This window comes from Pseudomonas sp. PAMC 25886 (assembly GCF_000242655.1).
Classification (GTDB): domain Bacteria; phylum Pseudomonadota; class Gammaproteobacteria; order Pseudomonadales; family Pseudomonadaceae; genus Aquipseudomonas.
This window is the reverse complement of record NZ_AHHC01000014.1, coordinates 1-57,671: the sequence shown is the minus strand read 5'-3', so window position 1 is coordinate 57,671 and position 57,671 is coordinate 1. Positions and strand designations below refer to the sequence as shown.

The window sequence follows — 57,671 nt, the reverse complement described above, 5'->3', positions numbered from 1 at the left end:
GGTTACCCACGCTCCAAAGCCTGCGTTCGGCCAGCGTGGTTTAACGGGGCGCCTAAGATCAAGATCAAAAGCAGATCAACAGCACAGCGGCCTACAGGCCGGCTTGAGTGGTAGAAGAAGCAAATCAAAATCTAAAGCGGGCACGGTCCACTGTAGGAGCTGGCTTGCCTGCGATGGCATCTACTGGGTGTACCTGACGCACCGAGGTGTCTGCATCGCCGGCAAGCCAGCTCCTACAGAAAAGCAGCTCTGCTTTCGCTCTGGTTTTTGATCTGGCTTTTAACACTCAGGTCGGCTTTCAGGCCGCCGTGCTCTTGCTTTTGATTTTGATTTTGATCTGACTGCCCCAATAAGCCCGAGGCCGAACGCAGGTATTGCGGAGCGGGTAAACCGGCAGGACGCCGGTTTAGCCGCGACGGGGCAGGGACGCCCCGTCGCGGCGGCCCGCGGAGCAATGCCGGAGTGAGGGAACACCGAGCCTAGGCGAGGTGCCGACAGGCGGGGCAGAGCGTTTTGGTTACTTTGCCGCTTTTGCAAAGTGACTCGCTGTAAGAGCGAAACCATAAGCGGCCGTTACCGCAGCAACGGATATGTACTCAAACCCAACCAACACCCAACCACTACTCCGCACTACGCTGCGTATGACTCGATACAAACTGCCGAAACCGCTCCGTCGGCAACCCCTCAAACAACTCCGCCGGCGTGCCCTGGGCATCAATCAACCCATTGGCCATAAACACCACCCGATTCGACACATGCCGCGCAAACCCCATCTCATGGGTCACCACCAACATGGTCCGCCCTTCCTCAGCCAGCGACCGCATCACCCGCAACACCTCCCCCACCAACTCCGGGTCCAGCGCCGACGTCGGCTCATCAAACAACATCACTTGCGGGTTCATCGCCAACGCCCGGGCAATCGCCACCCGCTGCTGCTGCCCACCCGACAAATGCGCCGGGTAATAATCACGGCGGTCATAAAGCCCCACCTTGTGCAGCAGTTGCTCAGCTTCCTCCACACACTCGGCCTTCGAACGCTTGAGCACCCGCATCGGGCCCTCGATGACATTTTGCAAAACGGTCATATGCGACCACAGGTTAAAGCTCTGGAACACCATGCCCAACTTGCTGCGCATGGTCTCCACCTGCCGCGTACTGCCAGGCAACAACCGACCATTGCGCTGACGCTTGAGCTCGATGGTTTCGCCGTCGAGCACAATACTGCCCTCGTCCGGGGTTTCCAGCAGGTTGATACAGCGCAGGAAGGTGCTTTTGCCCGAACCGCTGGCGCCGAGGATGGAAATCACGTCACCTTTGTGAGCCTCCAGCGAGATCCCCTTGAGAACCTGTGCCGAACCGAAAGCCTTGTGAATGTTGTTAACCGAAAGGGCGCTCTGAATGTGAGTACTCATGACAAGCTCCGCTGCAATCAGGAATGAGAAATAGGTTCGGGGGTTTGCTTGACCGGTACGTCGTTCGGCCGCTCACGCAGGTGGGGCGACAGACGATGTTCAATCCAGGCCACCACACGCACCACCAGGAAATTCAGGATCAGGTAGATCAGCGCCGCACAAATGAACACTTCCATGGTGCGGTAGGTACGCTGGATGATTTGTTGCGCCACGCCGGTGACGTCCCATACGGTGACCAGGCTGGCCAGTGCGGTGGACTTGACCAGCAAGATGGCCTCGGTGGAATAGGCCGGAAGCGCCTGGCGCAAGGTGACCGGGCCGATCACTCGCCACAGCAAGGTCCAACGCCCCATGCCCACTGCCTGCCCCGCTTCGATCTGCCCTTGAGGCACGCTCAGCAGGCCACCACGAATGATTTCAGCGGTGTAGCCGGCGGTGCACATCGCCAAGGAGACCACGGCGCAGCCATAAGGCGACCTCAACACCACCCACAGGAAGCTGTCGCGAATCGCCGGGAACTGGCCCAGGCCGTAGTAGATCAGGAACATCTGGATCATCAGCGGCGTGCCGCGAAACAGCATGATGTAGAAACGCGCCGGGTAGCTGAGGAATGGCCAGCGGCTGACGCGCATGGACACCACGCCCAGCGACAGCAGCAACCCCAGGGTCAGGGACGAAAAAAACAAGGTCAGGGTGATGGGCAAGGCACCCAGCAACTTGAGCATGGTGTCGGCAAGAAAGGCGAAATCGATCATGGCAAACGGTCCCTTCTCACGACTGTGCAGGATTGCGCCGCTGCGTACGCTGTACGCGCGCTTCGGCAATATTGAAAAGACGGCCCGAAAGCCCGGTCAGAATCAGGTAGCACACGCCGCCGACGATGTAGAACGTGAAGTACTGGCGCGTGGAACCCGCCGCCACCTGGCTGGCTCGCATCAGTTCCACCAGGCCAATCACCGAAATCAGCGCGGAGTCTTTGAGGCTCATTTGCCAGACGTTGCCCAGGCCCGGCAGCGCGTACCGCCAGATCTGCGGGATCAGCACCCGGCGAATCCGCGTTGCGCGGTTCATGCCGATCGCCAGTGCCGCCTCAAGCTCACCCTTGGCCACCGCGATAAAGGCACCGCGATAGACCTCAGCCTGATACGACGCCGAGATCAATCCGACGGCGATGGCCCCCACCATGAACGGTGGGACATCGACATAGCCTTCACCGCCAAACCAGTGATTGACGGCCGTCACCACACTGGCACCGCCGAAATAGAACAGGTAGATCACCAACAGCTCCGGGATCCCCCGGAACAGGATGGAATACGCATCACCCAGGTATCGCAACGCACGTTTTTTGGAAAGTTTGGCCATGGCCACCAGGCTGCCGACCAGCGCACCGACCACCAGCGCCGCAAGGGTCAACAACACGGTCATGAGGGCGGCCTTGAGCAAGGCCATCCCCCAACCCGTGTCGCCAAAACTGAGCATCTGCATGAGACTCATCAAGTCACTCCTACCGAAAACACATAAAGCACCGGAACCTTGAAATCCGTCTCAACCTGCCCGACGTCCATGAAGCAAAGGGTGCAACTGCCTGACTCTTTCGCGAGCAAGCTCGGCTCCTACAACATCGGCAGGTTCAACCCCTGCTCCTTGGCGCAATCGATCGCGATCTGGTAACCCGCATCCGCATGACGCATCACGCCGGTCGCCGGGTCGTTGTGCAGCACGCGGGCGATACGCTCGGCGGCTTCGTCGGTACCGTCGCAGACAATCACCATGCCCGAGTGCTGGGAGAAGCCCATGCCCACGCCGCCGCCGTGGTGCAACGAAACCCAGGTCGCGCCGCTGGCGGTGTTGAGCAAGGCGTTGAGCAGTGGCCAGTCGGACACGGCGTCGGAACCGTCCTGCATCGATTCGGTTTCACGGTTGGGGCTGGCCACCGAGCCGGAGTCCAGGTGGTCGCGGCCGATCACGACCGGTGCCGACAGCTCGCCGCTGCGCACCATTTCGTTGAACGCCAGACCCAGCTTGGCGCGCTGGCCCAGGCCAACCCAGCAGATACGCGCCGGCAGGCCCTGGAAGCTGATGCGCTCGCGGGCCATGTCCAGCCAGTTGTGCAGGTGGGCGTCGTCCGGGATCAGCTCTTTGACTTTGGCGTCGGTCTTGTAGATGTCTTGCGGGTCGCCCGACAGCGCAGCCCAACGGAACGGGCCGATGCCACGGCAGAACAGCGGACGGATGTAGGCCGGTACGAAACCCGGGAAGTCGAAGGCGTTTTCCACGCCCACTTCTTGCGCCATCTGACGGATGTTGTTGCCGTAGTCGAACGTCGGGATGCCTTGTTTCTGGAACTCAAGCATGGCCTTGACGTGCACCGCCATCGACTGCTTGGCGGCCTTGATCACTTCGGCCGGTTCGGTCTTGGCGCGGGCGCGGTACTCGTCCCAGGTCCAGCCGGCGGGCAGGTAGCCGTTAAGCGGGTCGTGAGCGCTGGTCTGGTCGGTGACCATGTCCGGGCGCACGCCGCGCTTGACCAGTTCCGGCAGGATTTCCGCCGCGTTGCCCAGCAGCGCGATGGAGATCGCGCGGCCTTCCTTGGTGTATTTGTCGATGCGCGCCAGGGCGTCGTCGAGGTCGGTGGCTTGCTCGTCGACATAACGGCTGTTCAAGCGGAAGTCGATGCTGACCTGCTGGCATTCGATGTTCAGCGAGCAGGCACCGGCCAGGGTCGCAGCCAGTGGCTGTGCGCCGCCCATGCCGCCGAGGCCGGCGGTCAGGACCCAGCGGCCCTTGAGGTCATCGTTGTAATGCTGGCGACCGGCTTCGACGAAGGTTTCGTAGGTGCCCTGGACGATGCCCTGGCTGCCGATGTAGATCCAGCTGCCGGCGGTCATCTGGCCGTACATGGCCAGGCCCTTGGCATCCAGTTCGTTGAAATGCTCCCAGCTCGCCCAGTGCGGTACCAGGTTGGAGTTGGCGATCAGCACGCGCGGCGCGTTGCTGTGGGTCTTGAACACGCCGACCGGTTTGCCGGACTGCACCAGCAGGGTTTCGTCGTCGTTGAGGTGGGTCAGGCTTTCGACGATCTGGTCGTAGCATTCCCAGTTGCGCGCGGCACGGCCAATGCCGCCGTACACCACCAGTTCTTTCGGATTTTCGGCAACCTGCGGGTCAAGGTTGTTCATCAGCATGCGCAGCGGCGCTTCAGTCAGCCAGCTTTTGGCGGTCAGCGTGTTGCCGCGTGCGGCACGGATTTCAACGTCACGGTACTTCGTAGGCTTGGTCACAAAAAATCCTCAACGATCAATGCGCGAACATGATGGGTGCGAAGAGGATGTCCATGGACTCTTACGCACACATCTTTACTTGTACATACAAGCATATGCAAGGTTGTTGCCAACTCGACGCGTCGTTGTACAGAGAGGCCTGTACAGCGCTGAAACACTTGAGTTACGCGGCCAGCCCTCCGCGAACCCATCGCACGAATCAACCTCGGCGAGGAACTTGCGCACGGTATTGAGGCACAAAGTAACAATCTGCCAGAAGCTGGTGCGCGCACGAGTAACATCCCACGGCGTTGACCAGCGCGCGTGCACCTGTGGCCACAACCCGTTACTGTCGACCCTGGAAAGATCCGGCCCGCGGCGAAAACACGCACTCAAGGCTTTTGAGATTTTCGTGCCAAACCACGGTTTTTCGTACCCTGCCCAGAAATTTGAGAGAAAATGCAAACCCAGCACACGGTCCGTTGTCATTTGCCCCATGCGTAAACTTCTTGCCTTCACCCTCATCATGGCCCTGGTCGCCGCCGTTTCCGCCTATCTGGTCTGGACCCAGGAGCGCCCCGTGGGCCATTACCTGTCCGACCTGCGGATCAACCTGGCTGTCGACGAAGGCGTGCCCGCCGACCGCGGCAACCTGCTGGGTATCCAGCCGGAACTGTTCCCCGCCGACTATCAGAGCCTGGAACGCCTGCACCTGAAACTCGCGGCCTATCTGCAAAAGGCCCGGGACCAGGGCCTGGTCAACGACAAGACCATCGTGGTACTGCCGGAACATATCGGCACCTGGCTGATGGTCAGCGGGGAAAAGAACGAGCTGTATCAGGCCACCAATCTCAAGGAGGCGATGAACTGGTTGTCGGCGAGCAACCCGCTGCTGTTCCTGCGGGCGCTGATCAGCGCCAAGGGTGATGACCGCATCGACGACGCCTACCTGCGCATGAAAGCCCCGGCCATGGCCCGTGACTATCAGGTGCTGTTCGGCGGCCTGGCCAAGGAGTTCGGCGTGACCCTGGTGGCCGGCTCCATTGCCCTGCCCAACCCGAGCGTGAGCCAGGGCCAACTGCAAATCGGCCATGGCGCGCTGTACAACACCAGCGTGGTGTTTGATCGCGATGGCTTTCCGGTGGGCCAGCCGCAACGCCAGCTGTATCCGATTTTCGACGAGCGCGGCTTTATCGAACCGGGTGACGAAAACACCGTCAGCGTGGTCGACACGCCAGCCGGGCGCCTGGGCATCCTGATCGGCAGCGACAGCTGGTACCCCGACAACTACCGCAAGCTCAACGAGCAAGGGGCGCAATTGGTCGCGGTGCCGGCGTTCGTGATTGGCCGCGAGACCTGGGACAAGCCGTGGCGCGGCTTCAAAAGCGTGTCGACCCCGCCGGAGATCAGCCTCAAGCCCGAAGAACTCAGTGAAGGCGAAGCCTGGCACCGCTTGACCCTGATCAGCCAACAACCCATCAGCCAGGCCACCGCCGGCATGAGCGTGTTCCTGCGCGGGCAGTTCTTTGACATGGGCAGCGCCGGGCAAAGTTTCCTCAGCAGCAACGGCCAGGTGTTTGCCGACGGCAATGCCCATGGCGCGCGCCTGCTGAACGTGTGGCTGTAAGACGATGAAGCCGGTGCGGCTGGGGGATTTGTCGGTGGGCTTCGTCCACACCTTGGCCGATGCGATCCACAGCCATGGCCTGGACCCGCAACCGTTGCTGCTGCAATACGGCCTTGACCCGGCACGCCTGGCCGAGGCTGGTGCGCGCTTGTCGATCCCGCGCTATATGCGCCTTGGCTTTGCGGCCATCCAGTTGACCGGCGACGCCAGCCTGGGCCTGCGCATGGGCCAACTCAGCCGCTTGAGCCAGGCGGGTCTCGCCGGTGTTACCGCGGCCCAGGCGCCCACCGTGCGCGAAGCCGCCCGCACCCTGACGCGCTTCGAAGCCTTGTACGGCTCCAACTATCGCGGCCAATCAAGCTTTCACGAGGATGCCGACGGCGCCTGGTTGCGCTTCTATTCCATCAGCCCGTACAACGCCTACAACCGGTTTGTGGTGGACTCGATCATCGCCGGCTGGCTGCATCAATTGTCGAGCCTGAGTGCGCAACCGGTGCAGGCGCAGCGTATCGAAATCGAGTTCCAGGCCCCCGACTACAGCGAGCGCTACAGCGTGCTGGGGGACTGCCCGATCCAGTTCGGCGCCGAGCACAATCAACTGCGCCTGAGCCAGCAGACCCTGGCGCTGCGCAACCCGGAACATTGCCCGAGTACCTGGCAATTGCTGGTGCAGTTGTGTGAACGGGAATTGGAGCAGTTGACGCGCACCCGCAGCCTGCGCGAGCGCATTACCCGGTTGCTCGGGCCGATGCTCAACGGTGGCCGGGAACCCGACCTGGAAGAAGTGGCGGCTCGTTTGAAACTGCCGACCTGGACCTTGCGGCGCAAGCTGGCGGAAGAAGGGACTCAGTTCCGGGCGATTCTCAACGACACTCGCCGCGACCTGGCCATGACCTACATTCGCGATACCGAACTGGCGTTCGGTGAAATTGCCTATTTGCTCGGTTTTGCTTCAGCGGAAGCCTTTCAACGGGCCTTCAAGCGCTGGAACAGCCAGACCCCAGGGGAATTTCGCCGCAGTCAGCGGCATTCCGCCTGACGTCTGTCTTACAGCTCGGTGGCATCATCGGCCGGATCCAGCGGATCCAGTTCAAAGGCGTGGTACTCGAGCAGTTCTTCCTGGTAATCGTCCATTGTTGACTCCTTGTTTTATGAAAAGGGGTTGCCTAGTGACCTGCACAACCAGCCTAAAGTGCCGTCATGACGAAAAAATGTCCGGGGCATGACGTTCCTGCACTTCAAGATTAAACGTAGCAGTGTTGGCTGGATTTAGCCGGAGGAATTTTAGATGCAACTGCAATCATTGCAATTGCAATCATAAGCAAGAATACATTAGGGTGGGGCATCCGTTGCCAAGCGACCCAGCCCATGACTGCCGCCACCGAACGCTCCGCCCTGATCTGTATCGACGCCTTGAACGCCGCGCAGCAGCCCCGCTGCTCACCCCTCTACAGCGTGATGAGCATGGCCAACACCTTGGAGTCCAGCCGGCAGGCGTGGGTGATTCGCGGTCAGTCGCGCTCCCGCCGCGTGGTGAGCTGGCCCACCTGGTTCGCGCGCAATACCGGGGAAAAACCGCTGCTGTATCTGCACACGGCCGCTTCGTCGGCGCAGTTGCGGGCGCTGTCCGGCGAGACCCGCCAGCGGGGCATCCTCTGCAACGACAATGCAACCCAGCCCTCCCCTTCACTGCCCTTATGGCTGGCCAGCAATCCTCACTGCACACCTTATGACCCGGCCTCCGGCGAGGAGGCCCGGGCAATTGTGCTGGCGGGTTTGCAGGCGCTTTACGTCGACGGCGAGCCGGGGTTTTACTACCTGGCACTGCACGATCAACACGAAGGGCCAGGGTTGAGCCCGCAGGAGAGTGACCATGCGCTCAGGGGCATGTACCGGGTCCGGCGCTCATACACGAGTGAATTGAGGGTGCGGTTGCTGGGGGCGGGTCGAGCGTTTGAAGAAGTCGTGCACGCCGCGCAGTTGCTCGAGACGGATTGGGGCGTCGAGGCGCAACTGTGGAGTTGCCCCAGCTATACACGGCTGGCCCGCGAGGCGCAGGCGGTGCAGCGCTGGAACCGCCTGCACCCGTTGGCACCGAAGCGCAGTTGTCATCTGCGCAAGTGCATGGCAGGGAATGACACGCCGGTGATCGCGGTCACCGGCTATCCGCAGCCTATCGTCGATCAACTGGCGGCGCATGTGGATGCACGCTTTGTGGCGTTGGGTGCGGGCTCGGTGGAGGCGTCAGCACCGAGTCGTTACTGGATTGCCACGCTGGCGTTGAAGGCACTGGCGGATGACGGGTGTATCGAAGCAGAACACGTCGAAACCGCCCTGCATCGATATCACCTGAAATGACGATCTGTAATCCATCACAGATCAAATGTGGGAGCGGGCTTGCTGTGGTGAGCGGGCTTGCCCCGCGTTGGGCTGCGAAGCAGCCCCATCAATCTGTGGTGAACCCGACGGGGGACAAGCCCCCTCACCACAGCAAGCCCGCTCCCACACTGGATCTTCGTCGCCTGGAGTCTTTGCGTCAGGTCTTGCGCCGCCCCCGGGTCTGCACACCCGCCTCCATCGCCAACCCTGCGGTGCGTTCCAGCGCCTCGGCAAAGCCCCGGCGCTGCTCGCTGTCGAGCTGGGACAAAAACAACTCATCCACGCTGCTTTCGTAGATTTTCCACATTTTTTTACGCAACACGCGGCCCTCTTCGGTGATCGAGACAAAGGCTGCCCGCCCGTCACCGTCGGAGCGCGAACGCACCACCAGGCCGTCCTTTTCCAGGCGGTCGACCAGGCGCGTCAGGTTGTAGCGTTCGATGGCCAGCACATCGGCCAATTCGTGCATGCGCCGGGTGCCGTCGGGGCCGCTTTCCAGGCCCCACAAGGCGTCGTACCAGGCGTAAGGCGGCAGACCGGCATCGGCCAGGCGCCGTTCGATTTCACGGATGACCGTCCTGTGGGCCCGAACAAAACGGAACCAGACATCAGGCTCTTTCGACGACATGCAACACCATCCGGGGAATTTCAAGAAGGTTGCAATAGTAGCTCATCCCGCGCTAGATTCAGCCATGTAGTTGCAATTGCAACTACATTCGCAAAGCTCCCACAAAGAGCCCACACGTTGAAACCCGTCCACCCTGGAGCCTGACATGACCCCGAACACTGCAGTACGCCTCGACGACGACCCACAGGAAACCCGCGAATGGCTGGAGTCCATCGAATCGGTGTTGTCCACCGAAGGCCGCCCGCGCGCGCATTACCTGATCGATCAGTTGCTGGATTTCGACGTGGCGCGGCATGGCGACTTCTACGGGCGGGTGACCACGCCTTACGTCAACACCATTCCAGTTGATCGCCAGTTGCCCTACCCCGGCAACCTGGCCACCGAGCGCCGGCTGAATGCGTTTATCCGCTGGAACGCCATGGCCATGGTATTGCGGGCCGGCAAGCACTCAGGCGTAGGTGGGCATATCGCGACGTACGCGTCGGCCGCCGTGCTGTATGACGTAGGCTTCGACCACTTCTTCCGTGGCCGCACCGACAGCTTTGATGGCGACCTGGTGTACATCCAGGGCCACTCCGCGCCGGGCATTTACGGTCGCGCCTACCTCGAAGGCCGGATCAGCGAGGCGCAGTTGGACAACTTCCGTCGGGAAGCCGGTGGCGACGGTTTGTCGTCCTATCCGCATCCACGGCTGATGCCGGACTTCTGGCAATTTCCTACGGTGTCGATGGGCCTTGGGCCGATTACCGCCGCGTATCAGGCGCGCTTTATGCGCTACCTGGAATTCCGCGACCTCAAACAGCATCAGGGCCGCAAGGTGTGGGCGTTCCTCGGTGATGGAGAGATGGACCAGCCGGAATCCCTGGCGGCCATTTCCCTGGCCGGGCGCGAGAAACTCGACAACCTGATCTTCGTGGTCAACTGCAACCTGCAACGCCTGGACGGCCCGGTGCGCGGCAATGCCAAGGTGATCCAGGAATTCGAAAGCCTGTACCGCGCCGCTGGCTGGAACGTGATCAAAGTGATTTGGGGCGGCGGCTGGGATGCGCTGCTGGAAAAGGACAACAGCGGTTTGCTGCGCCAACGCATGATGGAGTGCGTGGACGGCGACTATCAGAACTACAAATCGCAAAACGGCGCCTACGTGCGGGAACACTTCTTCGGCAAATACCCGGAGTTGCTGGCGCTGGTGGCGGACATGTCCGACGACGATATCTGGAAACTCTCACGGGGCGGCCATGACCCGGACAAGGTCTACAACGCCTATGCCGCCGCCGTGCGCCACAGCGGGCAGCCGACGGTGATCCTGGCAAAAACCGTCAAGGGCTTCGGCATGGGCGAAGCCGGCGAAGGGCAGAACATCAACCACCAGCTGAAAAAGATGGGCGCGGAGGCCGTCAAAGCCTTTCGCGATCGCTTCGGGCTGGAAGTGGCCGACGATCAACTCGCCGACATCCCTTACCTCAAGCCCGCCGCCGACAGCGAAGAAGCCCGCTATTTCGCGGCACGCCGCCAATCACTGGGCGGTTACGTACCGGCTCGCCACAGTGCGGTCGAGTCGTTGAAGATCCCGGAGCTGGACGCCTTCGCCACCCAGCTCAAGGACACCGGCGAACGCGCGATCTCCACCACCATGGCCTTTGTGCGCATCCTCGGCACCCTGCTCAAGGACCCGAACCTGGGCAAACTGATCGTGCCCATCGTGCCGGACGAGTCCCGCACCTTCGGCATGGAAAGCCTGTTCCGCCAGATCGGCATTCACTCCGCCGTCGGCCAGCTCTACACCCCACAGGATGCCGGCCAGCTTTCCTACTACAAGGAGAGCAAGGACGGACAGATCATGCAGGAAGGCCTGAATGAATCCGGCGCCATTTCCTCGTGGATCGCGGCGAGCACCTCCTACGCCAACCACGGTTTGATGACCGTTCCGTTCTACATCTTCTATTCGATGTTCGGCTTCCAGCGGGTCGGCGACCTGGCCTGGGCCGCAGGCGATGCACGGGCGCGGGGCTTCCTGCTGGGGGCGACCGCCGGGCGCACGACGCTGATGGGTGAAGGCCTGCAGCATGACGATGGCCACAGCCATGTGCTGTCGTCGGTGATTCCGTGCTGCATTTCCTATGACCCGACCTTTGCCTTCGAGCTGGCGGTAATTATTCGCGAGGGCATGCGCCGGATGTACGTCGAGCAAGAGGACATTTACTACTACATCACCCTGCTCAACGAAAACTACCCGCACCCGGCAATGCCCGAAGGCGTCGAGGACGGGATTCTCAAGGGTATGTATCGGTTACAGGCGGCTGAGGACACCGCACAACCAAGGGTGCAATTGATGGGCAGCGGTTCGATCCTGCGGGAAGTGATCGCCGCCGCTGACTTGCTGCGCGATGACTTTGCCGTGGCCAGCGATGTGTGGAGTGTCACCAGCCTGACCGAGCTGCGCCGTGAAGGCCATGCCGTGGAACGCTGGAACCTGCTGCACCCGGAGAGCGAACCGCGTACCAGCTATGTCGAGCAGTGCCTTGAGGGCCAGGCTGGCCCCGTGGTGGTCGCCACCGATTACATGAAGATCTTTGCTGACCAGATCCGCCCGTTCGTGCCGGGCCGCCGCTTTGTGGCGCTGGGCACTGATGGCTTCGGGCAATCGGATACCCGCGAAACCTTGCGTGAGTTTTTTGAGGTGGACCGCTACTTCATCGCGCTGGCGGCCCTGAAGGCGCTGGCGGACGACGGCCTGATCAGTCGCGCCAGGGTAGCAGAGGCGATCAGCCGCTACGGGATCAACGTCGACAAGGCCAACCCCGTAGCAGTGTAGTTACTGCGCAGGCGTCGGCAGGGGCGGAATCGCTTCGGTCGGCGCCGGCAGCGTCGGCTGGGTAGCCTGCGGCGCAGGGGCCGGGGTTTCCTTGGGAGCAATCGGCGCGGGTTCTGCCGGCGGTGCAACCGGCTCCGATGCCGCAGGCTCTACCGCTGGCGTCACCGGGGCTGCCGGTGTGGCGGGCACTTCTTTCGGCGCTTCTTTAGGCGCCTCGACCTTGTCAGCCGCCGGAGCTGCCTTGGGTTCCGGGATGCCCAGGTCAGCCTTGGGCTTCTCTGGAATATGCGCAGCCTTTTTCACTTCCTGGGGCAGGAAAACGTCCACCAGCGCGAAATAACGCTCATAAAATTTCGGCGCAGACACGGTCTCGCTGGCCACCTTGACCATGGAGTCGTCGGTGGAGCCAATCGGCATCGACACCGAGCCCAACACACCCACGCCGAGGCTGGCGGAGTTGTTGACCTTCTTCAGCGCATAGCGGTCCTGCAAGGCGTTGGCGAACATCGTCGAGTGATGATCACCGCTGCCATCGTCGGCACACACCACGTTGAAACTGATTTGCAGGTGAGTCTCGCCGGTCTGCTGGAAACTCTTGTTACCCACCACCAGCTTCGGATCGCTGCTGGTGATGATGTAACCCTGGCTCAACAGCGCACGCCGCGCCGCTTCGCAGGCCGCGGTGTCACTGACCGGGTAATCACGGGAAAACGTACCGGAGTCGTCGAAATTCTCATGTTCATAAATAGCGGTCTTGGGTGACGAGCAGCCCGCAGCGCCCGCCAGCACCAGCGCCAACCCGAGGCTACGCAAGTGAAATGATGTCGACATCGAAAATCCTGAGGAAAACAGTCAGGGCGGTATTGTGCAACAGAACGTGGCCTTGGCGCGCGAATTCCTGTCGGTAAAACGTCACAGCCTTACGGGACGGTGTCTGCAGGAAAAAGCCGCTCGCCCATATGGTCGATAAACACGCGCAGTTTCGCCGAGGCATGGCGACTTGATGGCCAGAGCATCCAGAAGCTGCCGCTGTGTTCCAGGTAATAGTCCAGCACCCGTTGCAGCCGGCCCTGCTCCACCGACTCCCGGACCATAAAGTCCGGCAGGCAGGCAATCCCCAGGCCTTCGTGGGCCACGTGCATCAGCGATTCGATGGTGGTGGAGACCAGTGGTGCACGCAGGACCGGCTCCGGCATGCCCGGCTCCGGGCGCAGCGGCCAGGCTTCCAGCTTGCCGGTGGCGCAGAACTTGTGGCGCAGGCAGGCGTGGTTGTTCAAGTCCCGGGGCTGACGCGGCGTGCCGTGCAGGCGCAGGTACTCGGGGGAAGCCACCAGCACCAGGCGGTAATTCCCGAGGTGGCGTGCCATCAAGCGTGAATCCTCGGGCTTGCCGGTGCGAATCACAGCGTCGAAACCTTCTTCGATCACGTCCACCATGCGGTCGGAGAAGTCCACGTCCAGCTCGATCTCGGGGTAGGCCCGCATGAAATCGGTGAGCACCGGCATCAACAGCCCGCGCACTTGCGGCAGACTGACGCGCAGCTTGCCCCGGGGCGTGGCGGAAGCCTGGCTCAGCTCCTGTTCTGCAGCCTCGACCTCGGCCAGGATGCGCCGGGAGCGTTCCAGAAACAGCGCGCCCTCGCTGGTCAGCGTGATGCTGCGGGTGCTGCGATGGAACAGCCGCACACCCAGGCGCTCTTCAATGCGCGCAATGCTTTTGCCAATGGCCGAGGACGATACCCCCAGCAGGCGCCCGGCCTCGGTAAAGCTGCGGGTTTCCGCCACCTGCACAAACACTGAAATACTGCCGAGGCTGTCCATCGTCTCGCTCCCGAGGATTGCGGACGTTGGCGTCCGATAAGTTCGGAACCTTAGCCTGTTTTTCTCCACCGCGCAGCACCCTACTCTGGCTCCCTGCCCTTTCGTCTGAAACCCGGAGCCACGAAACATGAGCGACAGCGCCTTATCTTCACCGAGCCTTGCGGCGAGCCGTGAGCGACTGCCCCTGGGCGGCTTGCTGGCACTGGCAACCGCCGGCTTTATCACCATCCTCACCGAGGCCATGCCGGCGGGCCTGCTGCCGCAAATGGGCGCCGGTCTCGGAGTGTCCGACGCCCTGGTGGGCCAGTTGGTAACCCTCTACGCCCTCGGCTCGTTGCTGGCGGCCATTCCGCTGACCATCGCCACCCGTGGCTGGCGCCGGCGGCCGTTACTGATGATTGCCATCGGCGGGTTTGCCTTGGTCAACAGCGTGACGGCGTTCTCCAGCGACTACCTGTTGACCCTGGTGGCCAGGTTCTTCGCCGGGGTGTTCGCGGGGTTGCTCTGGGCGCTGCTGGCCGGTTACGCCAGCCGCATGGTTGCACCGCACCTGCAAGGGCGGGCGATTGCCGTGGCCATGCTTGGCGCGCCACTGGCGTTGTCACTGGGCGTGCCTGCCGGGACATTCCTGGGCACCACCGTGGGCTGGCGCCTGAGCTTCGCGATCATGAGCGCCCTTACGGTACTGCTGCTGGCGTGGGTGCGCTGGCAGGTTCCGGACTTTGCCGGGCAGCGAGCGGAAAAACGCCTGGGGCTGCGCCAGGTATTGGCATTGCCGGGGATTCGTCCGGTGCTGTTTGTGACCTTCACCTACGTGCTGGCCCACAACATTCTCTACACCTATATCGCGCCGTTCCTGATGCCCGCCGGAATGGCCGCAGACATCGACCAAGTGTTGCTGGTATTTGGCCTGGCAGCGCTGCTGGGCATCTGGATTGTGGGTGCGCTGATTGATCAGCGGCTGCGCGCCTTACTGGTGATCAGTTGCGGGATGTTCGCGTTGTCGGCCCTGGCACTGGCGTTCTGGATCACCTCGGCGGCCGTCATTTACACCACGGTGGCGTTGTGGGGGCTGGCGTTTGGCGGGCTTCCGGCATTGCTGCAGACGGCGCTGGCCAAGTCGGCCGGGGATTCAGCCGATGCCGCGCAGTCGATGCTGGTCACCGTGTGGAACCTGGGCATCGCCGGTGGCGGGCTGCTGGGCGGCATGTTGCTGCAGGGTTGGGGCGTGACGTCGTTTCCATGGGCCGTCGTCGCATTGGTCGTGCTGGCCCTGCTGGCGACACTTCGTTTAAGCGATGTTTAAACAGAAACGTGACGTGATGTTTCTTAACTCTTATGATCGCACCGGGTGCGCTGCTGCATACGCTACAGCGCAGGTTAAAGGATAAGCATTGGTCGGGCCGCCAATGGAGACTTGTCGTGCCTGATAAACACCCTGCTATTCCTCGCCCCCAGGTTTTGGTTGAAGGCGCCCTGTCTGCGCTGGAACGGTTTTCACGCATCGAAGCGGTCAGCGGCATCGTGTTGCTGCTGGCGGCGATCATCGCGCTGATCTGGGCCAACAGCCCCGTTGCCGATTCCTACGAACACTTCTGGAACACCCCACTCACCATCGGGCTGGGGGACTTCACCGTCTCGCGCTCATTGCACTTCCTGGTGAACGACGGGCTGATGACCATCTTCTTCCTGGTGGTGGGCGCCGAGATTCGCCAGGAGATCAGGGACGGCGCGCTCGCCAACCTGAAACTGGCCACCTTGCCCCTGGGTGCTGCGCTGGGTGGCGTGCTGATGCCGGCGCTGATTTACACCCTGCTCAACCATGGCACCGCAGCGGCCAGCGGTTGGGCGGTACCCACTGCCACTGACATTGCATTTGCCGTGGGTGTGCTGGCGCTGTTGGGTAAATCCATCCCCGCCGGCGTGCGCATCCTGCTGCTCGCGCTGGCGATCATTGATGACATCGTCGCCATCCTGATCATCGCGATTTTCTATACCGCCAGCCTGGACTACATGGGCCTGGTGATTGCGGCCTGCGGGCTGGCGCTGGTGCTGATTTTTCAGCGGATGGGAATTGGCAAGGCGGTTGTGTACCTGCTGCCGGGGGCGATTGTCTGGTTTGGCCTACTCAAGACCGGTGTGCATCCTACGCTTGCCGGCGTGATGCTGGGGCTGATGACACCCGTCACGTCCAGGCCCACCCGGGAACGCCCTCTGGACACCATCGGGCGCACGTTCAACGAGCTGATGGAGCGGCTTTCGCAATCGGCTGAAAGCGCCCATCAAGTCGCCAAACCATTAAAGCAACTGAGACAGGCCCAGCGGGAAATGCTACCGCCGGTGCAACGTATTCAAGCGGGCTTGCACCCGTGGGTCGCCTTTGGCGTCATGCCACTGTTTGCCCTGGCGAACGCAGGGGTGAGCCTGCAGGGTTTCAACCTGGACGACCCGCTGCCCCACGGCGTGTTCATGGGCGTGATACTGGCGCTGGTGCTCGGCAAGCCGCTGGGTGTGATGCTGGCGAGCGTGGCGCTGGTGAAACTGAACATCTGCCAACTGCCGGAAGGCGTGACCTGGAACGGCGTCGCCCTGGTGGGCCTGCTGGCGGGGATTGGTTTCACCATGTCGATCTTCATCTCGTCGCTGGCCTTCTCCGACCCGACGCTGCTGTCGGCCGCCAAGCTGAGTGTGCTGACGGCGTCGTCCCTCGCCGCAGTGATTGGCCTGAGTTGGGGCAAGCTCAAGTTTGCGCGCTGACTCAATCGTGGGTTGACGGCTGTTGAGTCAGACCGGAAATCGCGGCGACGACCTTTGTCACACTCTCGGCGACCGCGATTTCCCCGTTTAATCGAATGGCCGGTGTCGTCAGTTGCTTGAGCCACCGCTCATGCCTGGGCCGGCTGCGCCCGGCCCGGTTGCCCGCCTCATAGCTCTCGGCCCATATGAGAAACTTCTGATGGTTCTCGTGCATATCCCCGCCCGGCAAGATCCGCGTGCCGAACCGTTGCGACTCGCGCGACTTCAAACGCTCTATTCGCAGTGCCGTTGGCGTATCGACGAACACCACCAGGTCCGCATCTTGAATCACCTCGGCGCCCCAGCCGTCCATTGATCCGGACAGCACCCAAGGGCCGTCTGCCAGCGCTTGAGTCAACAGCGCGACCCGTTCTTCAGGGGGGCGTGATTTCTCAAAGGGAGGATCCGTTGGGTACCAGTAGTAATCATCGACATCCACATGCGGCAGGTTAAGCCTGTCAGCCAAGGCGCCGCCCAACGTGCTCACGCCTGCGCCCGAAGCCCCGCTGATATAAATCCGTTTGCTCACTGTTTGGCCTCCTGGGTTACGTATCTGAATACTACGTAAAAAAAAGACCCCGGCCTCTTCAGGCCGGGGTCTTTTCATTCAGGCGGTAACGAGATCAGAACTTCTTGATCTCAGCCTTGCTTTCCAACTGCTTGCGATAGGCGGCGAAGTCTTGCTGGCCGACACGGGACGCGAGGAAGCGGCGGTACTGAGCCTTCTCGTCATCGGTCGGTGCAGCCGCTTCGTTGACCGCGCTCAAGCGCACGATCATCAGGCTACCGTCTGGCAGGGTCACGCTGGTGAAGGTCGGCTTGTCCTTGGCCGCAGGCTTTGGCATGCGGAACAGGGCTTGCAGAATCGCTGGCTCGACGCCTTCCTGGCCACGGGTGGCCGCTTCGGTGACTTTCCAGGCCTGGCCATCAACCGGCTGGTTCAGCGGTGTCTTGCCATCACGCAGGCTGGCAATCAGCTCGTCCGCGTGAGTCTTCGCCGCAGCGCTTGCGCGCTCCTTGGTCAACTGGGCGCGAATGGCAGTGGCAACGCTTTCCAGCGGCAACTGGGTTGGCTTCAAGTGCTCTTTGGCACGCAGCACCACGATGGTTTCCGGATCCAGCTCGATGGCGGTGCTGTTGGCACCTTCATCCAGTACTTCAGGGCTGAATGCAGCGGTGACCACGGCACGGTTTGCGGCGATACCTTCGCCACCTTCACGGCCAAACGGCGCAGAGGTGTGCACGGTCAGCTTCAGGTCCGACGCCGGCTGGGCCAGGTCAGAAGCTTCGAATGCAGCGTCTTCCAGCTGTTTGGTTGCATCGACGAAACGCTGTTCAACCTGTTGGGTCTTGAGCTCGCGGGTCAGCTTGTCTTTCAGGCTGGCGAACGATGGCACTTCCGGTGCTTCAACGCCCAACAGCTTGATCAGGTGCCAGCCGAAGCTTGAACGCACCGGTGCCGAGACCTGGTCCTTGTTCAACGCATACAGCGCTGTTTCGAAGGCCGGGTCGTAGACGCCAGGACCCGCGAAGCCGAGGTCACCGCCGTTGTTCGCCGAACCCGGATCCTGGGAGAACTCTTTCGCCAGGGCTTCAAACTTCTCGCCCTTGGCCAGGCGTGCCTGGATCTCTTCGATCTTGGCCTTGGCCTGCTCGTCCGTTGTCTTGTCGTTGACTTCAATCAGGATGTGCGCCGCACGACGCTGTTCAGCGAGGTTGGCGGTTTCTTTCTGATAGAGGGCTTGCAGCTCATCGTCCTTGACCGCGACCTGGTCGAAGAAGGAAGCCTTCTTCAGCTCCAGATAGTCGATGACCACCTGGTCCGGGGTCATGAACTCTTTGGCGTGCTGGTCGTAGTAAGCCTTGACCTCGTCGTCGGTGAGTTTCACCGCCGCCGGATCAGCCTTGACGCTGACAGTGGCGAAATCGCGGGTCTGTTTTTCCAGACGGGCAAAAGCCAGCACTTCGGCATCAGTCACAAAACCGCTGCCGGCAATGCCTGCACGAACCTGCCCGATCAGCATTTCCTGGCTCAGCATCTGACGGAATTGCATACGGCTGTAGCCCAGCTGACGGATCACCTGGTCGAAACGCTCGGCGTTGAACTGGCCATCCACCTGGAATTCCGGTGTCTGCAGGATCACTTGATCCAGCGCAGCTTCGGAGAAAGCGAATTTCGAATCGGCCGCACCTTGCAGCAGCAGCTTGCGATCGATCAGGCCTTTGAGGGCGGCGTCGCGCAGCAGCTTTTCGTCCAGCAAGGAAGCATCGAAGTCCTTGCCCAGCTGTTGCATCAGCTGACGACGTTGCATGTCGACGGCCTGGCCCAGTTCGCTTTGGGTGATTTCTTCACCGTTGACCTTGGCCACGTCCTGCTTGTTGTTGGTCGAAGCCTGAAAAATAGCCTCGATACCGGTGAACGCCATCAATGCGACGATGATCCCGATAATGGTCTTGGCAATCCAGCCTTGTGAATTGTCCCTGATATTCTGCAGCATGCGTCCCCCAGAAACGGTTGAACTTCAAAATTAGGCAACCGTGGAGCGTGGGTAGAGTCCGGATAGAAGAAAGGCGCATCCGAGGATGCGCCTTCTCGTAACTGGCGGAGCGGACGGGGGTTTGAACCCACACCCCCGGCGTGGCGACCCGATGGATACTTGGGTCAGCTGCCGCTCCGCTGCCAGGCCAGACCTGCGTCCGACCCGGATGGGTAAGGCTTGAACGAAGCTTAGTTAACGGCTTCTTTCAGGGCTTTACCGGCTTTGAAACCTGGTTTTTTGGCAGCGGCGATTTGCAGAGCCTTGCCAGTCTGTGGGTTACGGCCAGTGCGAGCTGGACGATCGGTCACAGAGAAAGTACCGAAACCAACCAGTACCACAGAGTCGCCGGCCTTGAGAGCGCCAGTGACGGATTCGATTACTGCGTCCAGCGCACGGCCAGCAGCGGCTTTCGGGATATCAGCAGATGCAGCGATAGCATCAATCAGTTCCGACTTGTTCACTCTAAGTCCCCTTATATCTATTGAGTATGATTCTAAGTTTTTTGGTGAAAGCAAAAACCAGTGCTGAATGGCCTACAGACACTTAAGAGCCGCTTTATAACAAGGGCTCTAAAAAGCTGTCAAGGAAGCCCCCAGGCTTAAACGTATTAATGCGTGCTAATTCTTTCCTTAGAGTCAGTCTCGCGTTTTTCGTCCTTCGCGACTATCTCCGGAGCCACATCTGGCAAGGGCTCCGGCGCGTATTGCAGCGCAATTTGCAGGACCTCGTCAATCCATTTAACCGGTTTAATCTGCAGATCCTGCTTGATATTGTCAGGAATCTCCTTCAAGTCGCGAACATTCTCTTCAGGAATGATCACGGTCTTGATACCACCACGGTGTGCAGCCAGCAATTTCTCTTTGAGGCCACCAATGGCCAGTACCTGCCCACGCAGGGTAATTTCCCCGGTCATGGCCACATCCGCGCGCACCGGAATGCCGGTCAGGGCTGATACCAGTGCCGTGCACATGCCTACGCCAGCGCTAGGGCCGTCTTTCGGGGTCGCCCCTTCCGGCATGTGGATGTGAGTGTCGTGCTTCTCGTGGAAGTCCAGGGGGATCCCCAGGCTCTTGGCGCGGCTGCGCACCACGGTCTGCGCGGCAGTGATGGATTCGACCATCACGTCACCCAGGGAACCGGTCTTGATCAATTGCCCCTTGCCCGGGATAACCGCGGCCTCGATGGTCAGCAATTCGCCGCCCACCTGGGTCCACGCCAGGCCTGTGACCTGACCCACCTGGTCCTGCTGCTCAGCCAGGCCGTAACGGAATTTACGCACGCCCAGGAAGTGTTCCAGCAGGTCGGCAGTGACCTTCACCGAGAAGCGTTTTTCCAGCGCATGTTCCTTCACCGCCTTGCGGCAGATCTTCGCCAGTTGACGCTCAAGGCCCCGTACACCGGCCTCGCGGGTGTAGAAACGAATGATGTCGCGGATCGCGTCGGCATCAAATTCGATCTCGCCTTTTTTCAGGCCATTGGCCGCAATCTGCTTGGGCGAGAGGTATTTGACGGCGATGTTGATCTTCTCGTCCTCGGTGTAACCCGGCAGACGAATCACCTCCATCCGGTCCAGCAGGGCTGGCGGAATATTCATCGAGTTGGAGGTGCACAGGAACATTACATCGGACAGGTCGTAGTCGACTTCCAGGTAATGGTCGTTGAAATTATGGTTCTGCTCGGGGTCGAGCACTTCCAGCAATGCAGAGGCCGGATCGCCACGCATGTCGCTGCCCATTTTGTCGATTTCATCGAGCAGGAACAGCGGGTTGCGCACACCCACCTTTGTCATCTTTTGAATCAATCTTCCTGGCATCGAACCGATGTAAGTCCGGCGATGACCACGAATTTCCGCTTCATCACGCACACCACCCAAGGCCATGCGCACAAATTTACGGTTGGTTGCGTGGGCAATCGACTCCGCCAGGGAGGTTTTACCCACACCAGGAGGACCGACCAGGCACAAAACCGGACCGCGAATCTTCTTCACGCGCTTTTGCACGGCGAGGTATTCGAGAATGCGTTCTTTGACTTCTTCGAGGCCGTAGTGATCGGCATCCAGAATGTCTTCGGCACGGGCCAGGTCCAGACGCACTTTGGTCTGGGCCTTCCACGGCACCTGCACCAGCCAGTCGATATAGGAACGAACCACAGTGGCTTCGGCCGACATCGGTGACATTTGCTTGAGCTTGTTCAGCTCGGCAGTGGCTTTGGTCAAGGCGTCTTTCGGCAGGCCGGCGGCATCGATGCGCTTTTTCAGCTCTTCGATTTCGTTATGGCCTTCCTCGCTGTCACCCAGCTCTTTCTGAATGGCCTTCATCTGCTCATTCAGGTAGTACTCGCGCTGGCTGCGCTCCATTTGCTTTTTGACACGGCCACGGATGCGCTTCTCAACCTGCAGCAGGTCGATTTCGGCATCCAGCAGCGCCAGGACGTGTTCGACCCGGGCAGACAAATCGATGATTTCGAGAATGTCCTGCTTCTGCTCGATCTTCAGCGCCATGTGCGCGGCCATGGTGTCGACCAGGCGGCTTGGCTCATCAATGCTGTTGAGGGAAGAGAGGACTTCTGCAGGGACTTTCTTGCCCAGTTGCACGTATTGCTCGAACTGGGACAGCAGGCTGCGAACAAACACTTCAGATTCGCGCTCAGGGGCGTCGACTTCGTCGATCAGCGCCACTTCGGCACGCAGATGGCCGTCCACTTCCATGAAGCGTTCGACCGCACCGCGCTGCTCACCTTCCACCAGCACCTTGACGGTGCCATCAGGCAGCTTGAGCAGTTGCAGGACAGTTGCAACGGTACCAACGCGATACAGGGCATCTTCGCCTGGATCATCGTCAGCAGGATTTCTCTGGGCCAGCAGCAGGATCTGCTTGTCGCCCGTCATCGCGGCCTCGAGGGCTTCGATAGACTTCTCGCGCCCCACGAACAGCGGGATAACCATGTGCGGATAGACGACGACATCACGCAACGGCAGGAGAGGCAATTCGATGGTTGTCTTCATGATTTCGCCTCTATGACAGATGAAAGTAAGCTTGAAACCAAGATGGGGGCTGCCTGCAAAAAAAACAAGCGTAATGGCATCAGTTAAACGCAGTAAAAACAAAGGGGCCCCTGAAGGCCCCTTTATTTTGTACAGCTCGGCGGTGCAACGCTTACGCGTCTGGCGCAGCCTTGGCAGCCGGCTCACTGTTTTCGTAGATATACAGTGGCTTGGACTTGCCTTCTATAACGCTTTCGTCGATCACCACTTTACTCACCTCGGACTGCGAGGGGATTTCGTACATGGTGTCGAGCAGTACGCCTTCGAGGATCGAGCGCAAACCACGGGCGCCGGTCTTGCGCTCCAGTGCCCGCTTGGCCACCGATTTGAGCGCGTCAGCACGGAACTCGAGGTCCACACCTTCCATCTCGAACAACTTGGCGTATTGCTTGGTCAGGGCGTTTTTCGGCTCGGTGAGGATCTGCATCAACGCAGCCTCATCCAGCTCGTCCAACGTCGCCAGGACCGGCAGACGGCCAACGAATTCCGGGATCAGACCGAACTTGACCAAATCGTCAGGCTCGACTTCACGCAGGGATTCACCGACTTTCTTGCCTTCTTCCTTGCTGCGTACTTCTGCACTGAAGCCAATGCCGCCACGGGTGGAACGGTTTTGAATAACCTTTTCCAGACCGGAGAACGCACCGCCACAGATGAACAGGATGTTGCGCGTATCAACCTGGAGGAATTCCTGCTGTGGATGCTTGCGGCCGCCTTGTGGCGGTACGGAAGCAACAGTACCTTCGATCAGTTTCAACAGCGCTTGCTGCACGCCTTCACCGGAAACGTCCCGGGTGATCGACGGGTTGTCGGATTTGCGCGAAATCTTGTCGATTTCATCGATGTAGACAATGCCCATCTGGGCCTTTTCCACGTCGTAATCGCATTTCTGCAGCAGCTTCTGAATGATGTTCTCGACGTCTTCACCTACGTAACCGGCCTCGGTAAGCGTGGTTGCGTCGGCGATGGTGAAGGGAACGTTCAGCAGGCGAGCCAGGGTTTCTGCAAGCAGGGTTTTACCCGAACCTGTAGGACCGATCAGCAAGATGTTACTTTTGCCGAGCTCGACATCGTCACTTTTCTTGTCACGCTGGTTCAGACGCTTGTAGTGGTTGTACACCGCTACGGCCAGAACCTTCTTTGCACGCTCTTGACCAATCACATACTGATCAAGGATGCCGCTGATTTCTTTAGGCGAAGGCAATTTATGCGCGCTGCTTTCGGCCTGGGCTTCCTGCACCTCCTCGCGGATGATGTCATTGCACAGGTCGACGCACTCGTCGCAGATAAACACCGAGGGGCCGGCAATCAACTTGCGTACTTCATGCTGGCTTTTGCCACAGAAGGAGCAATAGAGCAGCTTGCCGTTGTCCTCGCCGTTGCGGGTGTCAGTCATTCGTTCGATCCAAATCCGATAGGCTTGCAACACAAGATGAAGGCTATTGAGGGCTTTTTCAAGCCCACTGGTGGTCGGACCTGCCGACCAGCCCTATTTTGAGCTGCTTATATTAAGCGGGGCGCTTTTCGATCACTGCGTCGATCAACCCGTATTCACGTGCGGCTTCGGCGCTCATGAAATTGTCACGGTTGGTGTCGCGCTCGATCTCTTCCAGGGTGTGCCCGCTATGTTTGGCCATCAGCGTGTTGAGACGCTCACGAATGAAGAGGATTTCCTTGGCATGGATTTCGATGTCCGATGCCTGGCCCTGGAAACCGCCCAGTGGCTGGTGAATCATCACGCGAGAGTTCGGCAGGCAGTAACGCTTGCCCTCAGCACCAGCGGTCAGCAGGAAAGCACCCATGCTGCACGCCTGACCGATACAGGTGGTCGATACGTTCGGCTTGATGAACTGCATGGTGTCGTAGATCGACATGCCAGCCGTTACCGAGCCGCCCGGGGAGTTGATGTAGAGATGGATGTCCTTGTCCGGGTTTTCCGCTTCAAGGAACAGCAGCTGCGCACAGATCAGGTTGGCCATGTAGTCCTCTACCGGACCAACCAGAAAGATCACTCGCTCCTTGAGCAGGCGCGAGTAGATGTCATAGGCGCGTTCGCCACGAGCAGATTGCTCGACAACCATCGGGACCAGGCCGCCAGCGGCCTGGATATCAGAGTTCTGCTGAATATACGAATTACGGAACATGCTCTGCAGTTACTCCCAAATAGTCATGTCTTGAATACGCATAAGCCAGCGCGAGGCTGGCTTATGGGTGTATTTTCAAACGAGTTGAGCGATCAGTCGGCTTGTGCTGCTTCAGCCGGCTTGACTGCTTCTTCGTAAGAGACCGCTTTATCGGTCACCTTAGCCTTCTGCAGAACAGTATCCACAACTTGCTCTTCCAGCACAACCGAACGCACTTCGTTCAGCTGCTGGTCGTTCTTGTAGTACCAGGACACAACAGCCTCAGGCTCCTGGTAGGCCGAAGCCATTTCCTGGATCATTTCGCGAACGCGGGTTTCGTCAGGCTTGAGGTCGAATTGCTTGACCACTTCAGCTACGATCAGACCCAGTACAACGCGGCGCTTGGCTTGTTCTTCGAACAGCTCGGCCGGCAGTTGGTCAGGCTTGATGTTGCCGCCGAACTGCTGAACAGCCTGCACGCGCAGACGGTCAACTTCGTTGGACAGCAGGGCCTTAGGCACTTCGATCGGGTTGGCAGCCAGCAGACCGTCCATCACCTGGTTCTTGACCTTGGATTTGATGGCCTGACGCAGTTCACGCTCCATGTTCTTGCGAACTTCGGTGCGGAAACCTTCGATACCGGTTTCCTTGATGCCGAACTGGTTGAAGAATTCTTCGTTCAGTTCTGGCAGCTTAGGCTCGGAAACGGTGTTGACGGTCACGGTGAACTCGGCGGTTTTACCAGCCAGGTCCAGGTTCTGATAGTCAGCCGGGAAAGTCAGGTTCAGAACGCGCTCTTCGCCGGCTTTAGCGCCAACCAGGCCGTCTTCAAAACCAGGGATCATGCGGTTGGAACCCAGCACCAGCTGAGTGCCCTTGGCGGAGCCGCCAGCGAATGCTTCGCCGTCTACCTTGCCAACGAAATCGATGTTCAACTGGTCTTCGTTCTGGGCGGCACGATCGGCCACTTCAAAACGGGTGTTCTGCTTGCGCAGGATTTCCAGCATGTTGTCCAGGTCCGAATCAGCCACTTCAGCGTTCAGGCGCTCGATAGCGATGGAGTCGAAACCGGCAACGGTGAACTCCGGAAACACTTCGAAGGTTGCGATGTATTCCAGGTCCTTGCCTTTTTCCAGCACTTTCGGCTCAACCGAAGGAGCGCCGGCCGGGTTCAGCTTCTGCTCAACCACAGCTTCGTAGAAGGAAGACTGGATGACGTCGCCTACTGCTTCCTGGCGCGCATCAGCTTCATAACGCTGACGAATCACGCTCATTGGCACTTTGCCCGGACGGAAGCCGGCAATCTTGGCCTTTTGGGCAGTCTGCTGCAGACGCTTGTTGACCTGAGTCTCGATGCGCTCAGCCGGCACGGTGATGCTCATGCGGCGCTCAAGAGCAGAAGTATTTTCAACAGAAACTTGCATGGATATTCCTCGTTGCACAGACGTTAGCCGGCCGTTTCCGACCCCAGAATCAAGGGCATGCATTCTAGTGGGTCAAACTCAAGAAGTCACCCTACTGAAAACGGGTAAAAAAGCAGCAGGCAATTTATAGGTGCGAATGCACGAATGCACCTCGCCCCGGTAGCAAATACATCCCATCACGCCAGGGCTCTGCGCCAACCCTTCTATATATAGAAGCGGTTGCCGATCATCTCCCTGACAACCGACCCTGCGAGCAAGGCCGGCGGGCAGCGCGGCATCATCGAGCAACATAAATACGACGAAACGCCCTGCCCTTGCAGCCCAGCACCTGCGACCGCGTTGAAACTTCAAACCGCTGAAACAAAAAAGGCGCCAGACTATTAATCTGGCGCCTTTCGAAATATGGGGTGGACGAAGGGGATCGAACCCTCGACAACGGGAGTCACAATCCCGTGCTCTACCAACTGAGCTACGCCCACCATATTGCGTGACCAAAAAGCCTGTCAAAACGGCTATTTGTTGAGCCTCGCGACGACCAGCAGGCCTTCACGAAACTTATTTGGTGCGGATGAAGAGACTCGAACTCTTACGCCTCGCGGCGCTGGAACCTAAATCCAGTGTGTCTACCAATTCCACCACATCCGCATGAAGCTCTTAAAGCAAAGGCGCCAGACTGTTAATCTGGCGCCCTTTGAATATGGGGTGGACGAAGGGGATCGAACCCTCGACAACGGGAGTCACAATCCCGTGCTCTACCAACTGAGCTACGCCCACCATATTGCGCTACTTGTGCCAAAGCTGCCTAATGGCGCACCCGGCAGGACTCGAACCTGCGACCATCCGCTTAGAAGGCGGATGCTCTATCCAGCTGAGCTACGGGCGCCTTATTAATCTGTACTCTTGGAGGATTACAAACTAACCAGTGCTAGGCTGTGCCCGACAAGTGCGACGAATAGTATAGATGGACCCGAAACCCGTCAAATCCTTTTTATAAAAAATTCATTTTATTTAAGGGGTTAGGGGAATTTGCAGACCAAGCGCCTTTGCCCTCACGCCATGGCATGCGAGAATGCGCGCACTTTTCTTCCCCCTCTCGATGGTTAATCACGCGTAATGACTGCACAACTTATCGACGGCAAATCAATCGCCGCCAGCCTGCGCCAGCAGATCGCCAAACGAGTCGCCGAGCGCAGCCAACAAGGCCTGCGCACGCCGGGCCTCGCGGTGATCCTGGTCGGCAGCGATCCTGCCTCTCAGGTTTATGTCTCGCACAAGCGTAAAGACTGTGAAGAGGTCGGCTTTATTTCCAAAGCCTACGACTTGGCTGAAGACACCACCCAGCAGGCCCTCACCGACCTGATCGACAGCCTCAACGACGATCCTGCCATCGACGGCATCCTGCTGCAGCTGCCGTTGCCCGAGCACCTGGACGCGTCCAAATTGCTCGAACGCATCCGCCCGGACAAAGACGTCGACGGTTTCCACCCTTATAACGTCGGCCGCCTGGCCCAGCGCATCCCGCTCCTGCGCCCGTGCACCCCGAAGGGCATCATGACCCTGCTGGAAAGCACCGGCGTCGATCTGTACGGCCTGGATGCCGTAGTCGTGGGCGCATCCAACATCGTGGGGCGCCCGATGGCCATGGAACTGCTGCTGGCCGGCTGCACCGTGACGGTCACCCACCGGTTCACCAAGGACCTGGCCGGCCACGTCGGCCGCGCCGACCTGGTGGTGGTTGCCGCCGGCAAGCCGGGCCTGGTCAAGGGTGAGTGGATCAAGGAAGGCGCCATCGTGATCGACGTGGGCATCAACCGCCAGGACGACGGCAAGCTGGTGGGCGACGTGGTGTACGAAACTGCCCTGCCCCGCGCCGGCTGGATCACCCCGGTACCGGGTGGCGTTGGCCCGATGACCCGCGCCTGCCTGCTGGAAAATACCCTGTACGCAGCCGAAACCCTGCACAGCTAATAACCAGCCGCTCTGAAAAAGCCCTGCCTTATCGCAGGGCTTTTTATTGGCCGGATAAAAAGTACTTTTTTCTTTGTTTTTAAGGGGTTTCATCTGTTTCTAGAAGAACATTCGACAGTTTCTGATCCATACTTCTAGAATGTAACGTTATTTGTCAGAACCTCCGTTGCAGAACGGTATATCCCTACTTTTTTAGCGAGTTCATCCGCGTGAAAATTCATCTTTCCATTGTCAGCCTATTTTTTGCATTTACAGGCACCTTCGCGAGCGCAAGCGAAACCACGATCGCTCCCCGCGACATGTCCACCCTGCACATCGCCTCCGGCAGTGCGATGGTGGTGGACCTGCAGACCAACAAGGTCATCTATGCCAGCAACCCGGATGTCATCGTGCCGATCGCCTCGGTGAGCAAACTGATGACCGGCCTGATCGTGCTGGAAGCCAAGCAGAACATGGATGAATACATCGACATCAACATCAAGGACACGCCGGAGATGAAAGGCGTGTTCTCCCGGGTCAAGATCGGCAGCGAAATGCCGCGCAAAGAGATGCTGCTGATTGCCCTCATGTCCTCGGAAAACCGTGCCGCCGCCAGCCTGGCCCACCACTACCCGGGCGGTTACCCGGCGTTTATCGCGGCGATGAACGCCAAGGCCAAGGCGCTGGGCATGACCAGCACCCATTATGTTGAACCTACCGGCCTGTCGATCCACAACGTGTCTACCGCTCGCGACCTGAGCAAGCTGCTGGCCGCCGCACGCAAATACCCGATGCTCAGCCAGTTGAGTACCACCAAGGAAAAGACCGTCTCGTTCCGCAAACCCAACTACACCCTGGGCTTCTCCAACACCGACCACTTGATCAACCGCGCCAACTGGGACATCAAGTTGACCAAGACCGGCTTCACCAACCAGGCCGGCCACTGCCTGGTGCTGGTCACCAGCATGGGCAATCGCCCGGTGTCGCTGGTGATCCTCGACGCCTTCGGCAAATTCACCCACTTTGCCGATGCCAGCCGTATCCGCAGCTGGGTCGAGACTGGCAAGAGCGGCTCCGTGCCAGACGTGGCGCTGCGCTACAAGGCTGACAAGAACCTGAAGAACCGTCCACGGGCAAATGTCCAGGTGACCGAGTCCCGCTGACAGGTAAACAGCGGCATAAAAAAACGGCGCCCTTGAGCGCCGTTTTTTATTTGGCCTGACTGGCCAGGGTCTTGACCGCCTGGGCCGCTGCCTGTTCCTGGCCCGCCTGGGCCGTGGCACTGGCAGCCTGCTGCCAGCGCTGGGCGTCGACCTTGACCGGCAACTGGGTAGGCCGCTGAATCAGCACGGCCCACTTGCCGCCGTCTTTCCATGCCGACTCAAAGGCGCTGAAGTCCATCGGCATGCGACGCGCCAACCCCGACCGCAGCAGCACCATGCTCTTCTGCTTGTTGTAGCCCACCACCACGACATACCGCGGCCCCGCCCAGAAGGTCGAACCCTGGGTGATACGCGCCATCACCGGGTACCCGGCCGCGACCTGCGCCAGCATCGCCGGCAGCTGCTCGTCCAGCGGGTACACCAGCATCCCGTATTCACGGGCCAACACCTGCATGTTGCGCTCAAGGTCTGCCTCGGCGCCCGGCAAATGCAGCGGCTTATCCAGCAAGCCCGGTGTAATCACAATGCCTTGTTGAGACAGCATGCTGGCCAGAGCAGCCGGGCCACCGAGGTAAGTCTCGCCGCGAAACGCCGGCACGCCCTTGAGCTCGACGCTCTCCGGCAGGCCCGGGATGCTCGTGGGTTTTGGGTGCGAGGAGCAGGCTGCCAGCCCCATGAAACAGGCTGCGACCCACCAGGAGGTTTTAATGTTCGAGGGAAACCGCAACTTCGTCACTCACTTGATCAACGGCCGACGTGGGCCCTGATCATAGGACGCTCTTGAGCGCGGGTATAGCCTTGTACCGCAGTAAAAGGCCCGCCATAGAGCAAACAAGTTGGACGCACACGACCATTGGTCAATAGCAGGCAACCTGCGGATAGCTAGACTGTCCATTGAGAAGACAGTGTGTGCCCTGTACCGGGCGAAAGGAGGCACTTAATGAGCCTGACAACAACGATTCTGCTTTTGATCTGTGGCTGGCTGGCCGTCGCCGCCGCCATGCTCTGGGGCGTGATGCGCGTAACCCGTCGCCACCATCACCCTCAAGTAAAACCCGCAGCACCCGGCAAGCTGCACAAACCCGCCGGGCACCACGCCTGACGCCTTAGCCAGGCATGCAGCTGAAGTCTTCAGTCTGCGCCAATTCCTTGCCGTGGCTGTCCTTCAACTCGGCGCGTACCGTGGTACCGAGGCTGGATTCCACCAGGGTGTAATGCTCGCCGGCCTTGAAGTTGCCGTAGGTAACATGCCCGCGACAATCCTGCTGGTTGTCATCCCCCGCCTCTTCTTCAAACAAGGTGACATCCAGGCGATGGGCGCCGGGTTTCACTTCGAAGTAGCGACCATCATCAATGTTTTTCCCGTCTACCCGCTCGGCCATCAGGTCGTTGGGCGCCTCTTCTTGCAGGCCGATCCAGGCTTCGCTCGGGTCCGCTTTCGGAATCGGGCCGGCGCACGCCGACAACAGCAGGACCGCACTCAAGGCCGGGATCAACAACAAGGGTTTAAGAGACATGGCAGAACTCCAAATGGATAAAGAGTGAACGGGCAAAACGACTTCCGTTCGATCGGTATCCAGCTTGGTACTGTCACCATTATTGAACAAATGAATACATATGAAAGGATCTTCAGCCGTTAACTAAATCTTCCTTCACCTGGCTGAAAGGTGCGTGTTAGGTGGGTCCGTCAAGACTGCGAGCGTTTGCAATCCCACTCCTTTGGAGGTTACGGCATGCTCGGGCTGGTAAAGACCGCACTGCTCAAGCCCTACACGTTTATCGTGCTGGCAATTTTCATCTGCATCATTGGGCCCATGGCGGCCTTGCGTACCCCCACCGACGTATTTCCCGACATTGGCATCCCCGTAGTCGCGGTGGTCTGGCAGTACAACGGCCTGTCTCCGGACGCCATGGCCGGTCGCGTGATCTACACCTACGAACGCTCCCTGAGTACCACCGTCAACGACATCGAACACATTGAATCGCAGTCGTTACCCGGCATGGGCATCGTGAAGATTTTCTTCCAGCCCGGCGTGGATATCCGCACCGCCAACGCTCAAGTAACAGCGGTGTCACAAACCGTACTCAAGCAGATGCCACCGGGCATCACCCCACCGCTGATCCTCAACTACAGCGCCTCCACGGTGCCGATCCTGCAGATGGCATTCTCCAGCCCCAGCCTGTCGGAAGCGAAGATCCGCGACCTGGTGCAGAACAACATCCGCCTGCCGCTCAGTGCCCTGCCCGGCCTGGCCATGCCAACCCCGATGGGCGGCAAGCAACGCCAGATCACCCTCGACCTCGACCCGCAGGCGCTGGCCGCCAAAGGCCTGTCGGCGCAAGACGTGGGCAACGCCCTGGCCTTGCAGAACCAGATCATCCCCGTGGGTACCGCCAAACTCGGCCCCAACGAATACACGATTTTGCTCAACAACAGCCCCAAGGCGATTGATGAGCTCAACGACCTGCCGATCAAGACGGTCGACGGCGCAATCATTACCATCGGCCAGGTGGCCCACGTGCGTGACGGCTCGCCGCCGCAGACCAACATCGTGCGCGTCGACGGCCACCGTGCCGTGCTGATGCCAGCCCTGAAAAACGGCAGCATCTCCACCCTGTCGATCATCGACGGCATCCGCCAGATGCTGCCGCGCATCAATGAAACCCTGCCGCCCTCGCTGAAGACCTCACTGCTGGGGGACGCCTCGGTGTTCGTCAAACAGTCGGTGGGCAGCGTGGCCCAGGAAGGCATCATCGCGGCCCTGCTGACCAGTGCGATGATCCTGCTGTTCCTCGGCAGCTGGCGCTCGACCATCATCATCGCCGCCTCGATTCCCCTGGCAGTGCTGTCGGCCATCGCGCTGCTGGCGGCCACCGGTCAAACCCTCAACGTCATGACCCTCGGCGGGCTGGCGTTGGCGGTGGGGATCTTGGTGGATGACGCCACGGTAACCATCGAAAACATCAACTGGCACCTGGAACAAGGCAAGGCGGTGAAGGACGCGATCCTCGACGGCGCCAAGCAAATCGTCGGCCCGGCGTTCGTGTCCCTGCTGTGTATCTGCATCGTGTTTGTTCCGATGTTCATGCTGCAAGGCATCGCCGGCTACCTGTTCCGCCCGATGGCCCTGGCGGTGATTTTTGCGATGGCCAGTTCGTTCATCCTCTCGCGGACATTGGTACCGACCCTGGCGATGTTCCTGCTCAAGCCTCATGTGCCGGAGCAAGGCGAAGGTCATCACCCGGAAGATGCATTCATCAACCACCACGAGGGCGACCAGCACAAACCCCAACGCAACGCCGTGCTGCAATCGGTGCTGAATTTCCAGCAGGGTTTCGAGCGTCACTTCTCCAACCTGCGGGACGTTTACCACAGCCTGCTGACCCTCGCCCTGGGCGCACGCAAGCGGTTCATCGTGGGGTTCCTGGCGTGCATCCTCGCCTCGTTCCTGCTGTTGCCAAGCCTGGGCCAGGACTTCTTTCCGGCCACCGACGCCGGCGCCATGGCCCTGCACGTGCGCTTGCCGCTGGGTACGCGGATCGAAGAAAGCGCTGCGGCGTTTGACCGGATTGAAGCGCGGATTCGCGAGATCGTTCCGGCAGACGAGCTGGACACCATCGTCGACAACATCGGCATCCCGCTGAGCGGCATCGACATGGCCTACAGCAGCAGCGGCACCATCGGCCCACAGGACGGTGACATCCAGGTCACCCTGAAAAAAGACCATGCACCGACTGCCGACTACGTGAAAAAACTGCGCGAAGCGCTGCCCGAAAGTTTCCCCGGCAGCCAGTTCGCATTCCTCCCGGCAGACATCAGCAGCCAGATCCTCAACTTCGGTTCGCCGGCGCCGCTGGACGTGAAAATCTCCGGGCGCAGCGATGAAGAAAACCGCGCCTACGCCATCGAACTGGAACGTCGCCTGAAACACATACCGGGCATCGCCGACCTGCGTATCCAGCAGTCCACCGGCTATCCGTCGCTGCAAGTCAACGTGGACCGGATGCGCGCCAACGGACTGGGCATTACCGAGCGTGACGTGACCAACAGCATGGTTGCGTCCCTGGCCGGCAGTTCGCAAACGGCGCCGACCTTCTGGCTCAACCCGGCCAACGGCGTGTCGTATTCGATCGTGGCTGCAACGCCGCAATACCGCCTCGACAGCCTGCCGTCTCTGGAAGCGCTGCCGGTGACCGGTGCCGATGGCCAGTCGCAGATCCTCGGGGGCGTGGCGACGATCTCCCGCGTGCAAAGCCCGGCGGTGGTGACCCACTACAACATCGAGCCGACCCTGGACCTGTACGCCAACGTGCAAGGCCGCGACCTTGGCGGCGTCGCCAGCGACGTGCAAAAGGTGCTGAATGACATGGCCCCGATGCGCCCCAAAGGCGCGACCATCAGCCTGCACGGGCAGATCGATGCCCTGCATGAAGCGTTCAACGGTTTGAGCTTTGGCCTACTCGGTGCGGTGGTGCTGATCTACCTGCTGATCGTGGTCAACTTCCAGTCCTGGACCGACCCGTTCGTGATCATCACCGCACTCCCGGCGGCCCTGGCGGGCATCGTGTGGATGCTGTTCCTCAGCGGCACCTCATTGTCGGTGCCTGCGCTTACGGGGGCCATCCTCTGTATGGGCGTGGCCACCGCCAACTCGATTTTGGTGGTGAGCTTCTGCCGAGAGCGCCTGGCCGAACATGGCGATGCCCTCAAGGCGGCACTTGAGGCTGGCTACACACGCTTCCGCCCGGTGTGCATGACCGCCCTGGCGATGATCATCGGCATGCTGCCGCTGGCCTTGTCCGAAGAACAAAACGCGCCGCTGGGACGTGCCGTGATCGGCGGCCTGATCCTCGCCACCACTGCCACTTTGCTGTTTGTACCCGTGGTCTTCAGTCTGGTCCACGGTCGTCACCCTACTCGCGCTGCTGCTGGAGAAACCCCACATGTCGTCTGATCACAAACCCTCGCGCAAGCGTCTGATGCTCATGGGTGTCGGCGGCCTGACACTGGCCGCCCTGTTGGTCGCCAACGGCCTGCACGCCCGTACGATGCATGAAAAATCCGTCACCGCCTGGACTGAAACCGCCGCTGTCCCGCAAGTGCTGGTATTCCAGCCCAAACAGAACGCGGCCGGCGACACCCTGCGCCTGCCCGCGCACCTCGAAGCCTGGAGCAAGGCACCGATTCATGCGCGGGTCAGCGGTTACCTGAAAGACTGGAAAGTCGACATCGGCAGCCAGGTCAAGGCCGGGCAAATCCTCGCCGAAATCGACAGCCCAGACCTCGACCAGCAAGTGGCGCAAACCCACGCCCGCATGGTGCAGGAACAGGCCAATGCACGCCTGGCGGAAACCACCGCCACCCGCTGGAAAAACCTGCTGGACAGCCATTCGGTTTCGCGCCAGGAGGCCGATGAAAAAACCTCGAATGCCCTGGCCGCCAAGGCCAACGCCCAGGCTGCCGAAGCTGACTATGCACGGCTCTCGGCGCTGGAAGACTACAAGACCATCCGCGCACCGTTCGCCGGTGTGATCACCGCGCGCAACACCGATATCGGCCAACTGATCAAGGCCGACAGCGACAGCGATCCGGAGCTGTTCGACATCGCCGACACCCACCAACTGCGCCTCTACGTGCCGGTGCCGCAGAACTATGCAGCAGTGATTCATCCGGGGCTGGCCGCACAACTGACGGTACCCGAGCATCCCGGCGAACACTTCAGCGCGAAGCTGATGGGCGACTCCACCGCCATCGACCGCCGCTCCGGCACCTTGCTTGCGCAGTTCGTGGCCGACAACCCGGACGGCAAGTTGCTGCCCGGCGACTACGCCGAAGCCACCCTGGCCATCCCGGCCGATACCCATGGCGTGAGCATACCGGCCAGCGCATTGATCTTCCGCGCCGAAGGCACCCAGGTCGCGGTACTGGATGCGAAGAATCACGTGCACCTGCAAGACATCCACATCGGCCTCGACCTGGGCGAACGCCTGGTGATCGACCAGGGCCTGAAACCCGCCGACCGCGTGGTCGACAACCCGCCCGATGCGTTGCGCGAAGGCGACGCCGTGCAAATGGCCGACGCCGGAGGTGCCCATGCGCCCAAGGCTTAAACCCCTCGCGGCCCTGGTATTGCTGGCACTGCACGGTTGCTCGCTGGCGCCCACCTACAAGGCACAGACCCTCGACCTGCCGGCCAAGTACCGCGAACAGACCAGCGACGGCCCGTGGCACAGCGCGCAACCGTCCGATCAACTGGCGCCGAAGTGGTGGCAGCTGTACCAGGACCAGCGCCTGAACGACCTGCAGGAACAACTGCTCAAGGCCAACCCGGACCTCGCAGCGGCGCTGGCGCATTTCGATGCGTCCCAGGCCTACGCCAGCCAACTGCATGCCGGGTTGTTCCCGCAAATCACCGCCAGCGCACAACCGTTGCGCCAGCGGCAATCAGACAGCCGGCCGCTGCGGGGTGATACCCAGCCTTCGGTGTACAACAGCAACACGGCCGGTTTTGCGCTGAGTTTTGATCTGGATCTGTGGGGCAAAATCCGCAACCAGGTGGCAGCGGGTGACGCGCAGGCACAAGCCTCCGGGGACGATTTGGCGGTGGCACGCCTGAGCCTGCAGCATCAGTTGGCGACGCTGTACGTGCAGCTCAACGGGCTGGATGCCCAGAGCCGGATCCTCAGCAGTTCCCTGGACGATTTTGGCCAGGCGTTGCAACTGACCCGCAGCCGGTATGAAGGGCAGATCGCCTCGGAACTCGACCTGACCCGCGCACAGAACCAGCTGGCTGAAGCCGAGGCGCAGCTGGATGACGTGCGTGGCCAGCGCAATCTCACCGAGCATGCGATTGGGGAGTTGGTGGGTGTCTCCGCCAGCGAATTCCAACTGCCGCCGAGCACGCAACTGATCGCGTTGCCTGGAATACCACAACAGCTGCCGAGCCACCTGCTGCAACGCCGGCCGGATATTGCGGCGGCGGAGCGACGGGTGTTTGCCGCCAACGCGAACATCGGCGTGGCGAAGGCCGCGTGGTACCCGGACTTCAGTTTGACCGGGTTGATTGGCGGGCAGACCCAGGGTGTCGGCAACTTGTTCTCGGCGGCCAATCGGTATTGGGCACTGGGGCCGCTGGTCAACCTGCCGATCTTTGATGGCGGGCGGTTGAGTGCGAATGAGCGCCAGGCCAAAGCCGAGTTTGAAGAGGCTTCGGCGCATTACCGTAGCCAGGTTTTGCGGGCAGTGCGTGAGGTGGAAGACAACCTTGGGCAATTGCGTGATTTGCAGCAGGAAGCGATGGATGAACAGGCCGCCGCGAATGCGGCCGAGCACACGCAGGCGCTGGCGATGAACAGTTATCAGGCGGGCGCGGTGAGTTATCTGGATGTGGTGACGGCGCAGACGGCGGCCTTGCAGGCGCAGAGGACGTTGCAGGCGGTGCAGACGCGGCAATTGCAAGCGAGTGTGGGGTTGGTGACGGCGCTGGGTGGCGGCTGGAAGCCCGACGCCTGATACAAATATCGAGCCCACCCTGGATCAAATGTGGGAGCTGGCTTGCCTGCGATATCGGAGTGTCAGGCACTGCAACTGTGTCTGAAACACCGCTATCGCGGGCAAGCCCGGCTCCCACATTTGGGAGGCGTGAAGCCGGATGGCTCAGGCGGCGAGCTTGCCGCTGGCAATCGCCTGTGATGCCGCCACCATCGCGCGCAACAACACCGCACACCCCGCCGCCAGGTCATCGGGCGCTGCGTTCTCGATTTCGTTATGGCTGATGCCGCCTTCGCACGGCACAAAGATCATGCCCGCCGGCCCCAGTTCTGCGACGAAAATCGCGTCGTGCCCTGCCCCGCTCACAATGTCCATGTTCGACAGGCCCAGACCATTGGCCGCATCCCGCACGGCATCCACGCAGCCTTTGTCGAAGTACAGCGGCGGGAAATCGGCGGTGGGTGTCATCTCGAAGGTCAGGCCGTGCTTGGCGCAGGTTTCGTCGATCACCTTGCGCACCTGGGCAATCATCGAGTCCAGGCGCGCCGGTTCCAGGTGACGGAAGTCCAGGGTCATGCGCACTTCGCCAGGAATCACGTTGCGTGAACCCGGATAGGCTTGCAGGCAACCGACGGTGCCGCAGGCGTGAGGCTGATGGCCCAGCGCGGCCGCATTGACGGCGGCGACCACAGCAGCGGCACCTACCAACGCATCCTTACGCAGGTGCATCGGCGTCGGTCCTGCGTGGGCCTCGACGCCGCGCAGTTTCAGGTCGAACCATTTCTGGCCGAGGGCGCCCAGCACCACGCCAATGGTTTTCTTTTCATCCTCAAGAATCGGGCCTTGCTCGATATGCGCTTCGAAATACGCGCCCACCTTGTGCCCGCTCACCGGCCGGGAGCCGGCGTAGCCAATGGCATTCAGCGCGTCACCCACGGTTACACCGTCGGCGTCGGTCTTGGCGAGCGTGTCTGCCAGGGTAAATTTCTCGGCAAACACACCGGAGCCCATCATGCAGGGCGGAAAGCGCGAGCCTTCTTCGTTGGTCCACACCACCACTTCCAGCGGCGCTTCGGTTTCCACTTTCAAGTCATTGAGGGTGCGCAACACCTCAACGCCCGCCAGCACACCAAAACACCCATCAAACTTGCCACCGGTGGGCTGGGTGTCGATATGGCTGCCGGTCATCACCGGCGGCAATTTGGGATTGCGCCCCGGTCGCCGGGCGAAGATATTGCCCACGCCATCGATGGTCACGGTGCAGCCCGCCTCCTCGCACCACTTCACAAACAGGTCGCGGGCCTGGCGATCGAGGTCGGTAAGGGCCAGGCGGCAGACGCCGCCTTTGGGCGTAGCGCCGAGCTTGGCGAGTTCCATCAGGGACAGCCACAAACGGTCGCGGTTGATGTGCTGATGGGTGGATTGCAGAACGTCTGCGGCAGCGTTCATGGGGATCTCCTCAGGCTACTTTTTTATATGAATCGACTCGGTCAACGGTGGGAGCTGGCTTGCCTGCGATGCGGTCGACTCGGCCTTTCAGTTGCACCGGGTCGATGCCATCGCAGGCAAGCCAGCTCCCACATTGACCGTGTTCACAAGGGTGTTTTTACGGCGACTACGCGGGCGCCGCGCTTCATGCACAGGCCGTAATACAACAACCCGCCCAACGCCGAACCGGTGAACCAGCCGTAGCTGTAGAACCAGCTGAATGCGTCGCTGCCCAGGGACAACAGGGTCAGCACCACCGGCACGCCGAAGGCCAGGAAGCCATGCCAGTTCCACGCCGGGTATACGTCATCGCGGTACAACCCGGCGAGGTCCAGTTGCTGTTTCTTGATGATGAAATAGTCCACCACCATGATCCCGGCAATCGGTCCCAACAGGCTTGAGTAACCCAGCAGCCAGTTGGAATACACGGTTTCCAGGCTCACGTCGGAGATGATCAGCCCGAGCTTTTTCAGCAGTTCATGGGCCATCAATGCGAGGCCTACCAGGCCCGTCAATACCACCGCCATGGTGCGGTTGATCAGCTTCGGCGCGATATTCTGGAAGTCGTTGGTGGGCGAGACGATGTTCGCCGCGGTGTTGGTGGACAAGGTGGCGATGATGATCAGCGCCATCGCCACGGCCACCCACACCGGGCTCTGGATATGGCCGATCAGGGTCACCGGGTCGGAGACGCTGACGCCCACCAGTTTCACCGAGGCAGCGGTCATGATCACGCCGAGGGCGGCGAACAGGAACATGGTCAGCGGCAGGCCGAAAATCTGCCCGAGTATCTGGTCTTTCTGGCTTTTGGCGTAGCGGCTGAAGTCGGGAATGTTCAACGATAAAGTGGCCCAGAATCCTACCATCGCGGTCAGGCCCGCCATGAAGTAGCCGGTGAGGCTCGCGCCTTCGGGACGCTTGGGCGGGATCGCCATCAGTTCGGTCAGCGAGACGTTGGGCAAGGCCCATACCAGCAGGCCGATGCCGACCGCTACCAGCAGCGGTGCCGACAAGGTTTCCAGCCATTTGATCGACTCGGCGCCGCGCAACACCACCCACAGGTTCAGCGTCCAGAAGATCATGAAGCCGATCACTTCACCGGTGCCGCCTAGGGATTTCCAGCCCTCGAAAATCGAGCCCAGGAACAGGTGAATCGCCAGCCCGCCAAACATCGTCTGGATGCCAAACCAGCCGCACGCCACCAGCGCGCGGATCAGGCACGGCACGTTGGAGCCCAGCACCCCGAAGGACGAACGCAGCAACACCGGAAACGGAATGCCGTACTTGGTACCGGGGAAGGCGTTGAGGGTCAGCGGGATCAGCACCACGATATTGGCCAGCAGGATCGCCATCAGCGCCTCGCCCACCGACAACCCGAAGTACGCGGTGAGCACGCCGCCCAGGGTGTAGGTGGGCACGCAGACCGACATGCCGATCCACAGCGCGGTGATGTGCCATTTGTTCCAGGTGCGTTCGCGCACCTTGGTCGGTGCCATGTCGTGGTTGTAGCGAGGGCTGTCGAGGACGTCGGGGCCGGCGTCGAGTTCGTACAGGCCGTTGCGCTCAATGACTTGCGATCTGTTCTGTTGCATGGCCGCTCCACGGTTTTTTCGAATTATTTTTGCTCATCCCGTGACACGCACAGGATGGCCGGAGTACCTCGTTGACAACATGACATCCGGGACCCGGCCAACCGCCACTGCACTCAATAACCGTGCCGTAAACCGTTACCTTGCCCGCACCGCTTATATAACTCGCTGATGTTTATCAGCTTTATTGTCTCGACCGAAAAGCCCTTCGTTACTTTCAGCGTTACTCAGGCCAAATAACGCAGAAGTTGTCCGAACCCTCAGGACTCAATCTGGTGCAACACAATTATTTTTATTTACCGGCCCCGTCAAGAGGCATGTCTCAAGCGTCTGATTTGCAATAAGAAATGTTGCTCATATTGGGAACCTGTCAAGTGCGTCAAAATGGTGAGAGGTCGCAACATTTTGGTGATTTTGATTTTTTATCGTTTTAATTCAATAAGTTAATACTGATATAAGCTTATGAAAAATATTCTTGCTCATTCGAAAAACTCGGGCTAGTTTCTATTCCTGTCACCGCTGACAGGAATTAACTCTCCAGCGGCGCGATGCATTACAACACTTAGAACTGGCACAAGCCGGTCAAGCCTGTGAGGAACTCGACATGTCGCTGTTGATCCGTGGCGCTACCGTTATTACCCATGATGAAAGTTACCGAGCCGATGTTTTATGCGCAGACGGTCTAATCCGCGCCATTGGCACTGATCTGGATATTCCCGCCGGCACCGAGATACTCGACGGCAGCGGTCAATACCTGATGCCCGGCGGCATCGATCCCCATACCCATATGCAATTGCCCTTCATGGGCACCGTGGCCAGTGAAGACTTTTTCAGTGGCACGGCCGCCGGGTTGGCGGGCGGCACCACGTCGATCATCGACTTTGTGATTCCCAACCCGCAGCAATCCCTGCTGGAAGCTTTCCATCAGTGGCGCGGCTGGGCCGAGAAGTCGGCGTCGGACTACGGTTTTCACGTGGCCATTACCTGGTGGAGCGAGCAGGTCCGCGAGGAAATGGCCGAGCTGGTCAGCCACCACGGCATCAACAGCTTCAAGCACTTCATGGCCTACAAGAACGCGATCATGGCCGCCGACGACACCCTGGTGGCGAGCTTCGAGCGCTGCCTGGAGCTGGGCGCGGTGCCGACGGTGCATGCCGAAAACGGCGAGCTGGTGTACCACCTCCAACGCAAGCTGATGGCCCAGGGCATTACCGGGCCTGAAGCGCATCCGTTGTCGCGGCCTTCGCAAGTGGAAGGCGAAGCCGCCAGCCGGGCGATCCGGATTGCCGAAACCATCGGCACGCCGCTGTACCTGGTGCACGTGTCTACCCAGGAAGCGCTGGACGAAATCACCTACGCCCGCAGCAAGGGCCAGCCGGTGTACGGCGAAGTCTTGGCCGGGCATTTGTTGCTGGACGACAGCGTGTATCAACACCCCGACTGGCAGACCGCTGCCGGCTACGTGATGAGCCCGCCCTTCCGCCCGCGCGGGCATCAGGAGGCGCTGTGGCACGGCCTGCAATCGGGCAACCTGCACACCACCGCCACTGACCATTGCTGCTTCTGCGCCGAGCAAAAAGCCGCCGGGCGTGATGACTTCAGCAAGATCCCCAATGGCACCGCCGGTATCGAAGACCGCATGGCGCTGCTGTGGGACGAAGGCGTGAACACCGGGCGTTTGTCGATGCAGGAGTTTGTGGCGCTGACGTCGACCAACACCGCAAAGATCTTCAACCTGTACCCGCGCAAAGGCGCGATTCGCGTGGGTGCCGATGCCGACCTGGTGCTGTGGGATCCGGCAGGCACCCGGACCATTTCCGCGAAGACTCACCATCAGAAAGTCGACTTCAACATCTTCGAAGGCAAGACCGTGCGCGGCGTGCCAAGCCACACCATCAGCCAGGGCAAGCTGGTCTGGGCCGATGGGGATTTGCGCGCCGAGCGTGGTGCGGGGCGGTACATCGAACGGCCGGCGTATCCGGCGGTGTTTGAGCAGTTGAGCAAGCGGGCGGAGCGTTCCAGGCCGGTTGCTGTGAAACGCTGAAAGCGGCCTTCGGCCTATCGCGGGCAAGCCCGGCTCCCACATTTTTGAGCGGTGAATACTTCCAAATGTGAGAGCTGGCCTGCCTGCGATGAGGCCGGTACAGGCAATAAAAAAACCACTGCCCACCAGAGGCAGCACCTCAAAAACCGTGAGGCCAATACCGTGATCCAGACCCTGAACCATCTTCCACACCCCCCTGAAGATGCGGCCGCACTCGCCGCGCATTTCACCGACCTGGCGCCGCCGCTCAATGCCCGGCAAGCCCAACTGGAAGCCTCGCGCTGCCTCTACTGCTACGACGCACCGTGCGTTAACGCCTGCCCCAGCGAGATCGATATCCCCTCGTTCATCCGCAATATCCACACCGAAAACGTCCAGGGCGCCGCGCAGAAAATCCTCTCGGCGAATATCCTCGGCGGCAGTTGCGCCCGGGTCTGCCCGACGGAAATCCTTTGCCAGCAAGCCTGTGTGCGCAACAACGCCGAAGAATGCGCCCCGGTGCTGATTGGCCTGCTGCAGCGTTACGCCGTGGACAACGCGCACTTCAGCGAGCACCCATTCCAGCGTGCCGCGCCCACCGGCAAGCGCATCGCGGTGGTCGGCGCCGGGCCTGCGGGGTTGTCCTGCGCCCATCGCAGCGCCCTGCACGGTCACGACGTGGTGATTTTCGAAGCCCGGGAAAAAGCCGGTGGCCTGAATGAATACGGGATCGCCAAGTACAAACTGGTGGATGACTTCGCGCAAAAGGAACTGGATTTCCTCCTGCAAATCGGCGGCATTGAAATCCGCCACGGCCAGCGCCTGGGCGACAACCTCACCTTGAGCGAGTTGCACCAGCAATTCGATGCGGTGTTCCTTGGCCTCGGCCTGGCCGCCAGCAAACAGCTCGGCCTGCCTCACGAAGATGCGCCCGGCCTGCTCGCCGCCACCGACTACATCCGCGAATTGCGCCAGGCCGATGACCTCAGCCAACTGCCCCTGGCCGACCGCTGCATCGTCCTCGGTGCCGGCAATACAGCCATCGACATGGCCGTGCAAATGGCCCGCCTCGGTGCCCGCGACGTGAATCTGGTGTACCGCCGTGGCCTGGACGAAATGGGCGCCACTGGCCACGAACAGGACATCGCCAAAGCCAACCAGGTTCGCCTGCTGACCTGGGCCCAGCCCGAAAAGGTGCTGCTCGACGATCAGGGCCATGTGCGCGGCATGCGTTTCGCCCGCACCCGCATGGTGGATGGCCGACTGCAAGCCACCGGCGAGACCTTCGAACTGGCCGCCGACGCGATCTTCAAGGCCATCGGCCAGGGCTTCGATGACGCGGCGCTGCACGACCCGCTGGCGCACCAACTGCAACGCCAGGGCGATCGTATCTTCGTCAACGAACAGCTGCGCACCAGCATCCCCGGTGTGTATGCCGGTGGCGATTGCGTCAGCCTCGGCCAGGACCTCACCGTGCAGGCCGTGCAACACGGCAAGCTGGCCGCTGAAGCCATGCACGCCCAACTCATGCTGAATGTGGAGGCTGCGTAATGGCCGATCTCTCGATTGTGTTCGCCGGCATCAAAGCCCCCAATCCCTTCTGGCTGGCCTCCGCGCCGCCCACCGACAAGGCCTACAACGTGGTTCGCGCCTTCGAAGCCGGCTGGGGCGGCGTGGTCTGGAAAACCCTCGGCGAAGACCCGGCCGCGGTCAACGTCTCGTCGCGTTACTCGGCGCACTTTGGCGCCAACCGTGAAGTGCTCGGCATCAACAACATCGAGCTGATCACCGACCGTTCCCTGGAGATCAACCTGCGGGAAATCACCCAGGTGAAAAAGGATTGGCCCGACCGCGCGCTGATCGTGTCGCTGATGGTGCCGTGCGTTGAAGAGTCGTGGAAACACATCCTGCCGCTGGTGGAAGCCACCGGTTGCGACGGTATCGAGCTGAACTTCGGCTGCCCCCACGGCATGCCGGAACGCGGCATGGGCGCGGCGGTGGGCCAGGTGCCGGAGTACGTGGAACAGGTGACCCGCTGGTGCAAGACCTATTGCTCGCTGCCGGTGATCGTCAAGCTCACGCCGAACATCACCGACATTCGCGTCGCGGCCCGGGCGGCGTATCGCGGTGGCGCGGATGCGGTGTCGCTGATCAACACCATCAACTCCATCACCAGTGTCGACCTGGAGCGCATGGTCGCCCTGCCAATGGTCGGCACCCAAAGCACTCACGGTGGCTATTGCGGCTCAGCGGTGAAACCGATTGCCTTGAACATGGTGGCGGAGATTGCCCGGGACCCGCAGACACAAGGCTTGCCGATCTGCGGGATTGGCGGGATCGGCAACTGGCGCGATGCGGCGGAGTTCGTAGCGCTGGGCTGCGGCGCGGTGCAGGTGTGCACGGCGGCGATGCTGCACGGGTTTCGGATCGTCGAAGAGATGAAGGACGGGCTGTCGCGGTGGATGGACAGCCAGGGCTACAGCAGCCTGCAGGAGTTTTCCGGGCGGGCGGTGGGCAATACGACGGATTGGAAGTACCTGGATATCAATTATCAGGTGATCGCCAAGATCGATCAGGAAGCCTGTATTGGCTGCGGGCGCTGCCATATTGCTTGTGAAGACACATCGCACCAGGCGATCGCCAGCTTGAAGCAGGCGGATGGAACGCATAAGTACGAGGTGATTGATGATGAGTGCGTGGGGTGCAACCTGTGCCAGATCACCTGCCCGGTGGCGGACTGTATCGAGATGGTGCCGGTGGACACCGGGAAGCCGTTTTTGAACTGGACGCAGGATCCACGCAATCCCTACCGCGAAGCGGTGTAGGCCTTTAGATCGCTATCGCAGGCAAGCCAGCTCCCACACTTGGAATGCATTCCCCTGTGGGAGCTGGCTTGCCTGCGATGAGGCCCTCAATGTCACGCTAAGGCTCAAGGCTCCAACCCGATCCCCCGCAGGATCACACTCGTCACCGTCTGCACCGCCCGCTCAAACTGCATGTCCGACAACGGCTGATGGTCATTCAGGATTTTCACCTGATGATCAAAGTCAGCGTAGTGCTGGGTCGAGGCCCAGATCATATACAGCAGGCTCGACGGTTCCACCGGCAGGATGCGTTTGTCTTCCACCCACTGGCGAATCTTCGCTTCCTTCATCTTGGCCCAGTCGTACAGGCTCACGTCCAGCGCCTCACCCAGGGTCGGCGCGCCGTGGATGATTTCATTCGCCCAGACTTTCGAACCGTAAGGCCGGCTGCGGGAGTGCTGCATCTTGGCGCGGATGTAGCTGCTGAGCACTACCCGTGGGTCATCGAACATCTCGAAGCACAAGGCGTCCTGCTTCCACACTTCCAGCAGGTCGAACAACACCGCGCTGTACAGCTCGCTCTTGGTGCTGAAGTAGTAATGCAGGTTGGAGCGCGGCAGCTGCACTTCTTCAGCGATGTCGGCCATGGCGGTGCTGCCATAACCCTTCTCGGCGAAGACCTTTTCAGCCGCCAGCAGAATCTTTTCGACGTTGACCCGACGAATACCGATCTTGTGATTGCCCATACGGGCTCCCTGACAACAACATGGCCTCAAGACTACCATCCGCTCCAGTCCGCGCGACACGCCACTGTGAAACTTCGTACAAGAACCTTCCCCGTGGAAACCGGATTGGTTAGCATCGCCATCCCCTCGAAGGATCCTCTCCATGACTATCCGACAGCGAGACGCGTGCGACGACCCGGTGCTTGGCGCACTGTGGGAACGCTCGGTGCGCGCCACCCACGACTTTCTCAGCGAAGACGACATCCAGCGCCTGCTGCCCCTGGTGCGCGACTGCTACCTGCCGATGCCCGCACTTGAAGTGTGGGTGTACGAAGACGCCCAGGGCATTGCCGGCTTTGTCGGCACCGGCGGCAATAGCGTAGAGATGCTGTTTATCGACCCGAGCCGACGCGGCCAGGGCATCGGCCGCCAGTTGCTGGACTTTGTGCGCGCCCGCCACGACACCCTGCGGGTGGATGTGAACGAACAGAATCCACAAGCCGTGGGTTTCTACCTGCACTATGGTTTTACCCGGACCGGCCGCTCGCCCGTCGACGGCGAAGGCAAGCCCTTCCCCTTGTTGCACATGGCTCTACCGAACGACTGACTCTCACCTGAAGGTATTGAACAATGTTGATCAAGAAGACCCTCACCACCGTCGCCCTGCTCGCCTCCCTGCTGGGCGCCTCGGCCGCGTTTGCCCACGCCCACCTGAAAAGCGCGGAGCCTGCCGCCGACACCAGCGTCACCGCCCCCAAGGACCTGCGCCTGACTTTCTCCGAAGGCGTTGAAGCGACCTTCACCAGGGTGTCCCTGAGCAAGGACGGCACTGAAGTGGCGATCAAAGGCCTGGAAACCCCGGACGCCGACAAGAAAGTGCTGGTGGTGACACCGGCCGCACCGTTGGCCGCCGGCACCTACAAAGTGGTGTGGAACGCCGTCTCGGTGGATACCCACAAGAGCAACGGTGAATACAGCTTCAAGGTCGGCCAATAATCCATGGCCACCCTGCTGGTGCTGTGCCGCTTCCTGCATTTCATCGTGGTGCTGTTGATGTTCGGGGCCTGTGTGTTCAGGCCCTGGTTGCTGGGCGCGGGACCGCAACCGCTGCTGGACCGCCACCTGTCGCGCATCACCCAAGGGTTGGCGTGGCTGGCACTGGTGTCGGGGGTGGCGTGGCTGCTGTTGATCAGCGCGAGCATGGCCGGTGTCGGGCTGGGCGCGCTGGAGTGGTCGACGGTGCAGTTGGTGCTGGGTAAAACCTTTTTCGGCCAGGTCTGGACCTGGCACTTGGTGCTGAACGTGCTGCTGGTGCTCGGCCTGTTGACGCCGTGGAAGGCGGTGCGCCTGCCGCTCTGCGCATTGTTGCTGGCGACGCTCGCACCGGTGGGCCATGGCGCCATGCTCAATGGCCTGGCCGGGCAATTGCTGATCCTCAACCAAGTGGTGCACCTGGTGTGCGTGGGTGCCTGGCTGGGTGGCTTGCTCATGCTGGTGTTGATCCTCAGGCAATCGCCCCGCTATCCATTGGAGCCGATCCTGCAGCGCTTCAGCGGCGTCGGTTATGGCCTGGTCACGGGATTGCTGGTGACCGGCCTGATCAACGTGCGCGTCCTCACCGGGCAGTTCTGGCCAACGCCATTGTTCAGCGGGTTCGCCCTGATCCTGCTGATCAAGGTGCTACTGGTATTCGGCATGCTCGCGCTGGCGCTGTTGAACCGCCTGCGGATCCATAACTGTGAGCAGCGACTGCCAGCGTTGAAGGCCAGCGTGAGGCTGGAACTGTTACTAGGTGTTTCAGCAGTAGCCGCCGTTTCGTTGCTTGGCACCTTGCCGCCCATGGTTCTGAACGGCTGAAAAAAATAGCCCGGGCACGCTCAATGTGGGAGCTGGCTTGCCTGCGATACAGGCAACTCGGTCTTTCAGGTACACCGAGGTGATGCCATCGCAGGCAAGCCGGCTCCTACATTTGATCGGTGGCGCGACCAAAGTCATCGTATAACTTTCGATTGACAACCCCCTGAAACCCCGCAAATATCGCCCCTAATGTTGTACGACAACGTATAACAAAAAATAAAAACAACAAAAGACAAGGGAGCGTCACTGTGAGCCAACACGTCCGCCATTTCTCCTGCACCACCCGCTTCGCCGCCATCGGTTTGAGCAGCCTGGCCTTCACCCTCCCCGTTACCGCCTCGGCAGAAGGCTTCATCGACGACACCAAAGCCACGCTCAACCTGCGCAACGCTTACTTCAACCGCAACTTCACCAACGCCGCTCACCCACAGGCCAAGGCCGAAGAGTGGACGCAAAGTTTTATCCTCGACGCCAAGTCCGGCTTCACCCAGGGCACCGTCGGTTTCGGCCTGGACGTGCTGGGCCTGTACTCGCAGAAACTCGACGGTGGCAAAGGCACCGCCGGTACCCAGTTGTTGCCGACCGGCAGCGATGGCCGCCCCGTCGACAATTTCGGCCGCCTGGGCGTGGCGCTGAAAACCCGGTTGTCGAAGACCGAATTGAAAGTCGGCGAATGGATGCCGGTGCTGCCGATCCTGCGTTCGGATGACGGCCGTTCGCTGCCGCAAACCTTCCGTGGCGGCCAGGTCACTTCCAGCGAGATTGCCGGCCTGACCCTGTACGGCGGCCAGTTCCGCGGCAACAGCCCGCGCAACGACGCGAGCATGGATGACATGTTCCTCAACGGCAAAGCCGCGTTCACCTCCGACCGCTTCAACTTCGGCGGCGGCGAATACACCTTCAACGACAAACGCACCCAGGTAGGCGTGTGGTACGCCGAACTCAGCGACATCTACCAGCAACAGTATTTCAACCTGACCCACAGCCAGCCCGTGGGCGACTGGACCCTGGGCGCCAACCTCGGTTACTTCACCGGCAAGGAAGACGGCAAGGCCCTGGCCGGCGACCTCGACAACAAAACCGCGTTCGCCCTGCTCTCGGCCAAATACAAAGGCAACAGCTTCTATATCGGCCTGCAGAAACTCACCGGCGACAGCGCCTGGATGCGGGTCAACGGCACCAGCGGCGGCACCCTGGCCAACGACAGCTATAACGCCAGCTACGACAACGCCAAGGAAAAATCCTGGCAGGTGCGGCACGACTTCAACTTCGTGGTGCTGGGCATTCCCGGGCTGACCATGATGAACCGCTACATCAGCGGCGATAACGTGCACACCGGGGCGATCACCAATGGCAAGGAATGGGGCCGCGAGTCGGAACTGGCCTACACCGTGCAGAGCGGTGCGCTGAAGGACCTGAATGTGCGGTGGCGCAACGCGACGATGCGTCGGGATTTCAGTACCAACGAGTTTGATGAAAACCGGATATTCATCAGTTACCCGTTGTCGTTGTTATAGCGGCTTACAAACAACAGGAAAGGCTTTTGTGGTGAGGGAGCTGGCTGTGGCGAGGGAGCTTGCTCCCGCTGGAGTGCGAAGCGCTCCCAGGATTTTGGGGCTGCTGCGCACCCCAGCGGGAGCAAGCTCCCTCGCCACAGGAAGCGATGACCCTCTATCAACTTCGACCAATAGCGCGTTGACAAGTGTAGGAAACCCTAACGATACTTCGGACTAGTCATACGACAACCTACAACAATAACGGGACCATCATGACCACCACAACCGCTCCTACCCCGTTCAACCGCCTGCTGCTCACCGGCGCCGCCGGTGGCCTGGGCAAAGTCTTGCGCGAACGGCTGCGCCCTTACGCCAAGGTGCTGCGCCTGTCGGATATCGCCGACATGGCCCCGGCCACTGATGACAGCGAAGAAGTATTGCCTTGCGATCTGTCCGACAAACAAGCGGTGCACCAATTGGTGGAAGGCGTCGACGCGATCCTGCATTTCGGCGGCGTGTCGGTGGAACGCTCCTTCGAGGAAGTGCTGGGTGCGAACATCTGCGGGATTTTCCACATCTATGAAGCCGCCCGCCGTCACGGGGTCAAGCGGGTGATCTTCGCCAGCTCTAACCACGTGATTGGCTTCTACAAGCAGGACGAAGCCCTCGACGCCCACTCGCCGCGCCGCCCGGACAGTTACTACGGCCTGTCCAAGTCCTATGGCGAGGACATGGCCAGTTTCTACTTCGACCGCTATGGCATCGAAACCGTCAGCATCCGTATCGGCTCCTCGTTTCCGGAACCCCAGAACCGTCGGATGATGCACACCTGGCTGAGCTTCGACGACCTGACCCAATTGCTCGAACGCTCGCTGTACACCCCGAACGTCGGCCACACCGTGGTGTACGGCATGTCGGACAACCTCGATGTGTGGTGGGACAACCGCTTCGCCGCGCACCTGGGCTTCACCCCGCGTGACAGCTCCGAAGTGTTCCGCAAACAGGTGGAAGCCCAACCGCTGCCCGCGGCCGACGACCCGGCGCGGGTCTACCAGGGCGGCGCGTTTTGTGCGGCCGGCCCGTTCGGCGACTGACCACAGACCAACCCAAGGGAATGAGTGGCCATGCAAGCAGAACTGATTGTCGACGCCCGCAACGCGGTGGGTGAATGCCCGGTGTGGGTGCCCAGGGAAAACGCCCTGTACTGGGTGGATATTCCCAACGGCGAACTGCAACGCTGGAGCGCCGCCAGCGGCCAGGTGCAGGCCTGGAAAACCCAACAGATGCTCGCCTGTATCGCGCGTACCGACGCAGGCAATTGGGTCGCAGGCATGGAGACCGGCTTTTTCCAGCTGACGCCCCACAACGACGGCAGGCTCGACACTGCGCTCCTGGCCAACGTCGAGCACGCCCGCCCGGACATGCGCCTGAACGACGGCCGCTGTGATCGCCAGGGCCGGTTCTGGGCCGGCAGCATGGTGCTGAACATGGGCGCCAATGCCGCCGAAGGCGCCCTGTACCGCGTTGAGCACGGCCAGCCCGTGCACACCGTACTCAACGGTTTCATCACGCCCAACGGCCTGGCCTTCAGCCCCGACGGGCGCACGATGTACCTCTCGGATTCACACCCGCTGATCCAGCACATCTGGGCCTTCGACTACGACGTCGACAGCGGCACGCCGTCCAACCGCCGGTTGTTTGTGGACATGCACCAGTTCCTCGGCCGCCCCGACGGTGCTGCCGTGGACGCCGAAGGTTGCTACTGGATCTGTGCCAACGACGCCGGGCTGGTGCACCGTTTTACCCCCGAGGGTCGCCTCGACCGTTCCCTGGCCGTACCGGTAAAAAAACCCACCATGTGCGCCTTCGGCGGCAGCCGGATGGACACCCTGTTCGTCACCTCGATCCGCGACGATCACAGCCCGCACTCCCTCGCCGGCGGCGTCTTCGCCCTCAACCCTGGCGTACAAGGAATGCCGGAACCCAGCTTCATCCTCTAGCTGCATCGCTGTGCCTTGAACAAAACAATAACAAGACTGGAGAGACACCCCATGGACTTCAAACGCACCTTGCTCGCCGCTGCACTCCCGTTCGTTTTTACCCTCGGCAGCGCCGCCCACGCGCTGGAAATCAAATTCGCCGACATCCACCCCGCCGGCTATCCCACCGTGGTAGCCGAAGAGCAACTGGGTAAAACCCTGGTCGCTGAAAGCAAGGGCGGCCTGACCTTCAAGATGTTCCCCGGCGGCGTGCTGGGTTCGGAAAAGGAAGTGGTCGAGCAGGCCCAGGTCGGCGCAATCCAGATGGCGCGGGTCAGCCTCGGCATCGTCGGGCCGGTGGTGCCGGACGTGAACGTGTTCAACATGCCGTTCGTGTTCCGTGACCAGGTGCACATGCGCAAGGTCATCGACGGTGAGATTGGTGATGAGATCCTCGCCAAGATCACCGACTCGGAATTCAACCTGGTGGCCCTCGCCTGGATGGACGGCGGCACGCGCAACATCTACACCAAGAAACCAGTGCGCAAGATCGAAGACCTCAAGGGCATGAAGATCCGCGTGCAGGGCAACCCGATCTTCATCGAAACCATCAACGCCATGGGCGGCAACGGCATTGCCATGGACACCGGCGAGATCTTCAGTGCCCTGCAGACCGGGGTGATCGATGGCGCGGAAAACAACCCGCCCACCCTGCTGGAACACAACCACTACCAGAACGCCAAGTTTTACAGCCTCACCGGCCACCTGATCCTGCCCGAGCCCATCGTGATGTCGAAAATCACCTGGAACAAGCTCACCCCCGAGCAACAGGTGCTGGTGAAAAACACCGCCAAGGCCGCGCAGATTCAGGAGCGTGAACTGTGGGACGCCAAGTCCGCCAGCAGTGAAGCCAAACTCAAGGCCGCCGGTGTGGAGTTCATCGACATCGACAAAAAACCGTTCTATGAGGCCACCGCCTCGATCCGCGACAAGTACGGCGCGCCTTACGCCGACCTGATCAAGCGCATCGAAGCCGTCGAGTAACCCGCCCTCCCCTTATAGAAAAGGCCCGGCGCGGTCAGCACCAACGCGCCCGGTCACGGTGAACGCCATGAAGAATTTACTGCTGCGCATCAACGACCGCATTTACATGAGCTGCATCTGGGTCGCCGGCCTCGCCGTTCTCGGTGTCGCCCTGATCATTCCCTGGGGCATCTTCGCCCGCTACGTACTCGGCACCGGCTCAAGCTGGCCGGAGCCCACCGCCATCCTGCTGATGCTGGTGTTCACCTTTGTCGGCGCCGCCGCCAGTTACCGCGCCGGGGCGCACATGTCGGTGGCCATGGTCACCGACCGCCTGCCGCCGGGCCAACGCAAAGTCGTTGGCATCGTCTCGCAACTGTTGATGGGCACCATCTGCCTGTTCATGGCGATCTGGGGCACCAAGTTGTGCCTGTCCACCTGGAACCAGTTCATGAGCGCCATGCCGACTTTGCGGGTGGGCATCACCTATATGCCGATCCCGATTGGCGGCTTGCTCACGCTGATTTTTGTGCTGGAAAAACTCCTGCTCGGTGACCAGAGCAACCGTCGGGTCGTGCGCTTCGACCTGGTTGAAGAAAGTGAAGGGGCTGCCTGAATGGACGCATTGATTCTGTTGGGCAGCTTCATCGCCTTGATCCTGATCGGCATGCCGGTGGCTTATGCCCTGGGGCTTTCTGCGCTGATCGGCGCGTGGTGGATCGACATTCCGTTCCAGGCCCTGATGATTCAGGTGGCCGGCGGGGTGAACAAATTTTCGCTGATGGCAATCCCGTTCTTCGTGCTGGCCGGGGCGATCATGGCCGAGGGCGGCATGTCCCGCCGGCTGGTGGCGTTTGCCGGGGTGCTGGTGGGGTTTGTGCGCGGCGGCTTGTCCCTGGTGAACATCATGGCCTCGACGTTTTTCGGGGCGATCTCCGGCTCGTCGGTGGCCGATACCGCCTCCGTGGGTTCGGTGCTGATTCCGGAAATGGAACGCCAGGGGTATCCCCGCGAATTCGCCACCGCCGTCACCGTGAGCGGCTCGGTGCAGGCGTTGCTGACGCCACCCAGCCATAACTCGGTGCTCTATTCCCTGGCGGCCGGCGGCACGGTGTCCATCGCCTCGCTGTTCATGGCCGGCGTGGTCCCGGGCCTGCTGATGAGCGCCTGCCTGATGGTGCTGTGCCTGATCTTCGCGAAAAAGCGCAACTACCCCAAAGGCGAAGTGATCCCCCTGAAACAGGCGCTGAAAATCTGTGCCGACGCCCTGTGGGGCCTGATGGCCATGGTGATCATCCTCGGCGGGATTCTGTCGGGCATCTTCACTGCCACCGAGTCGGCGGCGATTGCGGTGCTGTGGGCGTTCTTCGTGACCATGTTCATCTACCGCGACTACAAGTGGAGCGAGTTGCCCAAGCTGATGCACCGCACGGTGCGCACCATTTCCATCGTGATGATCCTGATCGCGTTCGCCGCCAGCTTCGGCTACATCATGACCCTGATGCAGATCCCGGCGAAGATCACCACGATGTTCCTGACCCTCTCGGACAACCGCTACGTGATCCTGATGTGCATCAACGCCATGCTGCTGTTGCTGGGCACGGTGATGGACATGGCGCCGCTGATTCTGATCCTTACGCCGATTTTGCTGCCGGTGGTCCTGGGCATTGGCGTCGACCCGGTGCACTTCGGCATGATCATGCTGGTGAACCTGGGGATCGGCCTGATCACCCCGCCGGTGGGCGCGGTACTGTTTGTGGGGGCGGCGGTGGGCAAGGTCAGCATCGAGAAGACCGTGAAGGCATTGCTGCCGTTTTATGGCGTGCTGTTCCTGGTGCTGATGGCCGTGACCTACATTCCGGCGTTGTCGTTGTGGTTGCCGGGGTTGGTGCTATAAGCCCCACACTGTGTGTAGCGAGGGAGCTTGCTCCCTCACCACAACACGCTCACCTGCCACAGAAGCATTCATCATCCAATAGGTCTGCTGACACTCATGATGCTTGAACTCGAAGACAACCTGACCCACCTGACGCTCTCGCCAGCGTTCGGCGGGAGTATCGTCAACTGGACCGTGCGCAGCAGCGGCCAGCCCTTGCTGCGCCACACCGGTCAACAGGCGTTGGCCAGCGGCCTGCCGGGCAAGCTGGGGTGCTTCCCGCTGGCACCCTGGTCAAACCGGGTGGCCGAGGGTGGCTTTGATAACCCTGCCGGATGGCTGGCCCTTGAGCCCAACAGCCCGCTGGACCCGTTGCCGATTCATGGCAGTGCCTGGCAACAGGCGTGGCAAGTGGTCCGTCAGTCGACAGACGAGGCGGTGCTGCAACTGGACAGCACCATACCGTTTGCGTATCGCGCCGAGCAGCGCTTTCAGTTGAGGGACGGCCGGTTGAGCATCACCCTGCGCGTCACGCACCTGGCGGAAAAAGCCGCGTGGCACGGGCTTGGATTGCATCCGTATCTGCCCCGCAGGCCGGGAACGCAGTTGCAGGCCAAGGCTTCGCAGGTGTGGATGAGTGACGCAACGAAACTGCCGACGGGGCTGGCTACCGTGCCCGTGGAGTGGGATTTCCAACGGCTGAAGTTGTTGCCCGAGGCGCTGGTGGACAACGGTTTTTGCCAATGGGACGGGCATTGCCTGATCCAGCAGCCAGACCTGGGTTACACCCTGGAATGCCAGGCCACCGGCAGCGACTACTACTTGCTGTATTGCCCGCCGGGGCTGGATTTTTTCTGCTTCGAGCCGGTGAGTCATCCGGTGAATGCCCATCACCTGCCGGGCAGGCCTGGGCTAAAGCTGTTGGAACAAGGCCAGTCGGCAGAACTGGGTTTCAGCCTGCAATACAGCCCCCTCTAACCACACACAAGCCCGCTCCCACATTTTGATCTCCAGTGTGTCAGGGAGGGGTGTTTTTCAGGCGCCCCGCCGTGTCGATACTCACCACCACCGACAACCCCGGCCGCAGCCGCTCACTCTGCTCCTGGCCCGGGTCCACGGTGATCCGTACCGGCACCCGCTGGGCGATCTTCACGAAGTTGCCGGTCGCGTTATCCGCCTGCAACAAGCTGAATTCAGACCCGGTGCCCGGTGAAATGCGCTGCACCGTGCCGTGAAACTTGCGGTGGTTGAGGGCATCCACCGTGAAGGTCACCGGCTGGCCGACCTGCACGTTGTCCATCTGGGTTTCTTTCATGTTGGCGATCACCCACAGCTGGTTCGGCACCAGCGCCATCAACTGCGCACCGCTGTTGACGTAGGCCCCGAGGCGCACGCCAATCTGCCCCAGTTGCCCGTCACGCGGGGCGATGATCCGGGTGTTCGACAGGTCGATGCGCGCCAGTTCCACCGCCGCATCCGCGCTGGCCACCGCCGCCTCCAGCGAGCCGCGATTGACGATCACCGTCTGCAAATCCTGCCGGGCGATTTCCAGGCTGGCCTGGGCCTGGGCCACGGCCGCAATGGTCTGCGCGTTGGCGGCGCGAGTCACGTCCAGCTCGCGCTTGGACACCGATCCGTCGCTGATCAATTCTTCGTTGCGGCGTAAATCTGCGGTGCTTTTGCGGGCCTGGGCCTGGCTGTCCATCAAGGCCGCCTGGCGCAGCTTGATGGTAGCCTCGGCGCTGTTGCGTTGCTGCACCACATTGGCAAGGGACGCCTGCTGCACCGCCAATTGCGCCAGGGCCTGATCGAGGCGCTGCCTGTAGATGCGGTCATCGAGGCGCACCAGCAAATCCCCGGCCTTGACGTACTGGAAGTCCGTCACCGGCACCTCATACACATAGCCACTGAGCTGCGGCCCGATAATCGTCACCTGGCCACGCACCAGGGCGTTCTCGGTGGTTTCCACGGCGCTGCTGAAGGGCGGCAATTGCCAGGCGTAAAGCACGATCAGCACGCCGACAATCGCAATCGCGGCAAAGCCCATCGAGGAGATGATGCGCACCCGCAAAGAGCGCGGTTCGGTGGCCGGCATGCTCGGCGGTGCGGTGCCTTCCGGCGTGGAAGCGATGGCGTTGGTGGTGGTCGTGGTCGGTTCGGTCATGAAGAAAGTGCGCCGCTGGGTTGAACGGGAGGCGCTGCACTGGCGGCAGCTTTAGTGGTACTCATCAGCCAGAGGCTGCGGATAAAAATCCAGATCATGGTGAGTATGGCGATGATCGCGATCAGCATGAACACATCGTTGTAGGCCATCACATTCGCCTCGCGGGTGGCCGCCGTGGCCAGGCTGCGAATGCCCATCAGGTTACGCAACTCGGGGTCGGCAATCACCCCGCCATAGGCCGAGCCGCCGCTGGCCACCCGCGCGGCCACACGCGGGTCGAGCAAGGTCAGGTGTTCGACGATCATGCTGGAATGGAATTTCTCCCGCACGATCTGGAACGTGCCCAGCAATGCTGCGCCTATCAGGCCGCCGAGGTTCTGGCAGATCCCGAACAGCACCGAAAAACTCACCAGGTTCCTGGGGTTGGTCAGCACGTTCTTCGTGCCCAACACCATGGTCGGCCCGAGGAAGAACGTGCCGCCAAAGCCTAGCAGGAACTGGCTGATGTACATGTTTTGCGGGCGCGTGAGGTTGCTGGAGAAACTGTCCATCACCGAGCCCACGGCCATGAAGGCCAGGGAAATGATCAGCGGCATCAGCAAATGCGCCGGGTTGATGGTCAGCGCGCTGACGGCCAGGCCGGCAATCGCCCCCGCCAGCATCACCCAATACAGCGTGCGCATCTGCTCGTTGCTCATGTTCAGCATCTGCATGAAGCCCACGGCGCCGGTGGACTGTTCCGAGAGCACCATGCGAATCAGGATCACCGCCAGCGCGAGGCGAATCATCGCCCCACTGCCCAGCCAGCGGGTCATCAGCAACGGGTTGGCGCGGTTATGCTCGATGGCCAGGCCGGCCATGATCAGCACCAGCGAGCAGGCCGAGGCGATGCCGATCCACGGTGCTTCCAGCCACCAGTCGATACGGCCCAGGGACAGCACGGCGCAGAGCAAGGCGACACCGGTGGCGAGGATCGCGAAGGTGAGGAAGTCGAGCTTTTCGAAGGTCTTGAAGCGATCGCCCGGGGGCAGCTTGAGCAGAAACACGCAGCCCAGGCAGGTCAGGGCCATGCCCAATTCGAACAGGTACAGGCCGCGCCATTCGGCGATTTGCAGCAGGTCTTCGGAGAACAGTCGAGCCAGGGGTAACGCCAGCTGCGCGGTGCCCAGGCCGAGAACCAGGGCTTTCATCCGCCATTTTGCGGGGAAGGCCTGGATCATGTAGTACAGGCCCAGGGAACTGAGGGCGGCGCCAACCATGCCGTGGGCGGCCCGTACGGCGATGGCCGAGCTGAGGTCGTTGACGAACAGGTGGCCGAAGGTGACCAGGGCGTAGAGCACCAGGAACACTTCGGTGAAAGCGCGCAGGCCGAATTGCTGGCGGAATTTGACCAGCAGCAGGTTCATGGAGACGTTGGTCATGACATAGGCGGCGGGGAGCCAGGCCATTTCTGCGGTAGTGGCGCCCAAGGCGCCTTGCAGGTACACCAGGTTGGCGATCACCAGCGAGTTGCCGAGGCCGCCGGTGATTGCCACCAGCACGCCGACCAGGGCGTAGGCCCAGCGTTTGCGGGTGGAATGCAGCGGCGTCGACGGCGAGCCCGGCAGGCTCGGGCGTTCGTGGGGCTGCCAGGTGTGGGGGGTGTATTTGTCCATTCAGTGACCTTGATGACCGACGTGCAAGGCCGGTGAAACCCTTACTCAGAGAGTAGTTAACCTGAGTCCGGTTCATCTTGCCATCTTGGGAGGGGGTTTGGTGGGTGTGTATATCCGTTGCTGCGGTCAGGGCGGCTATTGGTTCCGCTCTTACAGCGGGCACAGTCAAATGTGGGAGCTGGCTTGCCTGCGATAGCATCGCCTCGGTGTACCTGAAAGGCCGAGTTGTCTGCATCGCAGGCAAGCCAGCTCCCACAGAAAAGCAGAGCTGCATCCGTTTCAGATTTGGTTTTCGCTTTGGCTTCTACCACTCAAGCCGGCCTGTAGGCCGCTGTGCTCTTGCTTTTGATCTTGATCTGACTGCCCCAATAAGCCCGAGGCCGAACGCAGGGATTGAGGAGCGGGTAAACCGGCAGGACGCCGGTTTAGCCGCGACGGGGCAGGGACGCCCCGTCGCGGCGGCCCGCGGAGCAATGCCGGAGTGAGGGAACACCGAGCCTAGGCGAGGTGCCGACAGGCGGGG

Annotated in this window: 46 protein-coding genes and 4 tRNA genes; 25 read left to right on the top strand and 25 right to left on the bottom strand. The window is 60.8% G+C overall.

What is annotated here, in order from left to right; genetic code table 11:
• Window positions 1-620: 620 nt before the first annotated feature.
• From MUM_RS0103210 to hutU, 4 genes are all read right to left on the bottom strand, one after another.
• The gene (locus MUM_RS0103210; protein ID WP_010166871.1) at window positions 621-1,412 is read right to left on the bottom strand and encodes an ABC transporter ATP-binding protein; all 792 of its coding nucleotides are present in this window, start codon (window positions 1,410-1,412) and stop codon (window positions 621-623) included.
• A gap of 17 nt (window positions 1,413-1,429) precedes the next feature.
• A complete protein-coding gene (locus MUM_RS0103205; RefSeq protein ID WP_010166870.1) occupies window positions 1,430-2,167 on the bottom strand; it encodes an ABC transporter permease in 738 nt (245 codons plus the stop codon).
• 16 nt (window positions 2,168-2,183) lie between these two features.
• Window positions 2,184-2,906 (bottom strand): ABC transporter permease, encoded by a 723-nt coding sequence (locus tag MUM_RS0103200; protein ID WP_003220032.1) that lies wholly within the window; start codon window positions 2,904-2,906, stop codon window positions 2,184-2,186.
• Window positions 2,907-3,025: 119 nt separating this feature from the next.
• Window positions 3,026-4,693, bottom strand: a complete 1,668-nt coding sequence (gene hutU, locus MUM_RS0103195; protein WP_010166869.1) for a urocanate hydratase — start codon at window positions 4,691-4,693, stop codon at window positions 3,026-3,028.
• Window positions 4,694-5,168: 475 nt separating this feature from the next.
• Between hutU and MUM_RS0103190 the strand changes: the two genes are divergently transcribed.
• From MUM_RS0103190 to MUM_RS0103175, 3 genes are all read left to right on the top strand, one after another.
• Complete coding sequence (locus tag MUM_RS0103190; RefSeq protein WP_010166868.1) at window positions 5,169-6,299, top strand: carbon-nitrogen hydrolase family protein; 1,131 nt, start codon at window positions 5,169-5,171, stop codon at window positions 6,297-6,299.
• A 4-nt stretch (window positions 6,300-6,303) separates the two neighbouring features.
• Window positions 6,304-7,338 carry an AraC family transcriptional regulator gene (locus MUM_RS0103185; RefSeq protein WP_010166867.1) on the top strand — a complete coding sequence of 345 codons (1,035 nt, stop codon included), beginning with the start codon at window positions 6,304-6,306 and terminating at the stop codon, window positions 7,336-7,338.
• Window positions 7,339-7,667: 329 nt separating this feature from the next.
• Complete coding sequence (locus MUM_RS0103175; RefSeq protein ID WP_010166864.1) at window positions 7,668-8,657, top strand: transketolase-like TK C-terminal-containing protein; 990 nt, start codon at window positions 7,668-7,670, stop codon at window positions 8,655-8,657.
• Window positions 8,658-8,835: 178 nt separating this feature from the next.
• Here MUM_RS0103175 and MUM_RS0103170 read toward each other — a convergent pair whose 3' ends face one another.
• Entirely contained in the window at window positions 8,836-9,306 is a 471-nt protein-coding gene (locus tag MUM_RS0103170) for a MarR family winged helix-turn-helix transcriptional regulator (RefSeq protein ID WP_010166862.1), read from the bottom strand.
• Between the two features lie 145 nt (window positions 9,307-9,451).
• Between MUM_RS0103170 and aceE the strand changes: the two genes are divergently transcribed.
• A complete protein-coding gene (gene aceE, locus MUM_RS0103165) occupies window positions 9,452-12,121 on the top strand; it encodes a pyruvate dehydrogenase (acetyl-transferring), homodimeric type (protein WP_010166861.1) in 2,670 nt (889 codons plus the stop codon).
• On the opposite strand, the gene MUM_RS0103160 is transcribed toward aceE, so the two are convergent.
• Both MUM_RS0103160 and MUM_RS0103155 read right to left on the bottom strand, forming a co-directional pair.
• A complete protein-coding gene (locus MUM_RS0103160) occupies window positions 12,122-12,952 on the bottom strand; it encodes a DUF2242 domain-containing protein (RefSeq protein WP_010166859.1) in 831 nt (276 codons plus the stop codon).
• An 89-nt stretch (window positions 12,953-13,041) separates the two neighbouring features.
• On the bottom strand, window positions 13,042-13,941 hold the full coding sequence (locus tag MUM_RS0103155) for a LysR family transcriptional regulator (protein WP_010166856.1): 900 nt from the start codon (window positions 13,939-13,941) through the stop codon (window positions 13,042-13,044).
• 127 nt (window positions 13,942-14,068) lie between these two features.
• Between MUM_RS0103155 and MUM_RS0103150 the strand changes: the two genes are divergently transcribed.
• Window positions 14,069-15,247, top strand: a complete 1,179-nt coding sequence (locus MUM_RS0103150) for an MFS transporter (RefSeq protein WP_010166854.1) — start codon at window positions 14,069-14,071, stop codon at window positions 15,245-15,247.
• Window positions 15,248-15,363: 116 nt separating this feature from the next.
• Complete coding sequence (gene nhaA, locus MUM_RS0103145; protein ID WP_010166852.1) at window positions 15,364-16,698, top strand: Na+/H+ antiporter NhaA; 1,335 nt, start codon at window positions 15,364-15,366, stop codon at window positions 16,696-16,698.
• Between the two features lies 1 nt (window position 16,699).
• Here the strand turns inward: nhaA and MUM_RS0103140 are convergent, their stop codons facing one another.
• The 11 genes from MUM_RS0103140 to MUM_RS0103090 form a co-directional block, all read right to left on the bottom strand.
• Window positions 16,700-17,266 (bottom strand): AAA family ATPase, encoded by a 567-nt coding sequence (locus MUM_RS0103140; protein WP_010166850.1) that lies wholly within the window; start codon window positions 17,264-17,266, stop codon window positions 16,700-16,702.
• 94 nt (window positions 17,267-17,360) lie between these two features.
• Complete coding sequence (locus MUM_RS0103135) at window positions 17,361-19,235, bottom strand: SurA N-terminal domain-containing protein (RefSeq protein ID WP_010166848.1); 1,875 nt, start codon at window positions 19,233-19,235, stop codon at window positions 17,361-17,363.
• Window positions 19,236-19,465: 230 nt separating this feature from the next.
• Window positions 19,466-19,738, bottom strand: coding sequence for an HU family DNA-binding protein (locus MUM_RS0103130; protein ID WP_003174819.1), 273 nt, complete (start codon window positions 19,736-19,738; stop codon window positions 19,466-19,468).
• Between the two features lie 146 nt (window positions 19,739-19,884).
• Window positions 19,885-22,281 carry an endopeptidase La gene (gene lon / locus MUM_RS0103125; protein WP_003207858.1) on the bottom strand — a complete coding sequence of 799 codons (2,397 nt, stop codon included), beginning with the start codon at window positions 22,279-22,281 and terminating at the stop codon, window positions 19,885-19,887.
• 151 nt (window positions 22,282-22,432) lie between these two features.
• Entirely contained in the window at window positions 22,433-23,716 is a 1,284-nt protein-coding gene (clpX, locus tag MUM_RS0103120; protein WP_003207856.1) for an ATP-dependent Clp protease ATP-binding subunit ClpX, read from the bottom strand.
• 112 nt (window positions 23,717-23,828) lie between these two features.
• The gene (clpP, locus tag MUM_RS0103115) at window positions 23,829-24,464 is read right to left on the bottom strand and encodes an ATP-dependent Clp endopeptidase proteolytic subunit ClpP (RefSeq protein WP_003174822.1); all 636 of its coding nucleotides are present in this window, start codon (window positions 24,462-24,464) and stop codon (window positions 23,829-23,831) included.
• 92 nt (window positions 24,465-24,556) lie between these two features.
• Window positions 24,557-25,867 carry a trigger factor gene (tig, locus tag MUM_RS0103110; protein ID WP_010166834.1) on the bottom strand — a complete coding sequence of 437 codons (1,311 nt, stop codon included), beginning with the start codon at window positions 25,865-25,867 and terminating at the stop codon, window positions 24,557-24,559.
• 403 nt (window positions 25,868-26,270) lie between these two features.
• Window positions 26,271-26,346: transfer RNA gene (locus MUM_RS0103105), tRNA-His, on the bottom strand.
• Between the two features lie 81 nt (window positions 26,347-26,427).
• Window positions 26,428-26,512 (bottom strand) — tRNA-Leu (locus MUM_RS0103100).
• Between the two features lie 53 nt (window positions 26,513-26,565).
• Window positions 26,566-26,641, bottom strand: a tRNA-His gene (locus MUM_RS0103095).
• 32 nt (window positions 26,642-26,673) lie between these two features.
• Window positions 26,674-26,750, bottom strand: a tRNA-Arg gene (locus MUM_RS0103090).
• A gap of 230 nt (window positions 26,751-26,980) precedes the next feature.
• Between MUM_RS0103090 and folD the strand changes: the two genes are divergently transcribed.
• Window positions 26,981-27,835, top strand: coding sequence for a bifunctional methylenetetrahydrofolate dehydrogenase/methenyltetrahydrofolate cyclohydrolase FolD (gene folD, locus MUM_RS0103085; RefSeq protein WP_010166832.1), 855 nt, complete (start codon window positions 26,981-26,983; stop codon window positions 27,833-27,835).
• A 209-nt stretch (window positions 27,836-28,044) separates the two neighbouring features.
• Window positions 28,045-28,977: a D-alanyl-D-alanine endopeptidase gene (gene pbpG / locus MUM_RS0103080; RefSeq protein ID WP_029615757.1), complete on the top strand. Its 933-nt coding sequence runs from the start codon at window positions 28,045-28,047 to the stop codon at window positions 28,975-28,977.
• 46 nt (window positions 28,978-29,023) lie between these two features.
• On the opposite strand, the gene MUM_RS0103075 is transcribed toward pbpG, so the two are convergent.
• Window positions 29,024-29,653: a peptidase C39 family protein gene (locus tag MUM_RS0103075; RefSeq protein WP_010166827.1), complete on the bottom strand. Its 630-nt coding sequence runs from the start codon at window positions 29,651-29,653 to the stop codon at window positions 29,024-29,026.
• 264 nt (window positions 29,654-29,917) lie between these two features.
• Here MUM_RS0103075 and MUM_RS1000000134555 point away from each other — a divergent pair, with 264 nt between their 5' ends.
• Window positions 29,918-30,079 carry a hypothetical protein gene (locus MUM_RS1000000134555; RefSeq protein ID WP_010166825.1) on the top strand — a complete coding sequence of 54 codons (162 nt, stop codon included), beginning with the start codon at window positions 29,918-29,920 and terminating at the stop codon, window positions 30,077-30,079.
• A 4-nt stretch (window positions 30,080-30,083) separates the two neighbouring features.
• On the opposite strand, the gene MUM_RS0103065 is transcribed toward MUM_RS1000000134555, so the two are convergent.
• The gene (locus MUM_RS0103065; RefSeq protein WP_010166823.1) at window positions 30,084-30,494 is read right to left on the bottom strand and encodes a PA0061/PA0062 family lipoprotein; all 411 of its coding nucleotides are present in this window, start codon (window positions 30,492-30,494) and stop codon (window positions 30,084-30,086) included.
• A 216-nt stretch (window positions 30,495-30,710) separates the two neighbouring features.
• On the opposite strand from MUM_RS0103065, the gene MUM_RS0103060 reads away from it, so the two are divergent.
• The 3 genes from MUM_RS0103060 to MUM_RS0103050 are packed head-to-tail and all read left to right on the top strand — an operon-like array spanning window position 30,711 to window position 36,490.
• The gene (locus MUM_RS0103060) at window positions 30,711-33,932 is read left to right on the top strand and encodes an efflux RND transporter permease subunit (protein ID WP_010166821.1); all 3,222 of its coding nucleotides are present in this window, start codon (window positions 30,711-30,713) and stop codon (window positions 33,930-33,932) included.
• Window positions 33,922-35,088 (top strand): efflux RND transporter periplasmic adaptor subunit, encoded by a 1,167-nt coding sequence (locus MUM_RS0103055; RefSeq protein ID WP_010166819.1) that lies wholly within the window; start codon window positions 33,922-33,924, stop codon window positions 35,086-35,088. Before MUM_RS0103060 ends, MUM_RS0103055 begins: the two co-directional genes overlap by 11 nt.
• A complete protein-coding gene (locus MUM_RS0103050; protein ID WP_010166817.1) occupies window positions 35,072-36,490 on the top strand; it encodes an efflux transporter outer membrane subunit in 1,419 nt (472 codons plus the stop codon). The genes MUM_RS0103055 and MUM_RS0103050 overlap by 17 nt, the downstream gene beginning before the upstream one ends.
• Before the next feature lie 144 nt (window positions 36,491-36,634).
• Here MUM_RS0103050 and MUM_RS0103045 read toward each other — a convergent pair whose 3' ends face one another.
• Both MUM_RS0103045 and MUM_RS0103040 read right to left on the bottom strand, forming a co-directional pair.
• Complete coding sequence (locus tag MUM_RS0103045; RefSeq protein WP_010166815.1) at window positions 36,635-37,918, bottom strand: Zn-dependent hydrolase; 1,284 nt, start codon at window positions 37,916-37,918, stop codon at window positions 36,635-36,637.
• A 143-nt stretch (window positions 37,919-38,061) separates the two neighbouring features.
• Complete coding sequence (locus tag MUM_RS0103040) at window positions 38,062-39,549, bottom strand: NCS1 family nucleobase:cation symporter-1 (protein WP_010166813.1); 1,488 nt, start codon at window positions 39,547-39,549, stop codon at window positions 38,062-38,064.
• A 601-nt stretch (window positions 39,550-40,150) separates the two neighbouring features.
• On the opposite strand from MUM_RS0103040, the gene hydA reads away from it, so the two are divergent.
• The 3 genes from hydA (at window position 40,151) to preA (ending at window position 44,394) form a co-directional block, all read left to right on the top strand.
• Entirely contained in the window at window positions 40,151-41,590 is a 1,440-nt protein-coding gene (gene hydA / locus MUM_RS0103035) for a dihydropyrimidinase (protein WP_010166811.1), read from the top strand.
• Window positions 41,591-41,752: 162 nt separating this feature from the next.
• Window positions 41,753-43,120, top strand: a complete 1,368-nt coding sequence (locus MUM_RS0103030) for an NAD(P)-dependent oxidoreductase (RefSeq protein WP_010166809.1) — start codon at window positions 41,753-41,755, stop codon at window positions 43,118-43,120.
• The gene (preA, locus tag MUM_RS0103025; RefSeq protein WP_010166807.1) at window positions 43,120-44,394 is read left to right on the top strand and encodes an NAD-dependent dihydropyrimidine dehydrogenase subunit PreA; all 1,275 of its coding nucleotides are present in this window, start codon (window positions 43,120-43,122) and stop codon (window positions 44,392-44,394) included. The genes MUM_RS0103030 and preA overlap by 1 nt, the downstream gene beginning before the upstream one ends.
• Before the next feature lie 104 nt (window positions 44,395-44,498).
• Here preA and MUM_RS0103020 read toward each other — a convergent pair whose 3' ends face one another.
• On the bottom strand, window positions 44,499-45,119 hold the full coding sequence (locus MUM_RS0103020; protein WP_003207828.1) for a TetR/AcrR family transcriptional regulator: 621 nt from the start codon (window positions 45,117-45,119) through the stop codon (window positions 44,499-44,501).
• Window positions 45,120-45,261: 142 nt separating this feature from the next.
• Between MUM_RS0103020 and MUM_RS0103015 the strand changes: the two genes are divergently transcribed.
• The 10 genes from MUM_RS0103015 to MUM_RS0102970 all read left to right on the top strand — a co-directional run bounded on the left by MUM_RS0103015 (window position 45,262) and on the right by MUM_RS0102970 (window position 54,307).
• Entirely contained in the window at window positions 45,262-45,705 is a 444-nt protein-coding gene (locus MUM_RS0103015) for a GNAT family N-acetyltransferase (RefSeq protein ID WP_010166805.1), read from the top strand.
• 23 nt (window positions 45,706-45,728) lie between these two features.
• The gene (copC, locus tag MUM_RS0103010; RefSeq protein WP_010166804.1) at window positions 45,729-46,094 is read left to right on the top strand and encodes a copper homeostasis periplasmic binding protein CopC; all 366 of its coding nucleotides are present in this window, start codon (window positions 45,729-45,731) and stop codon (window positions 46,092-46,094) included.
• A 3-nt stretch (window positions 46,095-46,097) separates the two neighbouring features.
• Complete coding sequence (copD, locus tag MUM_RS0103005) at window positions 46,098-46,955, top strand: copper homeostasis membrane protein CopD (RefSeq protein WP_010166803.1); 858 nt, start codon at window positions 46,098-46,100, stop codon at window positions 46,953-46,955.
• Window positions 46,956-47,203: 248 nt separating this feature from the next.
• Window positions 47,204-48,472 carry an OprD family porin gene (locus MUM_RS0103000; RefSeq protein ID WP_010166802.1) on the top strand — a complete coding sequence of 423 codons (1,269 nt, stop codon included), beginning with the start codon at window positions 47,204-47,206 and terminating at the stop codon, window positions 48,470-48,472.
• A 251-nt stretch (window positions 48,473-48,723) separates the two neighbouring features.
• Window positions 48,724-49,545 (top strand): NAD-dependent epimerase/dehydratase family protein, encoded by an 822-nt coding sequence (locus tag MUM_RS0102995; RefSeq protein WP_010166800.1) that lies wholly within the window; start codon window positions 48,724-48,726, stop codon window positions 49,543-49,545.
• A gap of 30 nt (window positions 49,546-49,575) precedes the next feature.
• On the top strand, window positions 49,576-50,451 hold the full coding sequence (locus MUM_RS0102990; protein ID WP_010166798.1) for an SMP-30/gluconolactonase/LRE family protein: 876 nt from the start codon (window positions 49,576-49,578) through the stop codon (window positions 50,449-50,451).
• Window positions 50,452-50,502: 51 nt separating this feature from the next.
• Window positions 50,503-51,474 carry a TRAP transporter substrate-binding protein gene (locus MUM_RS0102985; protein ID WP_010166796.1) on the top strand — a complete coding sequence of 324 codons (972 nt, stop codon included), beginning with the start codon at window positions 50,503-50,505 and terminating at the stop codon, window positions 51,472-51,474.
• 67 nt (window positions 51,475-51,541) lie between these two features.
• The gene (locus MUM_RS0102980) at window positions 51,542-52,069 is read left to right on the top strand and encodes a TRAP transporter small permease (protein ID WP_010166794.1); all 528 of its coding nucleotides are present in this window, start codon (window positions 51,542-51,544) and stop codon (window positions 52,067-52,069) included.
• Window positions 52,070-53,350: a TRAP transporter large permease gene (locus MUM_RS0102975; RefSeq protein WP_010166793.1), complete on the top strand. Its 1,281-nt coding sequence runs from the start codon at window positions 52,070-52,072 to the stop codon at window positions 53,348-53,350.
• A gap of 96 nt (window positions 53,351-53,446) precedes the next feature.
• Window positions 53,447-54,307 carry an aldose 1-epimerase gene (locus tag MUM_RS0102970; protein WP_010166790.1) on the top strand — a complete coding sequence of 287 codons (861 nt, stop codon included), beginning with the start codon at window positions 53,447-53,449 and terminating at the stop codon, window positions 54,305-54,307.
• Between the two features lie 40 nt (window positions 54,308-54,347).
• Here the strand turns inward: MUM_RS0102970 and MUM_RS0102965 are convergent, their stop codons facing one another.
• Both MUM_RS0102965 and MUM_RS0102960 read right to left on the bottom strand, forming a co-directional pair.
• Window positions 54,348-55,493 carry an HlyD family secretion protein gene (locus MUM_RS0102965; protein ID WP_010166789.1) on the bottom strand — a complete coding sequence of 382 codons (1,146 nt, stop codon included), beginning with the start codon at window positions 55,491-55,493 and terminating at the stop codon, window positions 54,348-54,350.
• Window positions 55,490-57,148, bottom strand: coding sequence for an MFS transporter (locus tag MUM_RS0102960; RefSeq protein WP_010166787.1), 1,659 nt, complete (start codon window positions 57,146-57,148; stop codon window positions 55,490-55,492). The genes MUM_RS0102965 and MUM_RS0102960 overlap by 4 nt, the downstream gene beginning before the upstream one ends.
• Between the last annotated feature and the right edge of the window lie 523 nt (window positions 57,149-57,671).

Coding starts and splice junctions, on each gene's coding strand:
- MUM_RS0103210 (WP_010166871.1), bottom strand. CDS start 1,412: ATGAGTACTCACATTCAGAGCGCCCTTTCGGTTAACAACATTCACAAG.
- MUM_RS0103205 (WP_010166870.1), bottom strand. CDS start 2,167: ATGATCGATTTCGCCTTTCTTGCCGACACCATGCTCAAGTTGCTGGGT.
- MUM_RS0103200 (WP_003220032.1), bottom strand. CDS start 2,906: ATGAGTCTCATGCAGATGCTCAGTTTTGGCGACACGGGTTGGGGGATG.
- MUM_RS0103190 (WP_010166868.1), top strand. CDS start 5,169: ATGCGTAAACTTCTTGCCTTCACCCTCATCATGGCCCTGGTCGCCGCC.
- MUM_RS0103185 (WP_010166867.1), top strand. CDS start 6,304: ATGAAGCCGGTGCGGCTGGGGGATTTGTCGGTGGGCTTCGTCCACACC.
- MUM_RS0103175 (WP_010166864.1), top strand. CDS start 7,668: ATGACTGCCGCCACCGAACGCTCCGCCCTGATCTGTATCGACGCCTTG.
- MUM_RS0103170 (WP_010166862.1), bottom strand. CDS start 9,306: ATGTCGTCGAAAGAGCCTGATGTCTGGTTCCGTTTTGTTCGGGCCCAC.
- aceE (WP_010166861.1), top strand. CDS start 9,452: ATGACCCCGAACACTGCAGTACGCCTCGACGACGACCCACAGGAAACC.
- MUM_RS0103160 (WP_010166859.1), bottom strand. CDS start 12,952: ATGTCGACATCATTTCACTTGCGTAGCCTCGGGTTGGCGCTGGTGCTG.
- MUM_RS0103155 (WP_010166856.1), bottom strand. CDS start 13,941: ATGGACAGCCTCGGCAGTATTTCAGTGTTTGTGCAGGTGGCGGAAACC.
- MUM_RS0103150 (WP_010166854.1), top strand. CDS start 14,069: ATGAGCGACAGCGCCTTATCTTCACCGAGCCTTGCGGCGAGCCGTGAG.
- MUM_RS0103135 (WP_010166848.1), bottom strand. CDS start 19,235: ATGCTGCAGAATATCAGGGACAATTCACAAGGCTGGATTGCCAAGACC.
- lon (WP_003207858.1), bottom strand. CDS start 22,281: ATGAAGACAACCATCGAATTGCCTCTCCTGCCGTTGCGTGATGTCGTC.
- clpX (WP_003207856.1), bottom strand. CDS start 23,716: ATGACTGACACCCGCAACGGCGAGGACAACGGCAAGCTGCTCTATTGC.
- clpP (WP_003174822.1), bottom strand. CDS start 24,464: ATGTTCCGTAATTCGTATATTCAGCAGAACTCTGATATCCAGGCCGCT.
- tig (WP_010166834.1), bottom strand. CDS start 25,867: ATGCAAGTTTCTGTTGAAAATACTTCTGCTCTTGAGCGCCGCATGAGC.
- folD (WP_010166832.1), top strand. CDS start 26,981: ATGACTGCACAACTTATCGACGGCAAATCAATCGCCGCCAGCCTGCGC.
- MUM_RS0103075 (WP_010166827.1), bottom strand. CDS start 29,653: ATGGGGCTGGCAGCCTGCTCCTCGCACCCAAAACCCACGAGCATCCCG.
- MUM_RS1000000134555 (WP_010166825.1), top strand. CDS start 29,918: ATGAGCCTGACAACAACGATTCTGCTTTTGATCTGTGGCTGGCTGGCC.
- MUM_RS0103065 (WP_010166823.1), bottom strand. CDS start 30,494: ATGTCTCTTAAACCCTTGTTGTTGATCCCGGCCTTGAGTGCGGTCCTG.
- MUM_RS0103060 (WP_010166821.1), top strand. CDS start 30,711: ATGCTCGGGCTGGTAAAGACCGCACTGCTCAAGCCCTACACGTTTATC.
- MUM_RS0103055 (WP_010166819.1), top strand. CDS start 33,922: ATGTCGTCTGATCACAAACCCTCGCGCAAGCGTCTGATGCTCATGGGT.
- MUM_RS0103050 (WP_010166817.1), top strand. CDS start 35,072: ATGCGCCCAAGGCTTAAACCCCTCGCGGCCCTGGTATTGCTGGCACTG.
- MUM_RS0103045 (WP_010166815.1), bottom strand. CDS start 37,918: ATGAACGCTGCCGCAGACGTTCTGCAATCCACCCATCAGCACATCAAC.
- MUM_RS0103040 (WP_010166813.1), bottom strand. CDS start 39,549: ATGCAACAGAACAGATCGCAAGTCATTGAGCGCAACGGCCTGTACGAA.
- hydA (WP_010166811.1), top strand. CDS start 40,151: ATGTCGCTGTTGATCCGTGGCGCTACCGTTATTACCCATGATGAAAGT.
- preA (WP_010166807.1), top strand. CDS start 43,120: ATGGCCGATCTCTCGATTGTGTTCGCCGGCATCAAAGCCCCCAATCCC.
- MUM_RS0103020 (WP_003207828.1), bottom strand. CDS start 45,119: ATGGGCAATCACAAGATCGGTATTCGTCGGGTCAACGTCGAAAAGATT.
- MUM_RS0103015 (WP_010166805.1), top strand. CDS start 45,262: ATGACTATCCGACAGCGAGACGCGTGCGACGACCCGGTGCTTGGCGCA.
- copC (WP_010166804.1), top strand. CDS start 45,729: ATGTTGATCAAGAAGACCCTCACCACCGTCGCCCTGCTCGCCTCCCTG.
- copD (WP_010166803.1), top strand. CDS start 46,098: ATGGCCACCCTGCTGGTGCTGTGCCGCTTCCTGCATTTCATCGTGGTG.
- MUM_RS0102995 (WP_010166800.1), top strand. CDS start 48,724: ATGACCACCACAACCGCTCCTACCCCGTTCAACCGCCTGCTGCTCACC.
- MUM_RS0102990 (WP_010166798.1), top strand. CDS start 49,576: ATGCAAGCAGAACTGATTGTCGACGCCCGCAACGCGGTGGGTGAATGC.
- MUM_RS0102985 (WP_010166796.1), top strand. CDS start 50,503: ATGGACTTCAAACGCACCTTGCTCGCCGCTGCACTCCCGTTCGTTTTT.
- MUM_RS0102980 (WP_010166794.1), top strand. CDS start 51,542: ATGAAGAATTTACTGCTGCGCATCAACGACCGCATTTACATGAGCTGC.
- MUM_RS0102975 (WP_010166793.1), top strand. CDS start 52,070: ATGGACGCATTGATTCTGTTGGGCAGCTTCATCGCCTTGATCCTGATC.
- MUM_RS0102970 (WP_010166790.1), top strand. CDS start 53,447: ATGATGCTTGAACTCGAAGACAACCTGACCCACCTGACGCTCTCGCCA.
- MUM_RS0102965 (WP_010166789.1), bottom strand. CDS start 55,493: ATGACCGAACCGACCACGACCACCACCAACGCCATCGCTTCCACGCCG.
- MUM_RS0102960 (WP_010166787.1), bottom strand. CDS start 57,148: ATGGACAAATACACCCCCCACACCTGGCAGCCCCACGAACGCCCGAGC.